39 protein-coding genes and 1 pseudogene (1 of these 40 running past the window's edge) are annotated in these 43,414 nt (G+C 62.2%); 7 read left to right on the top strand and 33 right to left on the bottom strand.

From position 1 onward, the window contains the following. Window positions 1–203: hypothetical protein (locus tag AUL39_RS11050; protein ID WP_153001558.1), on the bottom strand; the 203-nt coding region annotated here is incomplete at its 3' end. Window positions 204–387: 184 nt separating this feature from the next. On the opposite strand from AUL39_RS11050, the gene AUL39_RS04465 reads away from it, so the two are divergent. Further along, window positions 388–1,794: a glycosyltransferase gene (locus AUL39_RS04465; RefSeq protein WP_153001557.1), complete on the top strand. Its 1,407-nt coding sequence runs from the start codon at window positions 388–390 to the stop codon at window positions 1,792–1,794. Window positions 1,795–1,849: 55 nt separating this feature from the next. Here AUL39_RS04465 and AUL39_RS04460 read toward each other — a convergent pair whose 3' ends face one another. The 7 genes from AUL39_RS04460 to AUL39_RS04430 form a co-directional block, all read right to left on the bottom strand. Continuing rightward, a complete protein-coding gene (locus AUL39_RS04460) occupies window positions 1,850–5,176 on the bottom strand; it encodes an FtsX-like permease family protein (protein ID WP_235810750.1) in 3,327 nt (1,108 codons plus the stop codon). A gap of 29 nt (window positions 5,177–5,205) precedes the next feature. Further along, the gene (locus AUL39_RS04455; protein ID WP_059053977.1) at window positions 5,206–5,907 is read right to left on the bottom strand and encodes an ABC transporter ATP-binding protein; all 702 of its coding nucleotides are present in this window, start codon (window positions 5,905–5,907) and stop codon (window positions 5,206–5,208) included. 32 nt (window positions 5,908–5,939) lie between these two features. Then, entirely contained in the window at window positions 5,940–6,173 is a 234-nt protein-coding gene (locus tag AUL39_RS04450) for a hypothetical protein (RefSeq protein WP_059053975.1), read from the bottom strand. After that, window positions 6,163–7,509 carry a Y-family DNA polymerase gene (locus AUL39_RS04445; protein ID WP_059053973.1) on the bottom strand — a complete coding sequence of 449 codons (1,347 nt, stop codon included), beginning with the start codon at window positions 7,507–7,509 and terminating at the stop codon, window positions 6,163–6,165. Before AUL39_RS04445 ends, AUL39_RS04450 begins: the two co-directional genes overlap by 11 nt. Window position 7,510: 1 nt before the next feature. Next, window positions 7,511–8,092, bottom strand: a complete 582-nt coding sequence (locus AUL39_RS04440; protein WP_059053971.1) for a DJ-1 family glyoxalase III — start codon at window positions 8,090–8,092, stop codon at window positions 7,511–7,513. A gap of 124 nt (window positions 8,093–8,216) precedes the next feature. After that, complete coding sequence (locus AUL39_RS04435; RefSeq protein ID WP_059053969.1) at window positions 8,217–8,678, bottom strand: PTS sugar transporter subunit IIA; 462 nt, start codon at window positions 8,676–8,678, stop codon at window positions 8,217–8,219. A gap of 121 nt (window positions 8,679–8,799) precedes the next feature. Then, the gene (locus AUL39_RS04430; RefSeq protein WP_059053967.1) at window positions 8,800–9,942 is read right to left on the bottom strand and encodes a glycerate kinase family protein; all 1,143 of its coding nucleotides are present in this window, start codon (window positions 9,940–9,942) and stop codon (window positions 8,800–8,802) included. Window positions 9,943–10,194: 252 nt separating this feature from the next. Here AUL39_RS04430 and AUL39_RS04425 point away from each other — a divergent pair, with 252 nt between their 5' ends. Then, the gene (locus AUL39_RS04425; RefSeq protein ID WP_059053965.1) at window positions 10,195–11,421 is read left to right on the top strand and encodes a hypothetical protein; all 1,227 of its coding nucleotides are present in this window, start codon (window positions 10,195–10,197) and stop codon (window positions 11,419–11,421) included. Between the two features lie 160 nt (window positions 11,422–11,581). Here the strand turns inward: AUL39_RS04425 and AUL39_RS04420 are convergent, their stop codons facing one another. Continuing rightward, window positions 11,582–14,911, bottom strand: coding sequence for an ABC transporter ATP-binding protein/permease (locus AUL39_RS04420; RefSeq protein WP_059053963.1), 3,330 nt, complete (start codon window positions 14,909–14,911; stop codon window positions 11,582–11,584). Window positions 14,912–15,264: 353 nt separating this feature from the next. Here AUL39_RS04420 and AUL39_RS04415 point away from each other — a divergent pair, with 353 nt between their 5' ends. The 3 genes from AUL39_RS04415 to AUL39_RS04405 all read left to right on the top strand — a co-directional run bounded on the left by AUL39_RS04415 (window position 15,265) and on the right by AUL39_RS04405 (window position 19,069). Then, the gene (locus AUL39_RS04415; protein ID WP_082667229.1) at window positions 15,265–16,146 is read left to right on the top strand and encodes an Mrp/NBP35 family ATP-binding protein; all 882 of its coding nucleotides are present in this window, start codon (window positions 15,265–15,267) and stop codon (window positions 16,144–16,146) included. A gap of 69 nt (window positions 16,147–16,215) precedes the next feature. Next, window positions 16,216–17,385 carry an aminoacetone oxidase family FAD-binding enzyme gene (locus AUL39_RS04410; protein WP_059053961.1) on the top strand — a complete coding sequence of 390 codons (1,170 nt, stop codon included), beginning with the start codon at window positions 16,216–16,218 and terminating at the stop codon, window positions 17,383–17,385. 1 nt (window position 17,386) lies between these two features. Next, window positions 17,387–19,069, top strand: coding sequence for an NAD(P)/FAD-dependent oxidoreductase (locus AUL39_RS04405; RefSeq protein WP_059053959.1), 1,683 nt, complete (start codon window positions 17,387–17,389; stop codon window positions 19,067–19,069). 27 nt (window positions 19,070–19,096) lie between these two features. Here AUL39_RS04405 and AUL39_RS04400 read toward each other — a convergent pair whose 3' ends face one another. The 16 genes and pseudogenes from AUL39_RS04400 to AUL39_RS04325 form a co-directional block, all read right to left on the bottom strand. Continuing rightward, entirely contained in the window at window positions 19,097–19,489 is a 393-nt protein-coding gene (locus tag AUL39_RS04400; RefSeq protein ID WP_059053957.1) for a GtrA family protein, read from the bottom strand. Between the two features lie 13 nt (window positions 19,490–19,502). Further along, window positions 19,503–19,787 carry a PTS sugar transporter subunit IIB gene (locus AUL39_RS04395; protein ID WP_059053954.1) on the bottom strand — a complete coding sequence of 95 codons (285 nt, stop codon included), beginning with the start codon at window positions 19,785–19,787 and terminating at the stop codon, window positions 19,503–19,505. Window positions 19,788–19,943: 156 nt separating this feature from the next. Continuing rightward, the gene (gene uvrB, locus AUL39_RS04390; RefSeq protein ID WP_059053952.1) at window positions 19,944–22,169 is read right to left on the bottom strand and encodes an excinuclease ABC subunit UvrB; all 2,226 of its coding nucleotides are present in this window, start codon (window positions 22,167–22,169) and stop codon (window positions 19,944–19,946) included. Window positions 22,170–22,271: 102 nt separating this feature from the next. Beyond that, window positions 22,272–22,829: a lytic transglycosylase domain-containing protein gene (locus AUL39_RS04385; protein WP_059053950.1), complete on the bottom strand. Its 558-nt coding sequence runs from the start codon at window positions 22,827–22,829 to the stop codon at window positions 22,272–22,274. A 170-nt stretch (window positions 22,830–22,999) separates the two neighbouring features. Further along, window positions 23,000–23,644, bottom strand: a complete 645-nt coding sequence (gene coaE, locus AUL39_RS04380; protein ID WP_059053948.1) for a dephospho-CoA kinase — start codon at window positions 23,642–23,644, stop codon at window positions 23,000–23,002. 71 nt (window positions 23,645–23,715) lie between these two features. Continuing rightward, entirely contained in the window at window positions 23,716–24,126 is a 411-nt protein-coding gene (locus AUL39_RS04375) for a zinc ribbon domain-containing protein (RefSeq protein WP_059053946.1), read from the bottom strand. Between the two features lie 369 nt (window positions 24,127–24,495). After that, the gene (locus tag AUL39_RS04370) at window positions 24,496–25,272 is read right to left on the bottom strand and encodes an amino acid ABC transporter ATP-binding protein (RefSeq protein WP_059053945.1); all 777 of its coding nucleotides are present in this window, start codon (window positions 25,270–25,272) and stop codon (window positions 24,496–24,498) included. A gap of 15 nt (window positions 25,273–25,287) precedes the next feature. Continuing rightward, complete coding sequence (locus tag AUL39_RS04365) at window positions 25,288–26,136, bottom strand: amino acid ABC transporter permease (RefSeq protein WP_059053943.1); 849 nt, start codon at window positions 26,134–26,136, stop codon at window positions 25,288–25,290. After that, window positions 26,133–26,792: an amino acid ABC transporter permease gene (locus AUL39_RS04360; protein ID WP_153001556.1), complete on the bottom strand. Its 660-nt coding sequence runs from the start codon at window positions 26,790–26,792 to the stop codon at window positions 26,133–26,135. The genes AUL39_RS04365 and AUL39_RS04360 overlap by 4 nt, the downstream gene beginning before the upstream one ends. 79 nt (window positions 26,793–26,871) lie before the next feature. Then, window positions 26,872–27,879, bottom strand: a complete 1,008-nt coding sequence (locus AUL39_RS04355; protein WP_059053941.1) for a glutamate ABC transporter substrate-binding protein — start codon at window positions 27,877–27,879, stop codon at window positions 26,872–26,874. A 267-nt stretch (window positions 27,880–28,146) separates the two neighbouring features. Beyond that, window positions 28,147–28,575, bottom strand: coding sequence for a Dps family protein (locus AUL39_RS04350; protein ID WP_059053939.1), 429 nt, complete (start codon window positions 28,573–28,575; stop codon window positions 28,147–28,149). 195 nt (window positions 28,576–28,770) lie between these two features. After that, window positions 28,771–29,967, bottom strand: a complete 1,197-nt coding sequence (rpsA, locus tag AUL39_RS04345) for a 30S ribosomal protein S1 (protein ID WP_032110940.1) — start codon at window positions 29,965–29,967, stop codon at window positions 28,771–28,773. A 355-nt stretch (window positions 29,968–30,322) separates the two neighbouring features. Beyond that, a complete protein-coding gene (locus tag AUL39_RS04340) occupies window positions 30,323–31,183 on the bottom strand; it encodes a PTS system mannose/fructose/sorbose family transporter subunit IID (protein WP_082667226.1) in 861 nt (286 codons plus the stop codon). Window positions 31,184–31,185: 2 nt separating this feature from the next. Next, window positions 31,186–31,956, bottom strand: a pseudogene (locus AUL39_RS04335) (PTS mannose/fructose/sorbose/N-acetylgalactosamine transporter subunit IIC). 84 nt (window positions 31,957–32,040) lie between these two features. Then, window positions 32,041–32,523, bottom strand: coding sequence for a PTS system mannose/fructose/N-acetylgalactosamine-transporter subunit IIB (locus tag AUL39_RS04330; RefSeq protein ID WP_059053937.1), 483 nt, complete (start codon window positions 32,521–32,523; stop codon window positions 32,041–32,043). A gap of 83 nt (window positions 32,524–32,606) precedes the next feature. After that, window positions 32,607–33,473: a hypothetical protein gene (locus tag AUL39_RS04325; protein ID WP_059053936.1), complete on the bottom strand. Its 867-nt coding sequence runs from the start codon at window positions 33,471–33,473 to the stop codon at window positions 32,607–32,609. A 389-nt stretch (window positions 33,474–33,862) separates the two neighbouring features. Between AUL39_RS04325 and AUL39_RS04320 the strand changes: the two genes are divergently transcribed. After that, window positions 33,863–34,624 carry an HAD family hydrolase gene (locus AUL39_RS04320; protein WP_059053933.1) on the top strand — a complete coding sequence of 254 codons (762 nt, stop codon included), beginning with the start codon at window positions 33,863–33,865 and terminating at the stop codon, window positions 34,622–34,624. 57 nt (window positions 34,625–34,681) lie between these two features. Beyond that, a complete protein-coding gene (locus AUL39_RS04315; RefSeq protein WP_059053931.1) occupies window positions 34,682–35,989 on the top strand; it encodes an L-cysteine desulfidase family protein in 1,308 nt (435 codons plus the stop codon). Window positions 35,990–36,012: 23 nt separating this feature from the next. On the opposite strand, the gene AUL39_RS04310 is transcribed toward AUL39_RS04315, so the two are convergent. From AUL39_RS04310 to AUL39_RS04275, 8 genes are all read right to left on the bottom strand, one after another. Beyond that, window positions 36,013–36,396 carry a heavy-metal-associated domain-containing protein gene (locus tag AUL39_RS04310; protein ID WP_235810749.1) on the bottom strand — a complete coding sequence of 128 codons (384 nt, stop codon included), beginning with the start codon at window positions 36,394–36,396 and terminating at the stop codon, window positions 36,013–36,015. 489 nt (window positions 36,397–36,885) lie between these two features. Further along, window positions 36,886–37,371 carry a ribonuclease HI gene (gene rnhA / locus AUL39_RS04305; RefSeq protein WP_059053927.1) on the bottom strand — a complete coding sequence of 162 codons (486 nt, stop codon included), beginning with the start codon at window positions 37,369–37,371 and terminating at the stop codon, window positions 36,886–36,888. Between the two features lie 27 nt (window positions 37,372–37,398). Next, a complete protein-coding gene (polA, locus tag AUL39_RS04300) occupies window positions 37,399–40,149 on the bottom strand; it encodes a DNA polymerase I (protein WP_059053925.1) in 2,751 nt (916 codons plus the stop codon). Between the two features lie 121 nt (window positions 40,150–40,270). After that, window positions 40,271–41,443 carry a UxaA family hydrolase gene (locus AUL39_RS04295; RefSeq protein ID WP_059053923.1) on the bottom strand — a complete coding sequence of 391 codons (1,173 nt, stop codon included), beginning with the start codon at window positions 41,441–41,443 and terminating at the stop codon, window positions 40,271–40,273. Then, window positions 41,440–41,751, bottom strand: a complete 312-nt coding sequence (locus AUL39_RS04290) for a UxaA family hydrolase (RefSeq protein ID WP_059053921.1) — start codon at window positions 41,749–41,751, stop codon at window positions 41,440–41,442. The genes AUL39_RS04295 and AUL39_RS04290 overlap by 4 nt, the downstream gene beginning before the upstream one ends. Further along, window positions 41,748–42,404, bottom strand: a complete 657-nt coding sequence (locus tag AUL39_RS04285; protein WP_059053919.1) for a hypothetical protein — start codon at window positions 42,402–42,404, stop codon at window positions 41,748–41,750. Before AUL39_RS04285 ends, AUL39_RS04290 begins: the two co-directional genes overlap by 4 nt. Window positions 42,405–42,418: 14 nt before the next feature. Next, the gene (locus AUL39_RS04280; RefSeq protein ID WP_059053917.1) at window positions 42,419–43,138 is read right to left on the bottom strand and encodes an HAD family hydrolase; all 720 of its coding nucleotides are present in this window, start codon (window positions 43,136–43,138) and stop codon (window positions 42,419–42,421) included. A 93-nt stretch (window positions 43,139–43,231) separates the two neighbouring features. Further along, window positions 43,232–43,414: the 3' portion of a D-isomer specific 2-hydroxyacid dehydrogenase family protein gene (locus AUL39_RS04275; protein WP_059053915.1), read on the bottom strand. Its footprint extends 807 nt past the window's final position; 183 of the gene's 990 nt are visible here — the last part of the coding sequence; the start codon falls outside the window, past its right edge; its stop codon occupies window positions 43,232–43,234.

Here is a 43,414-nt window from a genome sequence, read left to right as displayed (position 1 = left end):
TCGGCCCCCTCGAGGTCGCCGGTCACCTGCGGGGTGACCGTCACGGGCTCGCCGGAGGTGACGCTGGGGGCGGAGAGGCTCACGCCGGTGAAGGACCACCCAGGTGCGACAGCGGACTCAGCAATTGCAGGCAGCGTAACGGCTAGAGTACAGACGAGCGCCAAGGCCAGACCCACTAGACGGTTGACTGGTTTCAAACTCATCGACCTCCAAGAGGTTCTGTTTGGTGACTCTTTTGTGAATTTTTCAGTCACAAGTATAGTCTCTCGTCAATTTGAGCATTGCACACGTTTGTCAGAAGCAACGAATCCAAGCAAAGAAGGCGTGCGCCAACTGCTAGACTTGGGAAAACCCGAAGGGAATAATCTCGGTAATGAGGACTTGCCTATGCCAAGCACCGAAAGCGATAAACCCGCAATTGCCTTCCATTACTTTACGTTTGGCATTGGCGGCGGCGAGAAGGTGACTTCTCTGCTCATCAAATGTTTTGTTGAGCACGGATATCCCGTCACACTTCTTACCGACATTCCGCTTTCCGAAAACCACCAAGAACTGCCCAGCTCAGTTGATTGCGTAGTCCTCCCCTCGGCTGGAGACGCGCGTAGCCAACTTATTCAGGACACAATCGCCCAGCGAAACATCAAGGTTGTGGTGTATGCAAGTTGGCTCTCTACTAAAGCAATCCAGGACGAGGCAGCCATACAGGCGGCTGGCGCCAAATTCGTGTACTTCCCACAGAGCTGCGTCGCTTACTTTGTTGACAAGCCCGACGGCCAATCGCTCCTGCACACCATGAGAACATGCGCTCAAAGCGCAGATGCGGTTGCGGCGCTTGGCCAGTCGGATGTGCTGTTCTGGAAGACTTGGTGCCCAAACTCGTTCCTCGTTACCAATCCCGTTGGCGACTACCTTGCACAAGGCACAACAATCCCCCACGTAAGAGGCACCCGCACTGTCGTATGGTGCGGAAGACTCGATCCGCGCGAGAAGCGTCCCGACCTGGCAATTGAGGTCTTCTCAGCGTTCCATCGTGTGCGGCCAGACTATCGGCTCGTTATCGTAGGCGGGGGCGACGACAACGTTCTTGCGGGTCTCAAGGACCTGGCTGCTCAAAGGGGCATCGCAGATGCGGTGACCTTCGTTGGCTGGGTGAACGACTGCACGCCATACCTCGTCGATTCCGACATATACATCCAGACGTCACCCGTAGAGGGCTTCTGCCTAACTCTTTGCGAGGCAATGAACGTTGGCGTCCCCTCGGTCTGCTTCGAGCTGCCAAACTGCGAGCCAACAAGGGATAGCGGCGTAATGCAAGTTCCCTGGAACGACGTCGAGCAGTTCGTAAACGCGCTTGTCTTTCTCGCTGACTGTAGCGACAACACCTACAGTTCCATCTCGAAACAGGAGTATCAGCGCGTACGAGAACTCTGCGACAAGGACATCTACGGCGAGTGGCATCACGTGCTGGCTGCGGCTCTCGCGCAGGCATCTGCTGATGGCGACAAGGTCGACGACACTCAGACTCGTCTTATGGAATCTCTTGCAGGAGGGTACACGCGGCTTGCAGACGAGACCGCAAGGGCCACGCAGAGGTGCCATGAGCTTGCCAATGATGTGGAGCGCCAGTCAAATGACCTACGCGAGAAGGACTCTCGCATCCAAGAACTAGAGGGGGAGCTTGCCGCCGAGCGTGCGAAAGTCGCCCGATTCGACACCTCAATCTCTTTCAAAATTGGGCGTGCCGTAACAGCCCCACCAAGGTTTATCCGAGATCACCTTGCAAGGCATCGGTAACAGCGCTAAGGAACTCGACCGACAGCTTTTTCAGGCCACTTTGCACAGCCGTACATTAGTCCACGCTCTTCAGGCTCTCCACCATGTCAACGGCGTCGAGGTGGCGCCGCATAGCGAGCATCACTAGCAGCGTGAATCCCATCGTGAGGGCAAATGCAAAGCCATAGCTCGTCGCGTGGATGGTGCGCCCAAACATCACGTAGTCGACCTCGGCAGTGGTGACTACGAAGTTCTCGAGCCACGTCCCCAGAAGCAAGCCCACCGCGTCGCCAATTGCCGCGGTAATGACTATCTCGCGGAAGATGTAGGCGTGAACCTCTCGGCGTGTAAACCCAAGCACGCGCAGGCTTGCTATCTCACGCACGCGCTCGGCCACGTTGATGTTCGTGAGGTTGTAGAGCACGATGAAAGCAAGTGCCGCGGCCGAGACCACCAACACGACGACAACCGCATCCACCACCGAGAGCATGGACCGGTAGAGCTCGATCGTCTCGGACGAGAAAGCCACGGTCGAGACAGCGCCCTCGTCGTGGAGCGCCTCGGAGAGCGCGGTGCGTCCGTCCGCGTCGAGCGTGGTTGCCACCAGAACGGTCGAGAAGGACGGCTCACTTGCATCCACCTTGGTCCAGGCATCGGGCCCCACGTAGACGTAGTTCCCCACGTAGTTCTCGCAGATGCCGGTCACCGTAAGGGCATGCCCCTCGCCCGTTGCGTTGCCCACCTCGTCCACGTCGCGAAGCACCACCGTGTCGCCAACGCCAATGCCCAGGCGGGTCGCGAGCTTCTCGGTAATGACAACGGAGTCGTTGTCGAAGGGTATCTCCTCGTGCGTGGTGCGGCTCCGCAGCGTCACCGCGCCCTCGAAGGTGGACGCATCCTGCGGGACAACCACGCTCACGCGCAGCGTGTCTGTGGTGCCGCTGCTGGCGCCGGCGTGCATGGTGACCTCCTGCACGCGGTCCTCGCGTGTCACCTGGCCGGTCGAGGCAAGGATGTCCTCCACGGCAGCCATGTCTTCATCGGTGGCACCGTCCTTGAGCCCCACAGTGGTGTCGTAGCGAACGATGGGTCCGTACTGGCAGTCGATGATGTCCCAGATGGCATCGTGAAGGCCAAAGCCCACCAAGAGCAGCGCCGTGCAGCCCGCCACCCCAGCCACCGTCATGGCAAGACGGCGCTTGTAGCGGAACATGTTGCGGCAGGTGACCTTCCACGAGAACGAGAGCCTGTTCCAGAGCGGGCGGATGCCCTCGAGAAGAATCCGCTTCCCTGGCTTGGGCGCCAGCGGGAGCATGAGCTGGGCGGGCGTCTCGCGCAGGCTTGAGACAACCGCACCCCAGGTAGCGACAAGCGTCACGCCCACGCCCACGCCACCAGACACCAGAGCCACCGCGGGGTCCACGGGAAGCGGCCATGCCATGGCAGGCACGGCGTAGATAACGCCGTAGGAAGCCATGATGATGGCCGGAAGCGCCTGCGAGAGCACGGTGATACCCAGAACCGCACCTCCCACGCTGGCGATGGCGGCATAGACCAGGTAGCGCGAGGCGATGCGGCCCTTGGAGTAGCCCAGAGCCTTGAGTGTGCCGATAAGGACGCGGTCGTCCTCTACCATGCGGGTCATGGTGGTAAGCGCAACAAGCGCAGCCACGAGGAAGAAGAAGACCGGAAAGACGTTAGCGATGCCGTCCATGCGGCGCGTGTCCTGCATATAGGTCTCGACGCCCTCGTCCTGCGTGCGGTCGAGCAGGTAGACGTCGGGCTTCTCGAGCGCGTCTACCTGGGCCTGGGCATCATCGATCTTCGCCTGTGCGTCATCGAGCTGCGACTGGACGTCTGCTTCCTGCTCCTGGTAGTTGGCAAGGCCCTCCTCGTAGCTTGCCTTGGCGTCCGCCAGCTGGTCTTCGGCCTGGGCAAGCTGGGCCTCGTTCTGGTCGAGCGTGGCCTGAGCAGCCGCAAGCTCTGCCTCGGCGCTCGCGCGCTGCTGGTCGAGCTGGGCATTGGCGGCGTCAAGCTGGGACTGGGTGTCCGTAAGCTGCGCCTGCGCCGAGGAGAGCTGTTCCACGCCCACAAGCGCCTGGTTTACCTGGTCGAGTGATGTCTGCGCCGCTGCAAGCTGAGCGCGCAGGGCCTCGAGCGTTGCCTGATCCGCAGCGTCACCCAGCGCCTCCAAGGCAGAAATCTGCTGTTCGAGGGCATCGATACCTGCGCTGGCCTGCTCCTTCTGGGCAAAAAGCGAGGAGGCCGCCTCGTCGAGCGAGGAGGCGCCAGTCTGCGCGAGCAGGGCGGACGTGCTCGTCTCGAGCTCCTGACGCTGTTGGTCGAGCGTTGCCTGGTTGGCATCGATCTGGTCCTGGGCGTCCTGCAGCTGCGATGCTGCCTCGGCACGCTTTTGTTCGAGCTGCGCCCGGCCATCCTCGAGTTGCGCCCTGCCGGAGGCAATCTCTTCCTCACCCGAGGCAATCTGCTGCGCCGCGTCGTCCAGCTGCGACTTGGCATCCGCAAGCTGCGATTCCGCGTCCGCGCGCTCCTGGTCGAGCTGAGCCTGCGCGTCGTCCACCTTGGCCTGGGCATCCTGGCGCAGATCATCGAGACGTGCCTGGGCCAGCTCGTCCAGGCGTGCGGAGAGCGCCTCCTCCGTGGGTGAGATGGCATCTTCGTAGAACGAGCTTCCGCTCACGGCTGCGTCCGCCCCATCGACGCTCAGGTAGAGCGTGGTCCATGGGTAGTCGTCCGAGAAGGCCGAGGGCAGCACGTAGGCCACCTGCTTCACGGACCCGTCACCAAGCGTCGTGGTGCCAAAGGTGCCTGTGTAGGGATAGCTCGGCGAGCTCATGAGCCCCACCACGGTGAAGGTGCGCACCGAAAGCGTGCCGTCGAGGTCATCCGTACCGTAGAGGACCTCCACCGTATCGCCCACTTCAAGGCCGGGCGTGGCAGCATCACCGTCGAGCAAGCACTCGTCAGCAGACTGCGGCCAGCGCCCCGCCGTCAGGTGCACGCGGTTGAGGTAGGAGTTGTCGGAGGACTCGACCGTCTCGTCAGACGTGCTTGTCGCCGCTTGCGCCGCATCCGCGTCGAGCGACGTGATGCGCACGGCCATCTGCTCGTTGCCAACGCGCGCCATCACGTCGGTGGAGCTTGAGGGCATGACCGCCGTGACGCCCTCGGTAGACGAGACGCGCTCCACGTCCTTCTCCGAGAAGCCCTTCGTGGAAACCAGCCGCAGGTCATAGAGCTTGCAGCCATCAAACCAGCGGTCCGCGGCAAGGCGCATGTCTCGTCCTGACATCTGCAGGCCGGCCAAAAAGCCGCAGCCCAGGGCCACGATGCCCGTGATGGCAAGGAAGCGCCCCATCGAGCCGCGGATGCTCCTCCACACACTTCTTGTGAACGGCGAGGCTGCCACCCCTACCACTCGACCTCTGCCGCATCGAGCGGGTACTCGTTTGTCTCGACGCTCTCGGCGCGTCCCTCTCGCACGTGAATCACTCGGTTAGCGATCTGGGTGAAGGCGGAGTTGTGGGTCACAATTGCCACGGTGCGGCCGCGCTCGCGGCAGGTGCGCTGGAGAAGCCCCAGAATCTGCTTGCCCGTCACGTAGTCCAGGGCACCCGTGGGCTCGTCGCAGAGCAGAAGCTTGGGGTTCTTGGCAAGCGCGCGGGCAATGGCAACGCGCTGCTGCTCACCGCCGGAGAGCTGCGCCGGAAACATGTCCTTGCGCTCGGCGAGGCCAACCTCGTCAAGCACCTCGGCTGCCGGAAGCGGATCCGTGCAAATCTGGCTTGCGAGCTCGACGTTCTCGAGTGCGGTGAGGTTCTGCACCAGGTTGTAGAACTGGAACACAAAGCCAATGTCATGCCGGCGGTAGAGTGTGAGGTCGTGCTCAGAGAGCCCCGAGACCTCGCGGCCCGCAAGCCGGATGGACCCGGAGGTGCAGGAGTCCATGCCTCCAAGCATGTTGAGTACCGTGGTCTTGCCGGCGCCGGACGGCCCCACAATCACGCAGAGCTCGCCCTCCTCGATGTCGAAGGACATGCCGGCAACCGCATGGACTTCGACGCTACCCATGTGGTAGGTCTTACAGACGTCCCTGAACTCAACAAATGCCATGTAACACGCCCAATCCCAGCGGTACCCAGCCATCAGTCCTTGTCCACATTATGCCCGGGACCGCGCTGGATGGCAGGCGGCGCCGGGTGAGGCCACGGCCTTGGCCCGTGGGCGGTACCCTCCTCCTGCTGGCGCTCGCGCTCGGCGAGCATGGCGCGATACCCCTTGAGCGGGTCAAATGGCGAGAAGATCTTTGCCCGCTCCGAGAGGGGCATGGGCTGGCGCGGATGTGGCGTGGCGCGCCCGCCGGCGGCGCTACTCTCCACTGCGATGACCCCCAATCTGCAGGTTGCGCTCGCGCGTGGTTGCCTCGGGGAGAAGGTCCACGCCTTTGAGCAGCGAGTTCTTTCCAAACTTGCGCTTCACGGCGCTGATGGCCTCCTGCCGGCGGCGCTCACGGGCGTCCGCTTCTGGTGTGGCAAAGAGGCTGTCCTGGACGCCGGGGGCATCCTCGGAAAGCACGCCTGTGGCCGTGAGGCCAAGGCGGTGCACCGGGCGCGAACGGTCAACGGAGGAATCGAAGATGCGCGTGATTGCAGCCATGATCTGTTCGCGCGAGCTGGTGGGCACAAGGAGACGCTCGGTGCCGCCGGCGGAGGCAACGGCGCGGTACCAGGCACGAGGGTCCGAGCGGTCACGAATGCCCGCGCGCTCCTCGGCCGAGAGGTCGTATCCCACGTACAGGCTCACGCCACTGGCAACAAGCCGCTGGTCAACGAGGTCGAGCGCGAGAGAGTCTGCCATCTCGCGAGCAATGATGCGCGCACCGGCAAAGTCTCGGTTGCAGCCGAGAACCTGCGCCGTCGAGACGGAATGTGAGCCGGAGCGATAGGCCTTGATGTCTGCCATAGTCACGGGCTCCACGCCCCAGGCGTGGTCGATGAGTATCTCCGCGTCAACGCCAAACTCCCGGTAGAGGGGCTCGGCTGGGTAGGTGGCAACCTGGCCCATGGTATGTATGCCCATGGCTGCCAGGCGCTCGGCAATGCCAGGGCCCACGCGCCAGAAGTCCGTGATGGGACGGTGGTTCCAGAGCGTGGCGCGATAAGTCTCCTCGTCCAGCTCGCCAAAGAAGTCCCTGCTGTGCTTGGCGGTGATGTCGAGTGCGATCTTTGCCAGGTAGAGGTTGGTACCAAGCCCGCAGGTGGCGGGGATGCCAGTGGTCTTCACCACATCCTCGCGAATGCGCTCACCAAGCTCGCGCGCCGTGCAGCCGTAGAGGTCGAGATAGCCCGTGATGTCCATGAAGGCCTCGTCTATCGAGTAGACGTGGATGTCTTCCGGGGCAATCCAGCGCAGGTAGACCGCATAGACGTCACACGAGCGCTCCATGTAGAGCGCCATTCTCGGCGGCACCATCACGTAGTCGATGGTCTGGGGGATCTCGAAGACGCGGCGGCGGTTGCGCACGCCCAGCGCCTTCATGGCCGGCGAGACCGCAAGGCAGATGGTCTTCTCAGTGCGCGAGGGATCGGCCACCACGAGGCGCGTCGCGAGCGGGTCAAGGCCGCGCTCCACGCACTCAACGCTGGCGTAGAAGCTCTTGAGATCTATGCAGAGGTACTGGCGCTCCTGTGCGCGCGCCGCAAGGGCGTCTGCCACGCTAGTGCTCGAGCACGATGCGGGGCTTGAGATCCTCGACGGCGGCATCCCCCAGGAACCAGCGGACAATCTCGAGGCCAAACGGGATAGCGGTTGCCATGCCCTTGCTGGTGATCACGTTGCTGTCCACCACGGCAGGCTCCTCCGAGAGGATGGCGCCGTTCTCCACCAGCACGTGCTGGAAGTTGGGGTTCGAGGTTGCGGGACGGTTGGTAAGAATGCCTAGCTCGGCCAAGATCGATGGGGCGGCGCAGATGGCAGCCACGCCCTTGCCCGCCTGGTCGAAGGCCATGACGGCAGCGGTGAGGGGTTCGCACGCCTTGAGGTTGAGCGTTCCCGGCATGCCGCCAGGGAGCACGAGCATGTCGTAGTCATCGAAGGAGAAGCCTTCGTCCGCAATTGAACGGTCGCAGGTGATGGTAACCTGGTGCGAGGAGGTCACGGTGCGCTCCGGCGTGATGGACACGGTGTCTGTAGGGATGCCCGCGCGGAAGAGCAGGTCAACCACCGTAAGGCCCTCGATTTCCTCGAGCCCGTTGGCCACGAACACTGCGACGCGCTTGTCGGTCGACTGCCTGAACATTCCGTACTCCTCTCATGAGACAAAGGGAGTTTCCCTTTGTCTCATCATAAGAAGGGCGGCGCGCAAATGCGGCCGCCCTCGAAATCAGCAGCTACACAGGACAAGGAAACCCCGTCCCGTTGGCTTAGTCCTGATCGTTAATGCCCTTGTTGATGGCGTCGGCGATAGCCTGGGGATCGTCGGAGCCACGCACGAGGTTCTTGAAGTCGTCCTTCATGAGCAGGACGGCGGTCTTGGACAGCAGCTTGATGTGCGTGGTGCCAGCCTCGCCGGCGGGGACCAGCAGCGAGATGGCAATGTCGACAGGCTTCTCGTCGAAGGAAGGCCAATCGAGGGCGTGGTCGTTCTTGAAGACGATGACGGCTGCCTTCTTGATGGCGGCGTCCTTGGCGTGCGGCACGGCAAAGCCGTCGGTCATGCCCGTCTCGCCCATGTCCTCGCGGGCGATAAAGGCCTTGTAGACGGCATCGGCGTCATCGGTGACGCCAAGCTCGACTGCCTTCTGGGAGATGAAGCGCAGCACCTCGTCGCGGCTCTCGGCGTGCTGGTTAACAAAGACGTCGTTGGAAGTTACGAAATCGCTCACTGGGTGCTCCTTTGGACGTAGGAAAACGTGTGGCATCGCGCATGGGCACGATGACCTCTTTCTACATAATAGTAGCAGGGAAGCTCGTTGCGCCCAAGAATTGGAGCGGGATACGCGCGGCTTACGTAATGGGAAGACCCCTGCCCAGCTTCAAGAGAGAGAAGACCCTTGCTGCGGCAAGATGGTAGTTCCTCTCGGCATGCAAAAGGGCGTCCGTCACGTCACTGCAGTCGATAACCGTGGGCACAAGTGCATCTACGCCCAGGTTTGAGAGGTCAAGGGCACTGGGGTCCATGCCGCCCACGATAGCCACGCAGGGCACACCCGCCTGCTTGCAGCGCGCCGCCACGCCCGAGACCACCTTGCCGTGAAGTGACTGCTCGTCCGCGTGGCCCTCCCCCGTAATGCAGAGGTCAGCGCCGAGAAGCGCCTGGTCAAGGCCCACAACGTCGAGAACCCAATCGATGCCCGAAACCGATGTTGCCCCAAGGAAGAGGCGCACCGCCGCGCCAAGGCCGCCTGCCGCCCCGTCGCCAGGCTGGTCCGCACTGCTGCCGAGCGTACGCTCGAGCACGTTCGCGTATGATGCCATGCCTTCCTCGAGCTCCTCGATCTGCTGCGGGCTGGCACCCTTTTGCGGGGCAAAGACGCGCGTGGCACCGCAGGGGCCAAGGAGCGGGTTGTCGACGTCGCATAGGAGCCGGAAGCGCGCGTGCGAGACGAGCGGGTCAAGGCCGGTGGCGTCGATGCTTGCCACGCGGGCCAGATCTGCGCCGGTGCCATCGAGCTCCCCTCCCGCGGCGTCAAGAAAGCGCACGCCCAGCGCGCGCATGGCCCCCATGCCACCGTCGTTGGTGGCGCTACCGCCAATGGCAAGGGTTACCTCAGTGGCACCGTTTCGCAGTGCGTGAAGCACGAGCTGGCCCGTGCCAAAGGTGCTGGTGAGCATGGGGTTTCGCTCCGCGTGCGTGAGAAGCGGCAGTCCCGAGGCAGCGGCCATCTCGATGATGGCACGGTTCCCGGGGAGCATGCCGTACATTGCCTCGACCGGTCTGCCAAGGGGGTCCTCGACAGTCGCGTCGATGCGAGATCCTCCGAGAGAGGCAACTACGGCATCGACGGTCCCCTCTCCCCCATCTGCCACGGCAAGCCTGGTGCAGGACACGCCGGGAAACACGCGCGTGGCCTCCTCCGCGAGAATGGCAGCCGCGCGAGCAGAGCTGATGGTGCCCTTAAGCGAATCGGATGCGAAGACAAACCTCATGTGCACTCCCCTCTCTGTGCGCGGCGGCACCGACGCCGCTCGCCAGTTGTCGCCCGGCGCCGCTCGCCAGTCGCCAACCGGTACTGTTGAGAACTAATTCGACACATTAGAGCCTCAAGGGTCCGAAAAATGTCCAAATCCTTCTCAGCAGCGTCAGACAAAAGCCGCTTACCCGAGTTTTACCTCTCTAACCACGTTATGAGTGATACTAGACTGCCACAGATAGGCCCGGAGGCAAAAGAAGGTGACGTCATGTCAAAGGCGGCGCGGGCAAGGCTCATGAATCAGGTAAACCGAGCAGCTGCTGGGCTTGCCTTCTTCTCGCCTGATGCGGAGAAGGACGAACGTGTAGCCTCACGAATGGCAGCCGCCGGAGACCTTGTGCGGGTGTGTCCAAGGGTCTACGCAAGCCCATCAGACTGGGAGGGACTTAGGCCCGATGCCCAGCACCTCTGGCTAGCAAGGGCATTGCAGGACAAGCACCCATCATGGGTGTTCTGCGGGACAACCGCCGCTCTCATTCACGGCCTTTCGGTCTCGTATTACCAGCTAGATAGGATAATGCTGGCCGTTGGACCTCACGGACACTCGGGACGGATGGGCACCCTTCGACGAATGGAAACCTCCGCGAGCAACGTGGCGGCCATCGATGGACTCCGTGTGACGCCAATACTCCAGACTGTCTTTGATTGCATGCGCTGGATGCCATTTTCCGAGGGTCTTGTTGTTGCAGACTCCGCCCTTCGGGCCGGGCTAGTCGAAAAAGACCAGCTCATTGAGTACGTCCTGTCAAGGGGAAGAGGGGTAAGGGGTGCCGCACAGGCGTACGTCTGCGCCTTGCACGCCGATGGCCGCGCTGAGAACGGCGGCGAGTCACTCTCGCGAGCAACCATGCTTGAGCTGGGATTTGCTTGTCCAGAGCTTCAGGTGGAGGTTCCCAATCCACTCAACCCAGATCATCCATACCGTCTGGACTTCGCCTGGCGGCTTGCAAACGGGCAGCTCATTGGCGAAGAACACGACGGCTTCGAGAAGTACACCAACATGGAGATGCTTGCTGGTGGGAGCACGCTTGACGCCCTTGTGGCAGAACGTCAGCGAGAATCCCATATTGCCGCGGCGGGCATTAGAGTGCTTCGGTTCACGGCACGCCAGAGATGCGACAAGGTTTACATGTGGAGACTGCTCTCGACGTACGGGGTTCCGTGGGTCGGCACACCAAAGGAAATTGCGTCTCCGCGCGCAGCTGCCCGCCTGCTTGCCAGGGCACGCCAGCAGCGTCGGAATGAGCAGTGGATTCGCAACCATCTGCAAGGCACGCTCCAGATGCAGCTGGGTTCTTGCCTTGTAAACATCGAGGTTATTCAGGGGCCGTGGCACAGGCGCAGCGCCGGACGCCGCACCAAGCGTCCGGAAGCCGGTAATCCAGCAGCGGCAGATTTGCTCCCGGGTACTGTTGAGAAAAATCTGGACAAATAGCGTCGCCCAAAGCCTGAAAAATGGCGAATTTCTTCTCAACAGCCCAGGAGGGTTAGCTCAGAGGTTAACCAGGAGGGTTAGCTCGGAGGTTAACCAGGAGGGTTAGCTCGGAGGTTAACCAGGAGGGTTGGCCCAGAGGAATCCAGAAGCCAAGAGCCCCCTACTCACTGCGCAGCGCCTCTACCGGGTCCTCCCGCGACGCCTTGGAAGCCGGAATCAACCCCGCGAGGAAGGTGAGCAGCACGCTGATGCCAATGAGGATTACGGCATGCTGCCATGAGAGCTGCATGATGTCTGCCACGGCATAGCGGTTGAGCACGTAGGCGTTCACCGGTATGGAGGCCGCAAGCGTTATCGCGATGCCCATCACGCCGGAAACTAGCCCCTCGATCACGGTCTCCGCATTGAAGACCGAGCTCACGTTGTGCTTCGAGGCGCCAATCGATCGCAGGATGCCTATCTCCTTCTTGCGCTCCAGCACCGAGATGTACGTGATGACGGCAATCATGATCGAGGAGACAATGAGCGATATCGAGACAAACGCAATGAGCAGGTAGGAGATCATGTTCACGATGCGCGTGACCGACTCCATGAGCGTCCCCACCAAGTCCGTGTAGGTGATCTTCTTTGCGTCGTCGGTCTGGGAGGCGTTGTACTCGTCCAGAATCCTGATGACCTGCTCCTTGTCGTCGAAGTTGCCCGGATAGATGTCTATCTCGGAGGGGGTCTCGGGGTCTGCATAGCCCAGCTTAACCAGGTTGTCGTCGTAGGTGGCACTGCTGTTAGTGAGCATGCTCATCATGAGCTCGCGCAACTGGGTCTCGTCCACGTTGAGCGAGAAGGCGCTCTTGATCTTGTCGGCGTCGACAGACATCGCGCTCGCCAGGCTCCCCGCGAGCTTGTCCATGCTCGACTGCATGGCAGAAGTGAGCTGGGTCTGAAGCGCGGTGGAGACCTGGGTCATAACCTGCGTCATCGCAGACTGGATGTAGCTCGTGAGGGCATTCGTAATCTGGACCGCAAGCTGGGACGCAATCTGCGAGGCAAGCTGCTTGACGATCTGGGACTTCAGCGCCTTGGCAACAGAGTCACTGACCTTCTCGTCCACAATGGGGTCGAGCTGCTCCTTAAGCTGTCGCTGGATGTCATCGAAGTTAACGATCTTCTCGACGCCTGTCTCTATGGTCTGTCTCCCCTGCTCGGACATGAAGTAGTCCTGGGGGTTTGCGTCAGGATGCTCGCGCATGTAGGCCTGGTACTCGGTTGTGAGCTGGCTCATGAGGGCATCGGCGGCGGACTGGTCGTACTTGATGTCGAGGTTAGAGATGATGCTTGCCCAATCCACGTCCGAGAAGTCCGGCATCAGCTCCTGAAGCTCCTGCGTATCGAGCTTCGACACGTCGACCCCAGAGAGGTCGACGTTCGTGAAGTCCACGCCAGAGAGGTCAAGCGCAGGCACGTCCACCTGCGGTGTGGTCATGGTGCTCATGTCCAGCGACGAGAGGTCCACATCCAGCTTCGAGGTGTCAAAGGAGAACGACGCCTTCAGGGCATCCGCGTCCACGTTAAAGAGGTTCGAGAGGTCGATGTTCTCCTCGCTCGCCCCCGACGCCTCCTCGATGAAGCTCTTCCCCGTAAAGACGTCGGTTGCGGGGTCCGCAAGCTGCTGCTGAACGATCTCACTTTGGGCGGCGTGGTCCATGACCTGGCGCGTGAGGGCGCTTGTGTAGTAGATGCCGGGGCTGAGCGAGGACGAGCTGTCCTTCGCCTGGACAATGCCCACAACCTTCACGTCCATGCCCTGGGAGACAAGCTCCTGCATGAACGCGTCGTCATCCGTCTTGTCGGTCCATACGCCATACTCCGCGTCGTAGGAGTAGACGTCCGAGGGGTAGACGAGCTTGAGCATGCTGGCGAGAATGTCCGCCACGGGATACGAGGAGCCCTCGGACTCGTCGATCGCAGATTCCTCGTCCGCGGAGGTGTTCGACTGCGTGAGCGTGGAGACCATGTAGTCGAGCTGGCTGTGGTCGCGAAGGCCAAGCTCAAACGCATCGAGGTCCGGGATTGTGCCGTCAGGCCTCAGGACCACGAGAAGCTCGTCCGCTTCCGTAGGCCACTCCCCCGCCACAAGGTCGTACTGCCCTTCGATGAGGTCCGTGTCATCGAGCAGCTCGTGGAACGCGCTTGTCTGCGAGGTCATGCTCGAAGTGATGGAGGAGCTCACGCCGGAGCCCAGCTGTTCGAAGGATGACTCGGGGTTTACCTGCACAACCGTCCCGTCATCGTTCTGAAGATAGAGATAGGGCGTGACGTTATAGGAGTACTGGATGGCATGGGCGTACGTGTCGATGCCGCCACCGTTGGCATCCAGGTACGCCTTGAGCGACTTGAGGTCGTTTTTCCCCACGCTCTTGAACATGTTGGTGATGGTGGAGGCCTCACCGATGCTGTCGCTTCCCTCCACGCTCTGAGTATTGTTGGCCGCAAGGGGGTCGCCGGAAGAGGAGCCGCCGCCCGAGCCGCTTACCGAGGAGAGGACGCTCGTGAGGTTGAGCGACGTTCCCTCGATGGTGAGGGGGTAGACAGTGAGCATCTCCTCCTCGGTGTTCCTGATGTAGTTGTTCGCGCCGTTTGACAGGGCGAGAATGGCCGCAATGCCAATGATGCCAATCGAGCCCGCAAACGCCGTGAGGAAGGTTCGGCCCTTCTTGGTCATGAGGTTGTTGAACGAGAGCCCCAAAGCCGTGAGGAACGACATCGAGGTCTTGCGTGTGGGCTTGGCAGGGCGGCGCTCCTCCTCCGGACCGGGCTCGAAGGGGTCTGAGTCACTCGTGATGTGGCCGTCGCGCAGTTCGACGATGCGCGTGGCGTACTGGCGGGCAAGCTCGGGATTGTGGGTGACCATCACCACCAGCCGGTCGCGCGAGACCTCCTTGAGGAGGTCCATCACCTGCACGGACGTCACCGAGTCAAGGGCGCCCGTGGGCTCGTCGGCAAGAAGGATCTCGGGGTCGTTGATGAGGGCGCGCGCAATGGCCACGCGCTGCATCTGCCCGCCCGAGAGCTGGGCCGGTCGCTTGTCCACGTGGTCGGCAAGGCCCACGTCAGCAAGTGCCTTGAGGGCGCGCTCGCGTCGCTCCGTGCGAGAGACGCCCGAGAGCGTGAGCGCCAGCTCCACGTTAGCAAGGATGGTCTGGTGCGGGATGAGGTTGTAGCTCTGGAACACGAATCCGATGCGGTTGTTGCGGTAGGCGTCCCAGTCGCGGTCGCGGAAGCGCTGTGTAGAGATGCCGTCAACCAGAAGATCGCCGGAGTCAAAGTGGTCGAGGCCGCCCACCACGTTGAGCATCGTGGTCTTGCCCGAACCCGAGGGGCCGAGAACCGCCACGAACTCGGAGTCGCGGAAGGCCACGCTGATGTAGTCGAGCGCCACCTGCGTGAAGTTTCCGGTAACATACTTTTTGGAGATGTCCCTGAGTTCGAGCATGCGATTCCTGTCGGTTGACGTTATTCTGGCTCATCCCAGCTTACCCAAGCTAACCTTGGTGAATCGTTCCTGTGGGATAGGTCTACGAAAGAGATACCAAGTTTGAGAGCAGGCCGCACCACGCGTTGTCCAAGCGGATTGGCAGAGTTTAGCTCCATTTCTTAAACAGCCGCCACGTTTGCGCAGGTCGCTGGCAACCGAATTAAGAAATGGAGCTAAACTGCGCTCGTGGCAGCCCCGAAAGGCACTGGCGATGAACCGCCAGCGGCACAACCCTCTCGCCTTCTGCGCCCTTGGGTAGAATTGACCGTGCAACTTACGCGCCGCCCAGCGGCGAGAAGGAAAGGAACGCCATGGCAGACGCCAACGAAGAGAAGATCAAGCGGGAGATGGATGAGGTGCTGCACGGCCACTCGAAGGCGGCGCAGGGCCCGGCCGGCTTCAAGCAGAACGAGTACACCAAGATCCACCACGTGATTGGGGTCATTTCCGGCAAGGGCGGCGTAGGCAAGTCGTTTGTCTGCGGCAGCCTTGCCGTTGAGCTGGCACGCTCCGGCGCACGCGTGGGCATCCTTGACGCAGACATCACCGGCCCCTCCATCCCCAAGATGCTGGGCCTAGCCGGCGAGCGCGCCACCGCAGTGAACGACATCCTGGTGCCTGCAACCACCAAGGGCGGCATCGAGGTCATGAGCGCCAACCTCGTCCTCGAGAACGAGACCGACCCCATCGTGTGGCGCGGGCCGGTGATCGCGGGCGCCCTCAGGCAGTTCTTCGAGGAGTGCGCCTGGGGCGAGCTTGACTACCTGCTCGTCGACATGCCCCCGGGAACGGGCGACGTGCCTCTCACCGTGTTCCAGTCCCTGCCCATCGAGGGCGTGGTGGTTGTCTCTTCGCCGCAGGACCTCGTGCAGATGGTCGTGGGCAAGGCGTTCAACATGGCGTCCATGATGAGCGTGCCCGTGCTTGGCCTTGTCGAGAACATGGCCTATGTCACCTGCCCCCACTGCGGCGAGAAGATCTGGCCGTACGGGCCGAGCCACCTTGCGCAGACGGCAGACGAGTACGGCATCGACGCGCTGGGCGAGCTGCCCATCGACCCCGCGCTTGCGGCGGCATGCGACCATGGCACCCTTGAGGACGAGCTGCCCCAGGGCTTCTTGCCCAAGGCCGTGGATGCCATTGTCTCCACCTGCGAGTTCGATGACGCCAAGGCGTCAGGGGCGGCGGAGTAGCGCATGCCCTCTCGGCCGAGAAGCACATCGCGCGCGGGCCGGGGGCCGTCGCGACTGGCGCGGGAGCGCGTGCTTGCTGCACAGGCACAGGCGGTCCAACTACCTGCCCAGGTAGACGTAGTCGTTGTGGGCGGCGGGGCGTCAGGCCTCGCCGCTGCCATCACGGCTGCCGAGGCGGGCGCCAGCGTGGTTGTCATCGAGCGCGCGCTTGAATGCGGCCGTAGCATCCTCGCCACAGGTGGCGGGCGCTGCAACCTTGCGAACACGTACCTCTCGGCGGAGAGGTACCGGCACCCCGGCTTTGTATCCGCCGTCTGCGGGGAGCGCTTTCTCGCAGACGTGCTGGGCTTCTTCTCGGCGTGCGGACTTGCCGTAGCCGAGGAGGATGGCGGCAGGCTCTACCCCGTGACGCGCGAGGCATCCTCCGTGCGAGAGGTGCTGGTGGCACGGGCGCGCAGGACACACGTGACGCTTGCCTGCGGCCGTGAGGTTGCCGGCGTCTCGCGGGTGGCGAGCGACTATCGTTTGGAGCTTGTGCCCGCGTTTGAGGGTGGCCGGCGAGAGACGCTGGGTGCGCAGGCGGTCGTGATTGCCACGGGCGGCGGAGAGAGCTCACTCGCCCGTGGTCTTGGCCTTCCCCTGGTGGACGCGAGACCAGTCCTGTGCCCCCTTGCGTGCGAGGGGCTCGACTTCCCCGCGCTTGACGGGCGGCGGACACGCGTTGCGGCGACCCTTGTGCGGAATGGCTCCACCATTGCGCGCGAGGCGGGCGAGCTGCTCTTCAGGCCGTACGGCATCTCCGGCATCGTGAGCTTTGACCTCTCGCGCAACGCGCTACCGGGAGACAGAGTAGCTCTCGATCTGCTCCCCGAGGTGGACGCGGGCATTGCCCGCGAGCTTACGATGCGCGGGGGTACAGTGGGCCTGCTCGACGATGCGGTTGCCGCCCAGTTGGGCAAGCGCGGTGGCACAGCAGAAGACGTGGTATCTCGCGCAAAGTCCGTGGAGCTTCTCGTCACGGGTACCGCTGACGAGAAGCGCGCCCAGGTCACGGCCGGCGGCGTTGACGTGAGCGCTCTGGACGCCTTGACGCTTGCGTGTCCGGACGTGCCGGGCGTGTTTGTCTGCGGCGAGGCCGTGGACGTCGACGGCGCCTGCGGCGGCTTCAACCTTGCGTGGGCTTGGAAGAGTGGCATGGTGGCGGGGGCATCTGCCGCGCGCCTGGCTGAGAGGAGATAGCGTGATAGAGGTATCCGGCATTCGCGTGCCGCTCTCGCAGCTGGACGGAACCGAAGCCCGCGAACAGGCGGTTATCCGCAAGGCGCTAGCCCGGCGCCTGCACGTACGTCCCGACGAGCTTGGCCGCGTCACGCGGCGCAAGCGCTCCATCGACGCGCGCAAGAAGGGCGACGTCCAGCTCATCTTCACGCTGCGGACAGAATTTCCGGGTGGCGAGCCAGCGGAGAGGGAACTCCTCGCCGGGCTTGCCTCTAGGCGCGAGTCAGGCAGCGTACGCCTGGTAGGGACTGCCGACAAGGACTTCCCGCTGCCGTGTGCGCATGTGCCACATGACCAGGGCCCCATCGTTGTTGTAGGGGCAGGCTGCGCGGGACTCTTCTGCGCGCTCTCGCTTGCGCGCGCGGGCTTGGAGCCGCTCCTCATCGAGCGTGGCGACGATGCCGCGCGGCGATCGCGCGTGGTACGCCACCACGACGAGACGGGCGAGCTTGACCCCGAGAGCAACATCCAGTTTGGCGTGGGTGGTGCCGGGACCTTCTCAGACGGCAAGCTGCAGACAGGGACCAAGAGCCCCTTTCACCGGCTGGTGCTCAAGACCTTTGCGGACGCCGGCGCGCAGCAGCGCATCCTGTGGGACGCAAAGCCGCACATTGGGAGCGACGTTCTGCCCGAGGTGGTGACGCACATCGTCGAGATGATCGAGGAGGCCGGTGGGACGGTGCGCTGCCGTTGCCGCCTGGTTGACCTCGACGTGAGCGGCGGAAGCGTGCGCGCGGTGACGCTGCGCTCCGAGGACCCGGAGACGGGAATCGTCACCGAGGAACGCGTGCCCTGCTCAAGGGTAGTGCTTGCGTGTGGGCACTCCGCTCGTGACGTCTTCGAGTTGCTCTCGCAACGCGGCGTTCCCATGGAGCGCAAGACCTTTGCGATGGGCGTGCGCATCGAGCACCTCCAGACAGACATCGACCGCGCGCTCTATGGGCCGGCAGCCGGCAACCCCGCGTTGGGCGCCGCGCCATACAGTCTTGCCGTTCACCTCCCGTCGGGCCGCTCGGCCTTCTCGTTCTGCATGTGCCCCGGCGGGTATGTGGTCTCTGCTGCAAGCGAACCGGGCGGTGTCGTGACCAACGGCATGAGCTACTCCGACCGCGCAGGCGAGAATGCAAACTCCGGGCTGCTCGCCAACGTTTTCCCCGAGGACCTTCCCGGTGACGATGTCCTTGCAGGTATCAAGCTGCAGCGCGCCTGTGAGCAGGCGGCGTTCGAGGCGGGCGGCGGTGGCTTTGTGGCACCTGCGCAGCTGGTGGGAGACTTCCTGCACGACAGGCCATCCTCTGCAGTTGGTGGCGTGGAGCCCACGTACCCCAGGGGTGTGGCCTGGGGAGACGTCTCGCGTTGCCTCCCTTCCTACATCACCGAGACCATCCGCGCCGCCATTCCCGAGATGGGACGCAAGCTCCGCGGCTTCGACCGACCGGATGCCGTGCTCACGGGCGTGGAGACAAGGTCTAGCTCGCCTGTGCGCGTGACGCGCGGTGGTAGTCTGCAAAGTGTGGGCGTACGAGGGCTTTGGCCCGTGGGCGAGGGCGCTGGCTACGCAGGCGGCATCATGAGCGCGGCGGCTGACGGTCTGCGTGTGGCCGAGGCCGTTGTAGCCGACGTTACAGAGGACCCGAAGGCATAACAGCAGGTTGTGCGCTACGGCCACGTCCTAGCGCTGCCTGAACGTCACGGATCTGTTGAGAACAAACTGCATGAGCCCCGCGGTCACAAGGGCGGCGAGCTTCGCCACGAATGGCGTCGAGAGGGGCACTACGGCATGCGCGGTGAGAGCGGCAATGACCAGCTCCTGCACGCACATGCCACAGAGCCCCACGCAGAAGAAGACAACGTAGCGCCGGACAGGGCTATCCGTAACGTGAAAGGTGTACTTACGGTTGAGAAAGAAGCTCAAGGTAAGACCAACCGCCACGCTCGCCACGTTTGCAGCGAGCGGCTCTATGTCACCCATTGATGTAAGTGCGAGAAAAACGAGCATGTCGACGGCAGAGCAGACGCACCCAAAGAGCGCGTACGAGACGAGCTGTCGAAATGCCTGGTGCATGGCAACGCTAGAGTTACTTGTCCCTCACTGCATCGGCGAGGCGCTTGAGCTCCTCGTCCTGGTTCATGCCAGTGAGAAACGCGACACCATTGAAGACGGGAACGTCGAACTCGCCCTCGGGGCGGACCACGGCAACGTATGCGTCGGCGTCCTTGAGTGCCTCGTCAAGATTGGCAACGGCAACTGCCTCGACATCTGCATCAATGCCCTCGGCGGCAAGCAGCTTCTTGACCTTATAGGCTACAGTCGCAGAGGTTGCGACTCCGGAACCACATGCAACGATAATCTTTGCAGCCATGATGCCTCCTTGATAGCTTGACAACCGTCACAAAACACATGTCTGGCGACATTCATCATACCCCACGCGTGCAACTGAACTCCCTGGCGCGTTGGCTTCCGAGCCTGGGAGTAACAGGACCAGCAACATATAGCCAGCCGCGCCTTGGCACAGATGTCAGTGCTTCCCGCGGTACTTGCGCCGCGTGGCGTGGGCACTCCCCTTCCTCGCGCCCGCCTTGAGGCGCTTCATGACCTCTTCCTCGCTTGTTCCCTCAAACTGGCTCTTGAGTTCGACGAGCTGGTCACGAATGCGAGCAGCCTGCTCGTACTCCATGTTCGCCGAAGCGTTGGCCATCTCCTCCTCGAGCGAAGCGATGACGCGCATAACCTCGTCGCGCGGGAGCTTGGAGAGCTCGGCGGCAACGGCCTCTGCCGTAGACACCTCCGCGGGAGCGCCCTGCTCCTCTGCCCCCTCCCCCGAGGCAGTATAGAAGGCCCCGTCCTTGCGCTTGCGCTTTCCCACATTGGCCTGTGCCTCGGCAAGGAAGCCAGAGATGTCGTTGATGGCCTTTCGCACCGTTTGGGGCTCGATGTGGTGTTCCTCGTTGAACTTCTCCTGGATGGCACGACGCCTACGCGTCTCGTCGATTGCCTCGCGCATGGAGTCCGTTATCTCATCGGCATACATGATGACCTCGCCCGAGACGTTACGTGCGGCACGTCCCATGGTCTGGATGAGCGACCGACGGTTTCTGAGGAAACCCTCCTTGTCCGCATCCAAAATGGCAACGAGGGAGACCTCTGGAATGTCAAGCCCCTCTCGCAGGAGGTTGATGCCCACGAGCACGTCGATCTTTCCCTCACGAAGGTCGCGGATGATATCCACGCGATCGAGCGTTGCGGTGTCCGAGTGCATATAGTTGACGCGGAACCCCTCATCTAGGAGGTGGTCGGTGAGGTCTTCTGCCATACGCTTGGTAAGGGTGGTCACAAGCACGCGCTCGTGGCGCCCCACACGCTCGCGAATCTCGGAGATGAGGTCGTCAATCTGGCCGTGAACGGGGCGCACCTCAATCTTTGGGTCGAGAAGGCCGGTGGGACGGATGATCTGCTCCACCTCCTGCTGCGTCACCGACTCCTCATAGTCTCCCGGCGTTGCGGATACGTAGATGAACTGCGGGATGCGCGCCTCGAACTCGTCGAAGCGCAGCGGCCTGTTGTCCAGCGCCGAGGGCAAACGGAAGCCATGCTCGACGAGCGTGACCTTGCGCGAGCGGTCTCCCTCGTGCATGCCACGAATCTGCGGAACCGTTACGTGGCTCTCGTCGATGATGCACAGCATGTCCTTGGGGAAGTAATCGATGAGCGTGTACGGCGGCTCGCCGGGGGCTCGCCCGTCAAGGTGGCGCGAGTAGTTCTCGATGCCGTTGCAATATCCCATGTTCTCGAGCATCTCGAGGTCATACGCCGTGCGCTGCGAGAGCCTCTCGGCCTCCAGCAGCATGTTGTTTGCCTTGAGCTCGGCCACGCGCTGCTCGAGCTCCTCGGAGATGGTCTTTAGGGCGTGGGTGATCTTGGGGCGCTCGGTGACGTAGTGCGATGCGGGCCAGATGGGGATGGCGTCAAACTCGCGCACGACCTCACCCGTCACGTTGTCCACCTCGGCAATCTGCTCGACCTCGTCGCCAAAGAACGAGATGCGCAGGGGGTTCTCTGCGTAGGGCGGGAACACGTCCACGGTGTCTCCGCGAACGCGGAAGGTGCCGCGCTGGAGGTCGTAGTCGTTCCTGTCGTACTGGATGTCTATGAGGTTCTTTATGAGGTCATCCCGCTCGAGCGGGACCTCCTTGTCCACATTGGGCGCAAGGCCGGCGTAGTCCTGGGGGCTGCCGATGCCGTATATGCACGAGACGGACGCCACCACAATGACGTCGCGGCGCGAGAGCAGGCTCGAGGTGGCCTGGTGGCGCAGCTTCTCGACCTCCTCGTTGATGGAGGCATCCTTCTCGATGTAGGTGTCACTCTGGGGGACGTAGGCCTCTGGCTGGTAATAGTCGTAGTAGCTCACGAAGTAGACCACGGCATTGTTGGGAAAGAGCTCGCGCATCTCGCTTGCTACCTGTGCGGCGAGCGTCTTGTTTGGCTCCATGATGAGCGTGGGGCGCTGGACCGCCTCGATGGTCTTGGCCATGGTGAACGTCTTGCCCGAGCCGGTGACGCCCATGAGCGTCTGGTAGCGGAGGCCCTCCTCCACGCCGTGCGCGAGCTTCTCGATTGCCTGCGGCTGGTCTCCTGCGGGCTCGAAGGGCGAGACCACCTTGAACGGCGTACCTGCCTGCTCGACACCAAAGCGCTTGAGCTCGCCGCCAAAGCGCTCACCCGTGCCCGAAGCCTCTGCCATATCCTCCCCCTTTCCCTAGAGCCAGAGTATAACAGAACGCATGTTCTATATCTAGGTTGCAGCAAAGTATTTCTCGGCGGTTCTGAAGCCGCCTTAGACAGCCTACTGCTCGACCACCAGACCCGTGGGATAGCTGTCGCGATACCCCTGGTACGCCTCGTTTACGCGGCGCAGGTACTCGCGCGTCTCTGTGTAGGTGATGTTGTCCGCAAGCTCCCCAGGCTGGGCAAGCCACTCCTCGACCTTTCCCATGCCAGCGTTGTAGGCGGCTATCACTTCGTCTGTCGAAGAGAGGTTCTTCTGGAGAAACGCAAGGTAAGCCGTACCATACTCGATGTTTGTCGCGGGGTCGAGGAGGTTTGAGGGGTCGTAGGTGCCAGAGTCAACGAGTCCCATGCGCGCCAGCTCGGAGGAGGTCTGCGGCATCACCTGCATGAGGCCGAGGGCCCCCGCAGATGACTGAGCGTTCTCGTCCCAGCCTGACTCGCACTTGATGACAGCGGCAACGAGCAGCGGATCCACGCCATGGCGATCCGCCGAAGTCTGAATGTCCTGGGCGTGGCTCACGGGATAGAGCGTGCGCCGGGCAAGCGTTGTGGGAGTGGCGGCGAGAATGGCGCACGTCACAACCACGATGCCCACCAGAACGAGCGGGACCACGCGATACCAGCGACCAAACCGGTGGCCGCGCTTGCGCCCACGCCGAGAGCGAGAGCGCCTGGCAGGACGCTTACTCGAGGCAGGGCGGCCGTTCGCTGCAGAACGGCCGCTTGTGGTTGTCCCTCTCCTTACGGCAGGCCGGCTATCCCTTGTGCTCGATGAACGACCGCTCATCGGCAAACTCCACACCCACGCGCCGCACGTCGCACCCAGCCCTCACGCTCGCGCGAGTCCCACCAGGCGCGGACCTGCGCAGCAAGGCCCTTCTCGTCCCCAGCGTTTTCGAAGACGACGTCAGCGTGGGAGCGCAGATACTCGTCAGAAGGCTGCAAGGCAACGCGGCGATCGAAGTCCGCCGCGTCCATGCCACGCCCCTGCGCCCGCACGCGACGCACGTCCAGCGGCGCAACCACAGAGAGCACCTCGTCTACCTGGGAAAGCATGGCCTCGACCCGGTCGAGCAGCGGAACCTCGACCACGCAGACAGGGGCGGCACCGGAGCGCTCCTCCTTGGCAAGCGCATGGGCGAGCGTCTCCGAGATGAATGGCAGTTCGATGGCCTCCAGTCGCGCCCCACCCTCGGACGTGGCAAACGCCCTCTTGGCGAGAAGTGCCCGGTTTATCTCGCCCGTTGTGGGGTTCACGAGGTCTTCGCCAAAGGCCTTGGCCACGGCGGCCGAGCAGTCACTTCTCGGCGAGAGTACGCTTCTTGAGACCTGGTCGAGGTCTATTCGCGAGGCACCCAACCCCTCAAGAATTCGAGCGACGGTCGACTTGCCCGAGGCAATGCCGCCGGCGAGAAATACCTTGTACACAGGTTGCCTCCAGCTGCGATTTGAGTACGTTCAAGGGATACCATCATCGCACGCCGAGGGGCGCGCGTCATCTAGGACTTGACCTCGAACTTCTCGTGGCACTTGGGGCACGTCACGCGCAGCTTGCCCTTCCCTCGCGGCACGCGGACCTTCTGTCCGCACGAGGGGCACTTCACGTGCTTGTAGGTGCGCAACTCGTGGGCAGCGCGGCCAGGGTTCTGCAGCCACGGCCTTACAGGACCCAGGGCCTTGAGGAAGGCGTCGTTCTCGTTCATGCGGGCGTAGACGTTCTTGGAGCACATGCGCCAAACCGCATAGACCACAAGTGCCATCGAGACCCAGCTGAGCCAGCCGGTGTGTGCAAACAGGTCGACAAGGACGAGAATGACGGCAACCCACACGCAGAGGTTGGCGAGGTCGTCTGGTCCACGGCGCCCGTTCATAAACTGCTGCACCTTACGGTTAAAGTCGCCCTGTGCCATGTCTCCCCTATCGCTAACGCACCCATTGCGGCCGCGTGTCCGCTGAATAGCCAACGAACACATGTCTACCCAAATGGGAGGGTGGCATACGGCAAGCCTCCGCAGCATGGAGGCCTCGTGGAGCAGGTGAGAGTTCCGGAGCCTTGAGGCGCTCGGGCGTCGTCTCGCCGCCGGAAGGCACGTTTTGGCAGCAACTACGTACGGAAGGGGCTCTCCGGCGACATTTCGCCGCCGGAAGGCACGTTTTGGCAGCAAGTGCGTACAAAGTAAACGCTCCGGCGCCAAAACGACGCCGGAGCGTGGGTTATCGAGAAAAGCCCGCACGAGAGTGGCCTTCGGGCGCCACGCGTCACCAACCGCCAAGCGTCCCTAGTGCCCCTTGATGGAGTCGAGGAACTCTCGGGCGCGCTCGGTTGTGGGGTGCTCGAAGAACTCGTCGGGCTTACCCTCCTCGATGATGGCGCCGTCGGCCATGAAGACCACACGGTCGCTCACGCGGCGCGCGAAACCCATCTCGTGCGTAACCACGACCATGGTCATACCGCCGCGCGCAAGCTCAACCATGACGTCCAGGACCTCGTTGATCATCTCGGGGTCAAGTGCCGAGGTGGGCTCGTCGAAGAGCATCGCCTTGGGGTGCATGGCCAGAGACCTCGCAATGGCCACACGCTGCTGCTGGCCGCCGGAGAGCTGAGCCGGCATCTTCTCGGCCTGCTCGGCAACGCCAACGCGACGCAGGAGCTCCATACCCTCCTCACGGGCCTTATCGCGCGAAACTCCCAGAACCTCAACGGGGCCCATAGTCACGTTGTCGATGATCGAGCGGTGCGCGAAGAGGTTGAAGGACTGGAAGACCATGCCAATCTCGGCGCGCGTGGAGGCAAGCTCCTTCCCCTCCTGCGGGAGCGGCTTGCCCTCGATGAGAACCTCGCCGGAATCGATGGTCTCAAGCCTGTTGATAGTGCGACAGAGCGTCGACTTGCCCGAACCCGAAGGGCCGATAACCACAACAACCTCGCCCTTGCCAACCTTGAGGTTGATGTCCTTGAGCACGTGGAGGCTTCCAAAGTGCTTGTCCACGTGGCGAAGCTCGATGACGGGGGTGCCCTCTGCGGCGAGTGCCTCACCGGTTTGCGTCTGTGTCAACGTAGCCTCCTTTGGCTAGACGGGGTTCTCGCTCGTACGGGAGATGATGCTCGTGCCAGAGCGACGCGCCAGCGACACCGCCAGGTGGTTGATGGCGTAGTTCACCAGGATGTAGAGAATCGCGACGACAAAGTACACCGAGACAAGCGCGTCGTAGTTAGTGATGAGCACGCGCGCGTTCTGCAGCATATCGGGGAAGCTCACCACGTACGCAACGGTAGTGTCCTTCACCACAACGACAAGCTGCGAGATGAGCGAGGGGATCACGTAGCGCACGGCCTGCGGGAATACGATCTTCATCGTGACCTTCATCTTGCGCATGCCCAGCGAGTATGCGGCCTCGGACTGCCCCTTGGGAACGGCGTTCATGCCGCCACGGAAGACCTCGGCAAGAACGCCTGAGGCCGCGAGGCCAACCGGCAGCGTGATCATCCAGAACGAGCTCATCTTCACGCCGTAGGTGGGAACCACCAGGAAGAAGAAGTAGATGAGGAGCAGGCTCGGGACACCACGGAAGAAGTTGATGATCACGCGGCAGATGCCGGAAAGCACGCGCGAAGAGCTCATGCGCCCCAGCATGAGAAGGAAGCCCAGCACGATGGCGATAAGACCCGCCATAAGCGAGACCTCAATGGTGCCCAGGAAGCCCTTACCAAGGAAGATCCACGTGGTAGGCCGCGCGAAGAGCTCCCAGTAGCGCGGGGCAAGCTGCCCCGTCACGTAGAAGCGGCGGACGATAAGGCCAATGCCCGCAGCAACAAGCACCAGCGAGATGGCCGTCCAGAAGCGAATACGCCTACGGGTGTGGGGACCGGGCGCCTCGTACAGCGCATCGCGCATGGAGGTGGAGTTGGTTGCGCTCATCGGACGATCCTCACCTTCTTGTCAATGGCGTTGCCAATGACGCCAATCACAAACGCCGTGCCCGCATACATGAGGGCCGAGATAACAAAGGGCAGGATGCCGCCGACGGTACGGGTGTTGATGTAGGAGACAAGACCCGTAAGCTCGGGCGGAGAGAGCGGGACCTGGGAGCCAAGGGCCGTGGTGAGAAGAACAGCCACAGCCAGGTTGGTCATAGGCAGCACGGCCGAGCGAAGCGCCTGCGGGATGACCACCAAGCGCAGCATCTTGCCAAAGCCCATACCAAGCGAGCGAGCGGCCTCAATCTGCCCCACACCGATGGTGTTGATGCCACTCATGAAGTTCTCGGACCCAAAGGCCGAGGCAACAAGAGTCACCGTGACAATCACGCAGAGGCGGTAGTCCATCACGATCTTGAGGTACGGCAGCGCGTACACCAGGATGATGAGGAGCGAGACGCCTGGGATGTTGCGGAATATCTGCACGTAGAGGTCGCCCACCACGCGCAATGGCTTGATGGGGCTCACGCGGAACACGGTGATGACGAGTGCCAGAAGCATGGCGAAGGCAAACGACACAAGCGACATCCACCACGTGCCGAGAAGCGCTTGGACGTACATGTCCCCGTACTCAGCAAGAAGCTCCGAGATGCTCAAGGCTCCCCCTCTCCAATTACCAACCAAGGCCCCCTGCGCCTTTGCGACGCAGAGGGCCCATACCAGACGTTACCTGGAGTTAGGCGCCAATCGCGGGCGGCTCGGGAACCTTATCGATGCCAGTACGGTCACCGATGCAGATCTTCCACAGCTTAGCCCAGGTGCCTTCGTCCTCGATCTTCTTGAGCCAGGTGTTTACGAAGGTGACCCCGTCAGAGTCGAGCTGCAGGCCAATGCCGTAGGGATCCTCGGGACCAAAGGAATCGCCAGCAAGGCGATACTTGCCGGGGTTCTTGACGATGGAACTCATCTGCATGGTGGCATCGATGACGTAGGCGTCGACACGACCCTGCTCGAGAGCGGTGCGGGCCTCCTCGTCGGTGGTGAACTCCTGGACGGTCGCGGTGGGCGCATACTCGGCGAGGATGCTCGGGCCGGTGGAGCCGGACTGGGCGGCAACGGTCTTGCCGGCAAGGTCGTCGACGGAGTTGATGTCCGAGTTGTCGGCAAGCACGAGGATGCCCTGCTGCGTGGAGTAGTACGGGCCGGCGAAGGAGATGACCTCCTTGCGCTTGTCGGTGATGGAGTAGGTGGCGAAGACGGCGTCGACCTGGTCGTTCTGGAGGACGGACTCACGCGTGTCCGAGGTCACCTTGGTGAACTCGTACTTGGACTCGTCACCCAGGATGTAGCGGACGAGTAGCTGCGCAAGGCCAGCGTCAAAGCCACGGAGCTTGTTGTCCGTCTCGTCGAGCGAAGCGAAGAGCGTGGAGGTCTGGACGCCGCCCAGACGGAACTTGCCAGCGTCCTTGATCTTCTGGGCCCAGGTGCTCGCAGAGACCGTGGCGTCATCGGCAACGTCACCGGCGGCAAGCAGGCTGTCGAAGGCATCCTTGTCAATCTGGGTCGAGGCGGTAGAATCGGTGCTCGTCGAGGAAGCCGACGAGGAGCTGCTGTTAGAAGCGGTGGAATCGTTGCTGGTGTCGGTGCAGCCGGCGAGGGCAACAACGCCCGCGGCGGCAACGCTGCCAAGGCCAAGGCGGATAGCCTGGCGACGGCTCACGGAAGTGCTCGAAAGTGACTTCATTAGAGTCTCCCCTCTCTTGGTGGTGCGACAACCCCTCCCCCACCCACCTGAGGGCAGCGCAGACAGGGATGTCTCTCGTTTTCCTAGTGTAGCAATCGGAATTGATACTCACCCACAGGGAATTCCGATAGCTAACCATTTGGAAACCAGATACCAGGACAACTTGAACTTTCTTTCTATACCCCAAAGCAGGCGGCTTACGACCCCTAAACAAAAATGCAGGGCCGAGAGGCTCGGCCCTGCGAAGCGTTGCGCCGTTCTCGCCGGCTACGCGCGCTGCTGGCGAATCATCCAGATGGTCTTGGAAAGGCTGGCGATGTAGTCATCCATGAGGGCACTCACCAGGTGGTTGTTCTCCTCATCTGCGGCAACCTTGATTGCGGTCACCTCGTCGAGAAGCGCCGAGAAGTCAGCAAGGACAATCTCGAAGACCTGAGCGCTGCGCACGGGTGAGTCGTCGCGCTCCTTGATGCTTGCCGTTGAGAGAACCTCTCCCAGGCTTGCGATGGGCTTGCCACCCTGCTGAAGAATGGTCTCTGCCACGTCATCGACAATGGGGAGCAGGCCATCGTAGAGCTCCTCGAGCTTTGCGTGGACCTGGAAGAAGTCACTGCCCGAGATGTACCAATGCAGGTTCTGGAGCTTGTGGTACTCGACGGTGACGTTGGCGAGAAGGTGGTTAAGCTTGGATTCCATTGTATCCTCCTGTGTCTGTCCTTATTAGGAACTGTTCTTAATTGTTGTAGTCAGTATTGCACAGGAGGAGGTCTTCATTATCGAGAATTATTACTATTAGTGTTCTACACATCTTGCACACAAAAAGGGGAGCCGCCCGAAGGCGACTCCCCTATCACGTGCATTTGCTCGGCGCTAAGACGATACGAGTAAGAGCTACTCGGCAGCAGGCTCAGCCTCGGCCTCTGCGGCCTCGTCCTTCTCGGCAGGCTTGTCGCTCTCGGGCAGAGGCTTGACCTCGACCTCGGTGCCCAGGGTCTCGGCAGCGGCCTTCATGGAGAGGGAGATGCGACGACGGTCGAGGTCGATCTCCATGACCTTCACCTGGACGGTGTCGCCAACCTGGCAAACCTGCGAGGGGGCGTCTACGTGGCTCTTAGCCATCTCGGAGATGTGGACCAGGCCCTCGACGCCCTCGCCGAGGTCAACGAAGGCACCAAAGGTGACGAGCTTGGTGACCTTGCCCTCAACGATGGCACCCACGGGGTACTTCTTGACGAGCGTGCGCCAAGGATCCTCGGTGGTCTGCTTGAGGCCAAGGGAGATGCGCTCGCGGTTGAGGTCGACGTCGAGCACCTGAACCTCGACCTCCTGGCCGACCTTGACGACCTCGGAGGGGTGGTTGACGTGGTTCCAGGAGAGCTCGGAGATGTGAACCAGGCCGTCGATGCCGCCGAGGTCCACGAAGGCACCGAAGTCCACGATCGAGGACACGGTGCCCTTGAGGCGCATGCCGGGCTTGAGCTTGGAGAGAATCTCCTGGCGCTCGGCCTTGCGGGCCTCCTCGAGCACGACGCGGCGAGAAAGCACGACGTTGTTGCGGTTGCGGTCCATCTCGATGACGCGGGCCTCGATGCGGGTGCCGAGGTAGGCGTTGAGGTCCTTCACGCGGCGAAGGTCAACGAGGGACGCAGGCAGGAAGCCGCGAAGGCCGATGTCGAGGATAAGGCCGCCCTTGACGACCTCGATGACCTCGCCCTCGACGGTCTCGCCGGAGTTGAACTTCTCCTCCACGCGGTTCCAGGCACGCTCGTACTCGGCACGCTTCTTGGAGAGGACGAGACGGCCCTCCTTGTCCTCCTTCTGAAGGACGAGAGCCTCGATCTGGTCGCCCAGCGAGACGACGTCGGCAGGGTTGACGTCCTTGCGGATGGAAAGCTCGCGAGCAGGAATGACGCCCTCAGACTTGTAGCCGATGTCAAGCAGGACCTCGTCGCGCTCGATCTTGACGACGGTTCCGGTGACAAGATCGCCCTCGTCGAAATCGGTGACGGTACCGTCGATGAGGTTGTTCATCTCCTCGTCGGAAATATCATCCAGCGCGAAGACGGACGAGTTCTGAATCTCACTCAAAGGTGGACCCCTCTCGAAACGGGGCCCCGGTCGTCATGGTCTGCGCTTCTGCGCTCGCGCACGAACGCTTAGGCGAACTTACATGCTCTCGGGGGCCGACAGATACGCTGCATGGCGGATGCGCATGCATGGGATAGATTAGCCTGTTAGTAGGCGCAATTTCAAGCGTCAGGTGCCATTTTTTCTGAATGAGCGAAGACTTTGTCCGAAGGCCTATGAGACAAAGGGACAGTCCCTTTGTCTCATTCACCATTATCGATGAGACAAAGGGAAACTCCCTCTGTCTCATGCGTGGGGTGCGTCAGCCAGATGACTGACACACCCACGAAGGCGTACAACTATGCAGGCCCTGCAACTAGACCGTGAGGATCGTGGTGAAGTAGCCCACGATGGAGATCACGAGCATAAGAAGCATGGTCTTGCCAGCAGACCAGTTCTTCTTGACCATGAGCCAGTAGGTCACGAAGGAGATGATCAGCACCGGCAGCTCGGGGAAGATCGAGTCCAGGATGTCGGCGATGTTGATCGTGAGGTCGCCACTGGTATAGACGAGGCCAATGTTGAACTTGGCGTACTGCGCGCAGATGGCGCCCACGACGATAAGGCCAACAACCTCGGCAGCGCGGGTGACCTTGTCCTTGATGCCGCCCGAGAGTACCAGCTCTGCGGCATTGGCTCCGGCCTTGACGCCGTAGGAGAAGAGGAACCAGGTGAGCGGCAGCATGATGGCCAGGAAGACCACGATGTAGAAGATCGGGCCGGTGACCTCGCCGTTGGGCGACATGCCCAAGGCGATGGAGAGCAGGATCGGGATCAGCGTACCGGGGAGCAGCGAGTCACCAATGCCGGCGAAGGGACCCATGAGCGCGGTCTTGATCGAGTTGATGAACTCAGGAGAGATCTCGTCGTTGCCCTCTGCCTTGCTCGCCTCCATGCCGAGGACGATGCCGGGGACGATGCTGCCCAGGTACGGCTCGGTGTTGAAGAAGACCTCGTGGCGCTCGAGCATCTCCTGCTGGGCCTCGGGGTCGCCAGGGTAGAGGTCCTCACGGACGTCAGCCAGCATCTTGATGATGGCAGGGCCCTGCATCCTCTCGAAGTTCTGCACGGATAGGTTGTAGAACATCCAGTCCCAGTACGCGTGGCGAATGGCGCTCTTGCTGAGCTTCTTGGCGCCGCCCATCTCCTGGTCCTCGGTGGTGATGTCGTTTGCCATGTCTACTCACTCCTCTCGGGGGCAGCGGTGGCGTTGGTGCCGCGGTAGTCGAGGTAGGCGATGCCCAGCGCGACAATCACGATGGTGACCATGCCGAGCTGGAGCACGGACATGAGCGCGAAGCCAACGCAGAAGAGGATGAGGTCGACGTCACGCTTGCAGATCATGCGCATAAGAAGCATGAAGCCGACGAGCGGCAGCATGTTGGCGAAGATCTGGAGGATGTCGGTCACCTGGACGGGCAGAGCGTTGACAAGAACGGTGATGAGGTCCTGGCCAAAGAAGTTGATGAGAAGGATCGGGGAGAAGCGCAGCACGAAGTTGGTGATCTGGCCAACGATGGGGATGCGAGCGGCGGCGTCAAGCTTGCCGGCCTCGACATAGGCGTCCTGCTTGTGGACGAAGTACAGGTTGATGGCGCACAGGTCGTAGACGGCGAGGACGCCCAGCGACGACAGCGGCACGGCGAGCGCGAGCGCGTACTCCTTGCCGGCACCGGCGACCATGGCCAGCGGGATGCCAATCTACGCGGCAAAGTTGACGTCGGTGGGCATCGTGCCGCCGGGGGTCACGAGGCCGATATAGAGCATCTGGATGGCAGCACCCATGATGATGCCGGTCTGGACGTCACCAAGGATAACGCCGATGATCATGCCCGAGACCAGCGGTCGACCGATCGTGTACCAGCCTGCGAGTCCTCCTATGAGCACCGGCGAGTAGATGGAGCCCATCCACCCAAACAGTGCCAGGAGCAGTGCCTGTAGAAAACTCATGGCAGTACCTTCCTTTCCTCTGACACCAGGACCTATCCCGCTGCCTACGGGATCTTCTTCAGGCCCGAGGTCCGCGCACGGACCCTAGAACCTGTCCTTCACGTCGTCCCACTCGACGACGGGTTGGCTGGGAACCTGCTGGAAGAAGACGTGGGCGCCCTGGTCCACAACGTCCTTCACGGCCTGCGCCTCGTCGGACATGAGGTGCGAAGTGGGGGTCACCTTCGTGGTGCCCTTGCGCTTGGACATGGGGCCAACGTTGAGCTCCTTGGGAAGCCCTGGCACCTTCTCCAGCAGACGCTTGTACGTGATGGGGGACTTCATGAGCACGAGCGTGCGGACGTCGTCGCTCATGGCCTTCTCGATGAGCGGGGCCGCCTCGTCCACCGTGTAGACGCCGACCTTCATGTCTGCCGGGACGGCAGCCTTAAAGACCGAGCGCAGGATAGAGTTGCTCGCTGTGAGGTCATCGACGACGATGATGCGCTCGATGTGGTTGCCCTTGACTACGACGGTCACGCACTGGCCGTGAATGAGACGGTCATCACACCTAACGAGAACTACCATACGTATCCCTTCCCTCCCGCGCGCACCTACGGCGCGCGACTTGCCGTGGGGTGGCCACGGCCCTATAACCGGCGAAAGCCGGCTCATCCGACGCGCAGGAGCGAGCTTCTCACCTGTGCGGTCATGATGCGCGACATCTCCCGCGAGGTCTGGCTCACAACCACGACCCTAGGGAGCTCTCCGGAGGTGTTCCCCGCCTGGGCAACGTTGCCCAGATCGACGGGGACTCCGGCAAGGAGCGCCTCCTCGCCGGAGCCCATCATGAAGATGGCATCGACGGTGAAGAGGGAGGTAAGAATCGAGAGGATGTCGACCAGGCGGTCGACGATTGCGCCCTCGAGCTCGCCGCTGTTGGCGAGTAGGCGGCTTATCTCGGCATATGAACCGTTGCGAAGGGGCAGGCGCTTACCACCTTGGGCTATTCCCACAAGGACCTCGGAGCCAAGGCTCACGAGCAGGTGGTTGGCGCTTGCCTCCTCTGACTCGTCGTGGAGGATCTTGTACTCGGCGCAGTCCTCTGCGCGCTGCTCGTACGCGGGGACGCCGAGACGACGCGAGAGCGCATCCGAAAGCCCGTGGACGGCGTCCCAGGACTCGTCACAGTGAAGGATGCCCACCGCACGCAGGGTCTTCTCGAACTCGCCGTCAGCGCACGAGAGATGCGCCTCGACCGCGCGAGGGAGGTCTGCCGGGGCGTAGTCTCCCCCGAGGGGGATGGGCTCGGCGCAGGGCTCGAGCGCCATGTCGTACTGGTAGAGCGTGGCTCCACGGTATGCGAGGCTCACGATGGCGATACGGCCATAGGAGGCGTTGATCGTTACGGGAATGCGACTCCTGCCCTCCGTGCGCACGCGGGTGGTGTCCTCGACGAGCACGCCCACCGTCATGAGATAGGCAATGTTGCGGGTGACGGTTGCGGGAGAAAGGCCGCTTACCTGGGCAATCTCCACACGTGAGAGAGGACCGTGATCGACGATGGCTCACATGATGCGGGCTCGGTTGGCGTCTGCGACGTACTCCGTACTGCCCGACATGTCTCCACCTCCAAAGTCGCGTCAGCGCATTGGAACATTTCCAAGAGCCCGTGGGCCGCTGTCGTGTACCTGTTATAGCCGCACTTATTTTCTGCATGAAAATAAATAGGATTCTGGGAGATGAACGAACAGTGGAACCGTCAGCGGTCAAATAGAAACGCAGGCGGGAAAAGCGCCACAAGGCTTAGGCCGATGGGGTTCTCGCGAGTAACCTTGCATCGTAAGCCGGGGTTCTGTAGGGTCACAAAGGGGTATTAGTGCTCACGGGAAGAGCCCGAAGCAGGCAAGACGGGGGGGTTGATGGCATGATCAAGGCAGTTCTCTTCGACCTCGACGACACCCTGCTCGACATCAACTTCACCGCATTCATGACGCGTTACGTGGCGGGGCTCTCCGGGCTTCTCGGCGACATCTCGCGCACGCCGGCGCCGCTCATGGGCGTCCCCTTCACCAGGGGCTACCTTGCCATGGAGGACCGCGACCGTTCTGATGACCTCACCAACCACCAACTCTTTATCAATAAGGTCCATGCGCTCACCGGCATTCCCATGGATGATCCCGCAATTGCAGATGCCATTGACTGCTACGAGCGCGAGTTTGTGCCAGCCATGCGTGGAGGCATAGTTGCGGCGCGCCCCCAGCGCGGCGGGCGACAGGCAGTTGACGTGGTGCATGAGCTTGGCCTCACCTGCGCACTGGCGACAAACCCCGCCTTCTCGGAGGCTTGCGTCGAGGCGCGCATGGGCTGGGCAAACGTCTCGCCCGAGGACTTCGTACGTATCTCGAACTGGGACAACGCCTACAGGCTCAAGCCAAACGCCCGCTTCTACCAGGAGTTTGTGAACTCGCTGGGTCTCACGTGCGACGAGTGCCTTATGGTTGGCAATGACTCGCGTCGCGACTTCGCCCGCCCCGACTGCGGACTGCGCACCATCTACGTTGGCCATGCGTGGCCGCGCCGCGCCGTGTGGCACGGGCCCATGTCTCGTCTTGCCCGCGAGCTTCCCAACATCATCCGGAGGTTTGACGGCGAGGAGACCAACAAGCGTGACATGGCCTCGCTCTAGCGCTACCGTTTCCTCCAACCGCGCGCAGAGCCGCGCACGACAACGGCTGGAGGGCCCATGGATCGCAGCACCTACGACACCTATCTCGACATCCTAAGGCGTGAGCTTGTGTGCGCCCTTGGCTGCACAGAGCCCATCGCCGTAGCCTACGTGGCCGCCCTCTCGCGCGACGCGCTGGGCGCCATGCCGGAGCACCTCGAGGTCTCCTGCAGCGGCAACATCATCAAGAACGTAAAGAGCGTGACGGTGCCCAACTCGGGTGACCAGCGCGGCATTGAGGCCGCGGCTACGCTTGGTGCCGTCGGTGGTGACGCCACGCGAGCGCTCGAGGTGCTCGAGGGCGTGGGCGAGGAGGACCGCCAGCGCACACGCGAGCTTGTCTCGGCGGGATTCTGCTCGGTCTCTCTCGCCGAGGGCGTGCCCAATCTCTACGTTCGCGCGGTTGCCACGGGTCAAGGCCACACTGGCGTGGCCTGCGTCGCCGGCAGGCACACCAACGTGGTCGAGCTCTCGCGCGACGGGCAGACCGTCAGCGTCGACGGCGTTACGGCAAACGAGCAGGACACCTGCAGTAGCGACGGCGAGCCGGAGGAGCCGGGTCTCTCGTCCCTCTCGCTGGAGGGAATCTGGGAGTTTGTGCATGAGGTTGACGTCGAGGACATTCGCGAGATGGTCGAGCGCCAGGTGGAGCTCAACGGCGCCATTTCGGACGAGGGACTCTCGGGTGACTGGGGCGCGCGCATTGGCAAGACGCTGCTGCTCACCCGGCCGGATGACATCTCGTGCCGCGCCCGTGCTGCCGCAGCGGCCGGCTCAGACGCGCGTATGAGCGGCTGCGCCATGCCCGTGGTCATCAACTGCGGGAGCGGCAACCAAGGCATCACCTGCTCGCTGCCGGTTGCGGAGTACGCCAAGTACCTGCGCGTTCCCCACGACGAGATGCTGCGAGCGGTAGCGCTCTCGGACCTCACGGCCATCCACGCCAAGCGCTTCATTGGCGAGCTCTCGGCGTTCTGCGGTGCCGTGACGGCGGCAACCGGCGCCGGAGCGGCCGTGTGCTACCTGCGCGGGGGCTCTTTTGGGCAGTACCAGGCAACCATCGCGAACACACTGGCAAATGTGGGCGGCATCGTGTGCGACGGCGCCAAGCCCAGCTGCGCGGCAAAGATTGCAGCAGCGGTGGACGCGGCGATTCTCGGCTGCGACATGGCGCTGGCCAACGTGGACTTTAGGCCTGGCGAGGGGCTTATCGGCGAGACGGCCGAGGAGACCATCCGTTCGATGGGCTACGTGGGCCGCGTTGGCATGCACCCCACCGACGTCGAGATCCTAAACATCATGATCGGCAAGACCATCTGCTCATGAGACAAAGGGACTGTCCCTTTGTCTCATTCAAGCCCCACCAGGCGATAGCCGGCCTCCTCGACGACCTTGCGGTACGCGTTCTTGTCGATGGGCGACTTCGAGCGCACGTGCGCGCGACCGCCCGCAAGCGAGACCGTGGCCCACGTGCCGTCGACGGAATCAAGCGCACGGGTGACGTTCTCCACGCAATGCTCGCAGCTCATGCCGCCAATCTCGAAATCGGCCTGGTAGGGATAGTGGCTCTCGTCCTTGTCGTCAATCGTGCGCGCGCGGAACTGCTTGCCCGCGGACTTCTTGGCTCCGCTGCAGCAGTCGCGCGTACCGGTGGCGGTGCCGACAAAGCGGCGGATGGCAATGGCGAGAACCACGACAACGGCGAGGATAAGAATGATGTCGATTGGCTTCACGGGGTGCCTCCTCCTGGCGCAGCCGTACCGCCGCTGGGGCATACGTCTGCGCGACCATTAGTTAACAAAGGGAAACTATATCACTGAGAAGGGCGTGGGAACTCCCCCGCCGGTTCATTTACTCCCATCGTTGCGGAGTTTAGCTCCTTTTCTTAAACGTCATCCGCATTTGCGCAGGTCACAGTAAACGGTTTTAAGAAAAGGAGCTAGAGTCCGATGGAGGCGCTTGAACGACTGCGTCGGCAGCGTGCCTCTGGCGCCAAAGCGGCGCTGGAGGCTAGCTTTTGTACGCCGTAGCTGCGATAACCGGCCTTCCGGCGAGGAATTGGCGCCCATGCCGCAATCTCGTACGCACTTGCTGCTAAAACCGGCCTTCCGGCGGCAAAATGCCGCCGGAACAGGGTTTTTAGACGAAATGTCCGCTAAAACCGGTCCCCCGGCGTCACGCGAGTCACGCCCCGTCGCCATACAGGCCGCCCGGCCTCGCGCCTACACGTCAGCGTCCGAGAAGCCCTCGTCATCCACGAGCGCATCCCCGTCTGCCGCCGTTGTGGCAAGCTCGTCGCACCGCTCGTTGAGGTCGTGGCCCGCATGGCCCTTCACCCACACAAAGCTCACGTCGTGCGGAGCCATGGCCGCAAGCAGGCGGTTCCACAGGTCGACGTTCTTCACCGGCTGCTTCTGCGAGGTCTTCCAGCCGCGACGAATCCAGCCGTCAATCCAGTGGTCGTTGAAGGCCTTCACCACGTACTGGGAGTCGGAGTGCAGCTCGACGCTGCACGGCCTGGTGAGCGCCTCCAGCGCGGCAATAGCGCCCATGAGCTCCATGCGGTTGTTCGTCGTGCGCTGATACCCCTGAGAGAGCTCGCGCTTGTGCGTCTGACCTGCAGGATCGGTATAGAGGAGCACCGCCCCAAAGCCGCCCGGACCGGGGTTTCCCCGGGAGGAGCCGTCGGAGTACGCCACTACGCGCATGCGTTGTCCTTGCGCCACGCTGCCCCCTTATTTCGCGTCTGCCCACGTGGCACCGGAGGAGACCTCGGCAATGAGCGGCACCTTGAGCTGCGCCACGCCCTCCATGGTCTCCTTTACCAGCGTGGATGCCGCATCAATCTCGTCAACGGGCACCTCGAGGTCCAGCTCGTCGTGGATCTGCAGCACAAGCTTCGACTTGAGGCCCTCCTCGGCCAGGCGCTTCTCGACGCGAACCATGGCAATCTTGATGATGTCTGCCGCCGTGCCCTGCATGGGGTGGTTCATCGCCGTGCGCTCGCCAAAGGCCACCAGCTGCTTGTTCCTCTGCTGGAACTCGCGGATGTGCCGCTTGCGGCCATACATGGTGATAGCGAACCCATGCTCGTGCGCAAATGCAACGGACTGGTCGAGGTAGGCACGAACGCCGGGATACGCCTCGAAGTAGCGATCAATCATCTGCTGCGCCTCGGCGCGCGGAATCTTGAGCGAGGTGGCAAGGCCGTACGCCTGCTGACCGTAGACAATGCCAAAGTTCACGGCCTTGGCGCGGCTGCGCAGCTGCGGCGTGACCTCTTCGACGGGAACGCCAAAGACGCGCGCGGCGGTTGCGGCGTGGAAGTCCGCACCCTCGTTGAAGGCCGCAATCAGGTGCTCGTCTCCGGATAGGTGCGCAAGCAGCCTCAGCTCGATCTGCGAGTAGTCGCAAGCGAGAAAGACCGAGCCCTCGGGCACCGTGAAGGCAGTGCGCACGCGATGCCCCAGCTCAGAGCGGGTAGGAATGTTCTGGAGGTTGGGGTCGGAACTCGACAGGCGCCCCGTGGCCGCAACCGTCTGGTTGAATGTGGTATGAATGCGATGGTCTCCCCTGATGAGCGCCGGCAGCGCGTCGAGGTAGGTCGACTTGATCTTGGCGCGCTCGCGGTACTCCAGCACCTTGGCCACAAGCTCGTCCGTCTGGGCAAGGTCGGCGAGGACCTTGGCGTTGGTCGAGTAGAAGCCCCGCTTGGTGCGCTTCATGCCAAACGTCGGCAGCTTGCGCACGTCAAAGAGGATGTGCGAGAGCTGCTGCGGTGAATCGATGTTGAAGTCCTCTCCCGCCATGGCATGGATATCCGAGGCCATCTGGTCTATCTCGACGCCCAGCTCGGCGGACTGGCGCGCGAGAATCGCGGGGTCAACGGAGAGTCCAACGCGCTCCATCTGCGCAAGCACCGGCAAGAGGGGCATCTCTATCTTGTCCATGACGTCCGCGGAACCGTCATTGGCAAGGCGCTGCGCAAGCACCGGCACCAGCAGGCGCGAGGCAACAGCCTCGACGGCGGCAGCGGGTGCCGCGTCCTCCTCCGGAAGTGCAGACGAGAGGAACTGCTCGGCAAGGCCGCGCACCTCAAAGGAGGAGCGGTCGGATTCCAGCAGGTAGGCGGCAACACCCACATCGAAGATGCGGTCTGGGACAACGCTTCCGGCTGCCATGGTCTCGGGAAGCGACGAGTCGACCGGTGAGAGTCGGTGGAAGAGCGCCTTGACGTCGCCCGCCGCCACGTGGCCCTCCGCAAACGCCAGCCTCAGCGCGGCGTTCGCCGCATCGCCGGCAAAGCGCAGAAGCACGTCGTCGGCAACGGAAACCCACAGCGTGAAGCCCTGCGAGAACAGCGTGCCTGCGGACGGGTCCTCCTCGACGGCGCAACCAAGCCAAGTTCCAGCCCTGACGGCGTCCTTGAGAGCAGCGGCAGCGGCGTCTGCCTCGAACGGTTTGGGCACCGCGATGACAGCGGGCGCGGCAGGGACTGCAGCAGTCACGGAATCCGCCGCGGCGTTCCGCTCGCCCGCAGCCATAACGCGCGGGGCACTCCCGCCAAGGCGGGTGAGCCTGCCCGTGAGCCCCGTGAAACCAAGCGCCGAGAAGGCCTTGGTGACCTCGGCGGGGTCGAAGGTGGGAAACTTTGCGTCAGAGAGCTCGATGTCGATGGGGGCATCGGTGCGGATGGTCGCAATTTCGCGAGAGAGCAAGGCATCGTCTACGTGCGCGCGGAGGTTCTCGCCCATCTTGCCCTTGACCTCGTCAGCATGGGCAATGACCTCATCGAGGTTGCCGTACTTCACGATGAGAGCGGCTGCCTTCTTGGGGCCAATGCCCGGCACGCCGGGGATGTTGTCCGAGGTATCGCCCTTGAGACCGTAGAAGTCTGGCACCAAGTCGGGCGTGATGCCGTGGTAGAGGTCATCGACGCTCTCGGGGGTCATGATCTGGACCTCCGAGACGCCCTTCTTGGTGGAGACGATCTTCACGTGCTCGGTTGCCAACTGGTACATGTCACGGTCGCCGGTAAAGAGCAGCATCTCGTAGCCCGCGGCCTCGCCGCGACGTGCAAGGGTGCCCAGGATGTCATCGCCCTCCCAGCCCTCAAGCTCGCAGACGGGCACGTCAAGCACATGGAGCAAGTCCTTCACCATAGGGAACTGCTCGTGAAGGGCATCGTCCATGGGCGGGCGCTGCGCCTTGTACTGGGGGAGCTTCTCCATGCGCACCTTGGGCTTGCCCTTGTCGAAGGCACAGATGATGCCGTCGGGATGGAAGGTCTCGACCATCTTGATGAACATGTTGAAGAACCCAAAGAGGGCATTGGTCGAGCGGCCGTCCGGTGCGGTCATGGGCTGCATGATGGCGTGGTACGCGCGATGCATGAGCGAGTTGCCGTCGATGACGGCTATGGTTCGGCGCGCAGTGCCCTCCTCGGCAGCCTGCGCGCCCATTGTAATCTCCTCGGATTCTGACATGAGCCTGTCCCCTCTCGTGTTGACCCATTCATTCTACCGAGGAGCCGGACAGAATTGGCTACGGCGGCACGATGAGCGAGAGGTGCCCACAGCTTCGCAGACGGCGACAGGGAGCCACCCCTCAGGAGAAGCTACACGTACCCCACAGTTCCATATTGTGGTAGAGCGAGAAGTCATCAAAGCCGAGACGCTCAGAGGCAGCCTGCTCTCCAGAGCAAACCCGCTCGAGCAGCTCAAGCAAACGCTTGCCCTCGTCGTGAACGCTCTCTCCCTGGGTGATGACTCCCGAGGCGTCAAAGTCTATGTTCTCGCCCATAGACGAGAAGGTCTCGTCATTGCCGGTAACCTTGATCACTGGGGCAAGCGCACAACCGGTCGGAGTACCCCTGCCGGAAGAAAAGATGACAACCTGAGCACCGCCGGCAACCATGCCAGAGACAGACTCGATATCATAGCCGGGCGTGTCCATAATGATGAGACCCTTGCGGCTCGGACGTGCACCATACTCGATAACCTGCTGAATCTTCGACGTCCCACCCTTGCTGATACCGCCAAGCGCCTTTTCCTCGAGAGTGCTAAGGCCGCCACGCATATTTCCCGGGGAGGGATTTGCCCCGCGCACGTCAACCCCGGATGCTACCAGGTCGTTCTCGAGAGTGCCCACAAGCCGGAGAATGTCATCGCGCACCTTGGGAGAGGCCGCACGACGAGCAAGAATGTGCTCAGTTCCAATGAGCTCGGTAGTCTCCCCCAGAAACACCGTTCCGCCCGCGCCAACCACGGCGTCACTCACATAACCGATGGTTGGGTTGGCGGCGATGCCGCTCGTGGCGTCCGAGCCCCCGCAGTTGGTCCCAAGGACCAGGTCCCCCAGCCCCATCTCGGACGGAGTTACCTTCTCTGCGCGCTCCACCAGCTCTTTTACCAGCGTGCGACCCTTCTCTACCGCCGCGCTGGAACCGCCCTCCTCCTGGATCGTGATGTCATAGACCGGCTTGTCCGAGAGGCTCCTCATGCGTTGAGCCAGTTCGTGGGGACGCATGGTCTCGCACCCAAGGCCAACCACGACCGTTCCAAAGACGTTGGGGTTCTGCGAGAGGTTCACCAGGCAGCGCGACATCATCTCGGCGCTTTTCCCAAGCTGGCCGCAGCCCTTTGCGTTGCGAAGTGACACCGCACCAGGGATGCCCTTCGCTATGAGGTCGGCAACATGATTCGCGCAGCCGACGCTCGAGAGCACCAGCACATAGTTGCGGACGCCGTACCTGCCATCGGGTCGCACATAGCCCATCATTTGCCAACACCCACCTTTGCGCTCACGAGGTTGTGAACGTGCACGTAGTCGCCACGGGTTATTGCCGAGCTCGTAGTCCCAATGACCTCACCGTATTTAGTGAGGCGCTCGCCTGCCCCCAGGTCCCTGAGCGCCACCTTGTGGAAACGGGGAATATCGGCACGCGCTGCCACCGTGTCGACGACGGCACCGTCCGTATCCCTCACTTCTATCTGGTCGTCCTTCGACGCCGGTCCAAGAAGACAGGCAACGTCATCGTGCTCGTTCAGCCGGAGTGCGGGCACGCAGGAACTCGTGTCACCACTCATTGCCCGTCATCTCCAGACTTGCCTTCCTCCTCGGCAAGGCGCTTCTTCACTTCCTGCTCGCGACGGCGCTGCTGGCGCTCCAGGCGCTCCCGCCCCTTCTTGGAGTGGGTGGCAAGGCTGTCCTGGAACCCCGTGCACACAACGTCGGGATTGTAGCGGGCCGCAAGAACCGAGATGTCATCGAACGCCTGCTCCATGTGCTTGTGAGAGACCCACATGCCAGAGAGCTCGAGGAGGTAGTAGCCCTTGCCACCATTCTGCTCGGCCATCTGACGCTGCTCCGGGGTCAAATCGCCCATCTCGTCAATCGTCTTGAAGCCTACGACATCGAGCATGAGAGCCTCGTTGTTGGCTGCCTTGAGATCGATCCTCTCAACGTGGTCCCACGGGACAAAGACGACATCGTCCTTCTTCGTGTAGTCGGTCACGCCCTTCGAATCGGCCTTGAACAGGACGCGCGAGTGAGCGATCTCGACCACGTTGTGAATAAGACCAAGCAGCGCGACCACAGCGACGGCACAGCAGAGGCCAACAACAACCGGCCCATCGGCAACCGTTGCGCCCAAGCCGACGAACAACGCACCCAAAATCACATATGCCACCGATATTGAGACCAGCTTGCCCGTATCGGTACGAATGACCACGTCTTGCATGCCTTCCACCTCCGTTAAGAGTTTGCCTGTTTGATGATTGGAATGACCTCTTCAAGATCATGTGGTTTGAAATCTGCGAGCAGACCTGCGTCGTGCGGGTCGGGAAGGTCGACAAGAATGGGATAGCCACTGGTGAGAGTCCCATATTTGGTCACGTCATCATAGACGAACGCGCTGCGGAAGCCACCCCGGTGAGCTGCCTCGATACCCGCACGGGCGTCCTCGAGAACAAGCGCCTCGGACGGGTCGACGCCCAGCTTGGAAGCAGCGGTTAGGAATATCTCGGGGTCAGGCTTGCCGTGAGTGACCATATCGCCACTCACAATCACCGGGAAGGCATGAACAAGGTATTCCGTCGAGAGGAGCTCGAGGATCTTCTCCTTCTTGGTGGAGCTTGCCAGGGCATAGGGAATGTGCATCTCGTTGAGGTAGCAGAGAAGCTCGAGCAGGCCCGCCTTCTTGCCGGCCCGACCACGCTCGCGAAGGATGACGTCCTTTTGATGGTTGATATAGGAACGCCATCCAACGATGTCCTTGTCGTCACCGAACAGGCGCTTGAGTTCGGCGATAATCTCGGGCTCTGTGCGTCCGCCCAAATCCATGTGAAGCCGCTCGTTAACCTGGAAGCCAAACTTCCTTCCAGCACGGAGATATGCGTTGTATCCAATTGACTCGGTATCGAGCGTAAGCCCATCCATGTCGAACAGGACAGCGCGTATGCATCTCTGGGTCATATGACCTCCAGTCACAAAGCGGTGTCGCCCCGCACAAACATGCAGAGCGACACTGTGTAGCTCACCAACATGCATCCGGCAACGCTATAGATGCTAACGCTTGACCGGCACGTTCTTTGCGTTGACAGGCTCCTCGCCCCTGACGTAGCGCTCGACGTCGCCAACGCACTTCTCGCCCATCTCGACAAGGCACTCCTGCGTGTATGCAGAGATGTGCGTGGTCACAAGTACCTTGGGGTGGTTGAAGTACGGGTCATCGGGCTTAGGCGGCTCGTC

Source organism: Tractidigestivibacter scatoligenes, assembly GCF_001494635.1.
GTDB lineage: Bacteria > Actinomycetota > Coriobacteriia > Coriobacteriales > Atopobiaceae > Tractidigestivibacter > Tractidigestivibacter scatoligenes.
The sequence above is the reverse complement of the archived record's forward strand: the minus strand, read 5'-3'. Positions and strand labels throughout refer to the sequence as shown.

Coding starts and splice junctions, on each gene's coding strand:
- AUL39_RS04465 (WP_153001557.1), top strand. CDS start 388: ATGCCAAGCACCGAAAGCGATAAACCCGCAATTGCCTTCCATTACTTT.
- AUL39_RS04455 (WP_059053977.1), bottom strand. CDS start 5,907: ATGGCATTTGTTGAGTTCAGGGACGTCTGTAAGACCTACCACATGGGT.
- AUL39_RS04440 (WP_059053971.1), bottom strand. CDS start 8,092: ATGTTCAGGCAGTCGACCGACAAGCGCGTCGCAGTGTTCGTGGCCAAC.
- AUL39_RS04430 (WP_059053967.1), bottom strand. CDS start 9,942: ATGAGGTTTGTCTTCGCATCCGATTCGCTTAAGGGCACCATCAGCTCT.
- AUL39_RS04425 (WP_059053965.1), top strand. CDS start 10,195: ATGTCAAAGGCGGCGCGGGCAAGGCTCATGAATCAGGTAAACCGAGCA.
- AUL39_RS04420 (WP_059053963.1), bottom strand. CDS start 14,911: ATGCTCGAACTCAGGGACATCTCCAAAAAGTATGTTACCGGAAACTTC.
- AUL39_RS04415 (WP_082667229.1), top strand. CDS start 15,265: ATGGCAGACGCCAACGAAGAGAAGATCAAGCGGGAGATGGATGAGGTG.
- AUL39_RS04400 (WP_059053957.1), bottom strand. CDS start 19,489: ATGCACCAGGCATTTCGACAGCTCGTCTCGTACGCGCTCTTTGGGTGC.
- AUL39_RS04395 (WP_059053954.1), bottom strand. CDS start 19,787: ATGGCTGCAAAGATTATCGTTGCATGTGGTTCCGGAGTCGCAACCTCT.
- uvrB (WP_059053952.1), bottom strand. CDS start 22,169: ATGGCAGAGGCTTCGGGCACGGGTGAGCGCTTTGGCGGCGAGCTCAAG.
- AUL39_RS04375 (WP_059053946.1), bottom strand. CDS start 24,126: ATGGCACAGGGCGACTTTAACCGTAAGGTGCAGCAGTTTATGAACGGG.
- AUL39_RS04365 (WP_059053943.1), bottom strand. CDS start 26,136: ATGAGCGCAACCAACTCCACCTCCATGCGCGATGCGCTGTACGAGGCG.
- AUL39_RS04355 (WP_059053941.1), bottom strand. CDS start 27,879: ATGAAGTCACTTTCGAGCACTTCCGTGAGCCGTCGCCAGGCTATCCGC.
- AUL39_RS04350 (WP_059053939.1), bottom strand. CDS start 28,575: ATGGAATCCAAGCTTAACCACCTTCTCGCCAACGTCACCGTCGAGTAC.
- AUL39_RS04340 (WP_082667226.1), bottom strand. CDS start 31,183: ATGGCAAACGACATCACCACCGAGGACCAGGAGATGGGCGGCGCCAAG.
- AUL39_RS04330 (WP_059053937.1), bottom strand. CDS start 32,523: ATGGTAGTTCTCGTTAGGTGTGATGACCGTCTCATTCACGGCCAGTGC.
- AUL39_RS04320 (WP_059053933.1), top strand. CDS start 33,863: ATGATCAAGGCAGTTCTCTTCGACCTCGACGACACCCTGCTCGACATC.
- AUL39_RS04315 (WP_059053931.1), top strand. CDS start 34,682: ATGGATCGCAGCACCTACGACACCTATCTCGACATCCTAAGGCGTGAG.
- rnhA (WP_059053927.1), bottom strand. CDS start 37,371: ATGCGCGTAGTGGCGTACTCCGACGGCTCCTCCCGGGGAAACCCCGGT.
- polA (WP_059053925.1), bottom strand. CDS start 40,149: ATGTCAGAATCCGAGGAGATTACAATGGGCGCGCAGGCTGCCGAGGAG.
- AUL39_RS04295 (WP_059053923.1), bottom strand. CDS start 41,443: ATGATGGGCTATGTGCGACCCGATGGCAGGTACGGCGTCCGCAACTAT.
- AUL39_RS04290 (WP_059053921.1), bottom strand. CDS start 41,751: ATGAGTGGTGACACGAGTTCCTGCGTGCCCGCACTCCGGCTGAACGAG.
- AUL39_RS04285 (WP_059053919.1), bottom strand. CDS start 42,404: ATGCAAGACGTGGTCATTCGTACCGATACGGGCAAGCTGGTCTCAATA.
- AUL39_RS04280 (WP_059053917.1), bottom strand. CDS start 43,138: ATGACCCAGAGATGCATACGCGCTGTCCTGTTCGACATGGATGGGCTT.